This window comes from Flavobacterium sp. GSB-24, assembly GCF_027924665.1.
Classification (GTDB): domain Bacteria; phylum Bacteroidota; class Bacteroidia; order Flavobacteriales; family Flavobacteriaceae; genus Flavobacterium.
The window spans coordinates 4,901,452-4,959,122 of record NZ_AP027043.1 but is presented as its reverse complement, the minus strand read 5'-3'; the positions used below and the strand labels follow the sequence as shown (position 1 = coordinate 4,959,122).

General features: G+C 33.9%; 42 protein-coding genes and 2 tRNA genes (1 of these 44 running past the window's edge). 20 read left to right on the top strand and 24 right to left on the bottom strand.

Annotation, left to right across the window (positions count from 1 at the left end):
- Together QMG60_RS20900 and QMG60_RS20895 are read left to right on the top strand one after the other, a co-directional pair.
- Positions 1-402, top strand: the 3' portion of a protein-coding gene (locus tag QMG60_RS20900) for a DUF4251 domain-containing protein (protein WP_134139935.1). 117 nt of this gene lie to the left of the window's left edge; 402 of the gene's 519 nt are visible here — the last part of the coding sequence; its start codon lies beyond the left edge, outside the window; the stop codon is at positions 400-402.
- A 110-nt stretch (positions 403-512) separates the two neighbouring features.
- Positions 513-998, top strand: a complete 486-nt coding sequence (locus QMG60_RS20895; protein ID WP_057117011.1) for a hypothetical protein — start codon at positions 513-515, stop codon at positions 996-998.
- Between the two features lie 70 nt (positions 999-1,068).
- Here QMG60_RS20895 and QMG60_RS20890 read toward each other — a convergent pair whose 3' ends face one another.
- The 7 genes from QMG60_RS20890 to QMG60_RS20860 all read right to left on the bottom strand — a co-directional run bounded on the left by QMG60_RS20890 (position 1,069) and on the right by QMG60_RS20860 (position 10,744).
- A complete protein-coding gene (locus QMG60_RS20890; protein ID WP_281866295.1) occupies positions 1,069-2,085 on the bottom strand; it encodes a glycoside hydrolase family 18 protein in 1,017 nt (338 codons plus the stop codon).
- A gap of 293 nt (positions 2,086-2,378) precedes the next feature.
- Entirely contained in the window at positions 2,379-4,169 is a 1,791-nt protein-coding gene (locus tag QMG60_RS20885; protein WP_281866294.1) for an acyl-CoA dehydrogenase family protein, read from the bottom strand.
- Between the two features lie 229 nt (positions 4,170-4,398).
- Positions 4,399-5,580: an acetyl-CoA C-acyltransferase gene (locus QMG60_RS20880; protein WP_281866293.1), complete on the bottom strand. Its 1,182-nt coding sequence runs from the start codon at positions 5,578-5,580 to the stop codon at positions 4,399-4,401.
- 97 nt (positions 5,581-5,677) lie between these two features.
- Positions 5,678-8,068: a 3-hydroxyacyl-CoA dehydrogenase/enoyl-CoA hydratase family protein gene (locus QMG60_RS20875; protein WP_281866292.1), complete on the bottom strand. Its 2,391-nt coding sequence runs from the start codon at positions 8,066-8,068 to the stop codon at positions 5,678-5,680.
- A gap of 53 nt (positions 8,069-8,121) precedes the next feature.
- Positions 8,122-8,580 (bottom strand): MarR family transcriptional regulator, encoded by a 459-nt coding sequence (locus QMG60_RS20870; RefSeq protein WP_057116687.1) that lies wholly within the window; start codon positions 8,578-8,580, stop codon positions 8,122-8,124.
- 221 nt (positions 8,581-8,801) lie between these two features.
- The gene (locus tag QMG60_RS20865) at positions 8,802-9,839 is read right to left on the bottom strand and encodes a WYL domain-containing protein (protein ID WP_281866291.1); all 1,038 of its coding nucleotides are present in this window, start codon (positions 9,837-9,839) and stop codon (positions 8,802-8,804) included.
- Positions 9,840-10,120: 281 nt separating this feature from the next.
- Positions 10,121-10,744 carry a hypothetical protein gene (locus tag QMG60_RS20860; RefSeq protein WP_281866290.1) on the bottom strand — a complete coding sequence of 208 codons (624 nt, stop codon included), beginning with the start codon at positions 10,742-10,744 and terminating at the stop codon, positions 10,121-10,123.
- Between the two features lie 691 nt (positions 10,745-11,435).
- Between QMG60_RS20860 and QMG60_RS20855 the strand changes: the two genes are divergently transcribed.
- The 9 genes from QMG60_RS20855 (at position 11,436) to QMG60_RS20815 (ending at position 23,749) form a co-directional block, all read left to right on the top strand.
- Positions 11,436-11,553 (top strand) — tRNA-OTHER (locus tag QMG60_RS20855).
- A 243-nt stretch (positions 11,554-11,796) separates the two neighbouring features.
- Positions 11,797-14,037 (top strand): hypothetical protein, encoded by a 2,241-nt coding sequence (locus QMG60_RS20850; RefSeq protein WP_281866289.1) that lies wholly within the window; start codon positions 11,797-11,799, stop codon positions 14,035-14,037.
- Positions 14,038-14,466: 429 nt separating this feature from the next.
- Positions 14,467-15,888 (top strand): RtcB family protein, encoded by a 1,422-nt coding sequence (locus QMG60_RS20845; RefSeq protein WP_281866288.1) that lies wholly within the window; start codon positions 14,467-14,469, stop codon positions 15,886-15,888.
- Between the two features lie 372 nt (positions 15,889-16,260).
- Positions 16,261-17,061, top strand: a complete 801-nt coding sequence (locus tag QMG60_RS20840; protein ID WP_281866287.1) for a TatD family hydrolase — start codon at positions 16,261-16,263, stop codon at positions 17,059-17,061.
- 213 nt (positions 17,062-17,274) lie between these two features.
- Positions 17,275-20,058, top strand: coding sequence for a TrlF family AAA-like ATPase (locus QMG60_RS20835; protein ID WP_348773909.1), 2,784 nt, complete (start codon positions 17,275-17,277; stop codon positions 20,056-20,058).
- A 293-nt stretch (positions 20,059-20,351) separates the two neighbouring features.
- On the top strand, positions 20,352-20,621 hold the full coding sequence (locus tag QMG60_RS20830) for a hypothetical protein (protein WP_281866285.1): 270 nt from the start codon (positions 20,352-20,354) through the stop codon (positions 20,619-20,621).
- Positions 20,622-20,709: 88 nt separating this feature from the next.
- The gene (locus QMG60_RS20825; protein WP_281866284.1) at positions 20,710-21,336 is read left to right on the top strand and encodes a hypothetical protein; all 627 of its coding nucleotides are present in this window, start codon (positions 20,710-20,712) and stop codon (positions 21,334-21,336) included.
- 1,233 nt (positions 21,337-22,569) lie between these two features.
- Entirely contained in the window at positions 22,570-23,073 is a 504-nt protein-coding gene (locus tag QMG60_RS20820) for a hypothetical protein (RefSeq protein WP_281866283.1), read from the top strand.
- A gap of 130 nt (positions 23,074-23,203) precedes the next feature.
- Positions 23,204-23,749: a 3'-5' exonuclease gene (locus QMG60_RS20815; protein ID WP_281866282.1), complete on the top strand. Its 546-nt coding sequence runs from the start codon at positions 23,204-23,206 to the stop codon at positions 23,747-23,749.
- Between the two features lie 55 nt (positions 23,750-23,804).
- Here QMG60_RS20815 and QMG60_RS20810 read toward each other — a convergent pair whose 3' ends face one another.
- The 3 genes from QMG60_RS20810 to QMG60_RS20800 all read right to left on the bottom strand — a co-directional run bounded on the left by QMG60_RS20810 (position 23,805) and on the right by QMG60_RS20800 (position 28,741).
- The gene (locus QMG60_RS20810) at positions 23,805-25,583 is read right to left on the bottom strand and encodes an AMP-dependent synthetase/ligase (protein WP_057116673.1); all 1,779 of its coding nucleotides are present in this window, start codon (positions 25,581-25,583) and stop codon (positions 23,805-23,807) included.
- A 178-nt stretch (positions 25,584-25,761) separates the two neighbouring features.
- The gene (locus QMG60_RS20805) at positions 25,762-26,196 is read right to left on the bottom strand and encodes a hypothetical protein (RefSeq protein WP_057116672.1); all 435 of its coding nucleotides are present in this window, start codon (positions 26,194-26,196) and stop codon (positions 25,762-25,764) included.
- Positions 26,197-26,329: 133 nt separating this feature from the next.
- Positions 26,330-28,741, bottom strand: a complete 2,412-nt coding sequence (locus QMG60_RS20800) for a TonB-dependent receptor (RefSeq protein WP_281866281.1) — start codon at positions 28,739-28,741, stop codon at positions 26,330-26,332.
- Between the two features lie 243 nt (positions 28,742-28,984).
- Between QMG60_RS20800 and QMG60_RS20795 the strand changes: the two genes are divergently transcribed.
- Positions 28,985-29,266 carry a hypothetical protein gene (locus QMG60_RS20795; protein ID WP_281866280.1) on the top strand — a complete coding sequence of 94 codons (282 nt, stop codon included), beginning with the start codon at positions 28,985-28,987 and terminating at the stop codon, positions 29,264-29,266.
- Positions 29,267-29,496: 230 nt separating this feature from the next.
- Here QMG60_RS20795 and purL read toward each other — a convergent pair whose 3' ends face one another.
- The 3 genes from purL to QMG60_RS20780 form a co-directional block, all read right to left on the bottom strand.
- Positions 29,497-33,150, bottom strand: coding sequence for a phosphoribosylformylglycinamidine synthase (gene purL / locus QMG60_RS20790; protein ID WP_281866279.1), 3,654 nt, complete (start codon positions 33,148-33,150; stop codon positions 29,497-29,499).
- A gap of 394 nt (positions 33,151-33,544) precedes the next feature.
- Positions 33,545-35,389 (bottom strand): endonuclease, encoded by a 1,845-nt coding sequence (locus QMG60_RS20785; protein ID WP_281866278.1) that lies wholly within the window; start codon positions 35,387-35,389, stop codon positions 33,545-33,547.
- Between the two features lie 252 nt (positions 35,390-35,641).
- A complete protein-coding gene (locus tag QMG60_RS20780) occupies positions 35,642-37,150 on the bottom strand; it encodes a hypothetical protein (RefSeq protein WP_281866277.1) in 1,509 nt (502 codons plus the stop codon).
- A gap of 291 nt (positions 37,151-37,441) precedes the next feature.
- Here QMG60_RS20780 and QMG60_RS20775 point away from each other — a divergent pair, with 291 nt between their 5' ends.
- The 4 genes from QMG60_RS20775 (at position 37,442) to QMG60_RS20760 (ending at position 39,879) form a co-directional block, all read left to right on the top strand.
- A complete protein-coding gene (locus QMG60_RS20775) occupies positions 37,442-37,873 on the top strand; it encodes a PaaI family thioesterase (RefSeq protein WP_057117009.1) in 432 nt (143 codons plus the stop codon).
- 3 nt (positions 37,874-37,876) lie between these two features.
- Complete coding sequence (locus QMG60_RS20770) at positions 37,877-38,941, top strand: chorismate-binding protein (RefSeq protein ID WP_281866276.1); 1,065 nt, start codon at positions 37,877-37,879, stop codon at positions 38,939-38,941.
- An 81-nt stretch (positions 38,942-39,022) separates the two neighbouring features.
- Positions 39,023-39,739 (top strand): bacillithiol biosynthesis deacetylase BshB1, encoded by a 717-nt coding sequence (bshB1, locus tag QMG60_RS20765; protein WP_057116665.1) that lies wholly within the window; start codon positions 39,023-39,025, stop codon positions 39,737-39,739.
- Positions 39,740-39,805: 66 nt separating this feature from the next.
- A tRNA-His gene (locus QMG60_RS20760) sits at positions 39,806-39,879 on the top strand.
- A gap of 580 nt (positions 39,880-40,459) precedes the next feature.
- Here the strand turns inward: QMG60_RS20760 and QMG60_RS20755 are convergent.
- The 9 genes from QMG60_RS20755 to QMG60_RS20715 form a co-directional block, all read right to left on the bottom strand.
- Positions 40,460-41,308 carry a neutral zinc metallopeptidase gene (locus QMG60_RS20755; protein ID WP_134139956.1) on the bottom strand — a complete coding sequence of 283 codons (849 nt, stop codon included), beginning with the start codon at positions 41,306-41,308 and terminating at the stop codon, positions 40,460-40,462.
- Between the two features lie 135 nt (positions 41,309-41,443).
- On the bottom strand, positions 41,444-45,496 hold the full coding sequence (locus QMG60_RS20750) for a PAS domain S-box protein (RefSeq protein WP_281866275.1): 4,053 nt from the start codon (positions 45,494-45,496) through the stop codon (positions 41,444-41,446).
- An 87-nt stretch (positions 45,497-45,583) separates the two neighbouring features.
- A complete protein-coding gene (locus tag QMG60_RS20745; RefSeq protein ID WP_057116662.1) occupies positions 45,584-46,378 on the bottom strand; it encodes a hypothetical protein in 795 nt (264 codons plus the stop codon).
- 118 nt (positions 46,379-46,496) lie between these two features.
- Entirely contained in the window at positions 46,497-47,825 is a 1,329-nt protein-coding gene (locus QMG60_RS20740; protein ID WP_057116661.1) for an aldehyde dehydrogenase, read from the bottom strand.
- Positions 47,826-47,901: 76 nt separating this feature from the next.
- Positions 47,902-48,591, bottom strand: coding sequence for an RNA pseudouridine synthase (locus tag QMG60_RS20735; protein ID WP_057116660.1), 690 nt, complete (start codon positions 48,589-48,591; stop codon positions 47,902-47,904).
- 62 nt (positions 48,592-48,653) lie between these two features.
- A complete protein-coding gene (locus QMG60_RS20730; RefSeq protein ID WP_057116659.1) occupies positions 48,654-49,004 on the bottom strand; it encodes a four helix bundle protein in 351 nt (116 codons plus the stop codon).
- A 136-nt stretch (positions 49,005-49,140) separates the two neighbouring features.
- Positions 49,141-49,959, bottom strand: coding sequence for a 3-methyl-2-oxobutanoate hydroxymethyltransferase (gene panB, locus QMG60_RS20725; RefSeq protein WP_057116658.1), 819 nt, complete (start codon positions 49,957-49,959; stop codon positions 49,141-49,143).
- A gap of 50 nt (positions 49,960-50,009) precedes the next feature.
- A complete protein-coding gene (locus QMG60_RS20720; protein WP_281866274.1) occupies positions 50,010-51,203 on the bottom strand; it encodes an SH3 domain-containing protein in 1,194 nt (397 codons plus the stop codon).
- A 121-nt stretch (positions 51,204-51,324) separates the two neighbouring features.
- Positions 51,325-52,752 carry an L-serine ammonia-lyase gene (locus tag QMG60_RS20715; protein WP_281866273.1) on the bottom strand — a complete coding sequence of 476 codons (1,428 nt, stop codon included), beginning with the start codon at positions 52,750-52,752 and terminating at the stop codon, positions 51,325-51,327.
- A 301-nt stretch (positions 52,753-53,053) separates the two neighbouring features.
- Between QMG60_RS20715 and QMG60_RS20710 the strand changes: the two genes are divergently transcribed.
- From QMG60_RS20710 to QMG60_RS20695, 4 genes are all read left to right on the top strand, one after another.
- On the top strand, positions 53,054-55,201 hold the full coding sequence (locus QMG60_RS20710; RefSeq protein WP_057116655.1) for a cation:proton antiporter: 2,148 nt from the start codon (positions 53,054-53,056) through the stop codon (positions 55,199-55,201).
- A gap of 116 nt (positions 55,202-55,317) precedes the next feature.
- Positions 55,318-55,653: a hypothetical protein gene (locus tag QMG60_RS20705; protein WP_281866272.1), complete on the top strand. Its 336-nt coding sequence runs from the start codon at positions 55,318-55,320 to the stop codon at positions 55,651-55,653.
- A 2-nt stretch (positions 55,654-55,655) separates the two neighbouring features.
- Entirely contained in the window at positions 55,656-56,078 is a 423-nt protein-coding gene (locus QMG60_RS20700; RefSeq protein ID WP_281866271.1) for an SMI1/KNR4 family protein, read from the top strand.
- A 22-nt stretch (positions 56,079-56,100) separates the two neighbouring features.
- Positions 56,101-56,463, top strand: coding sequence for a glyoxalase (locus QMG60_RS20695; RefSeq protein ID WP_281866270.1), 363 nt, complete (start codon positions 56,101-56,103; stop codon positions 56,461-56,463).
- Positions 56,464-56,532: 69 nt separating this feature from the next.
- Here QMG60_RS20695 and QMG60_RS20690 read toward each other — a convergent pair whose 3' ends face one another.
- On the bottom strand, positions 56,533-57,216 hold the full coding sequence (locus QMG60_RS20690; protein WP_281866269.1) for a 2'-5' RNA ligase family protein: 684 nt from the start codon (positions 57,214-57,216) through the stop codon (positions 56,533-56,535).
- Positions 57,217-57,222: 6 nt separating this feature from the next.
- A complete protein-coding gene (locus QMG60_RS20685) occupies positions 57,223-57,591 on the bottom strand; it encodes a DUF1801 domain-containing protein (protein ID WP_281866268.1) in 369 nt (122 codons plus the stop codon).
- Positions 57,592-57,671 lie beyond the last annotated feature (80 nt).

Sequence of the window (57,671 nt, the reverse complement as noted above, 5' to 3'; positions counted from 1 at the left end):
GAAATTCAAGCTCTTTTAGATGCCAAGAATTTTGTTTTTGAAGCACAAAAGGTTACACCGCAAGGTGGAAGATTAATTCAGCTGGATTACAATACTTATTTCTTGAACTTTAATACAGAAAACACAACTTGCGATCTTCCTTTTTTTGGACGCGGATTTAATGTTGCGTATAATGGTGACGGCGGAATTAAATTTGAAGGAAAACCTGAGAATATCAAAATTGAAAAGAAAAAGAAAAATACCATTTTAAAAGCAACAGTTCGAGGAAAAAACGATGTTTATGATCTAATGTTTAGTATTTTTTCTAATGGAACAGCTACGCTTAATGTAAATAGTAACAATAGAGCGCCAATTAGTTATGATGGAATAATTAGTGCTCCAAAGACATCGGTGAATAAATAATAGTTTTACCTATTTAAGATATAGATATACTGTTTTGGGTTTTAAAGTTTTAATAATCAGTATATTTTACTATGCATATTATTTTTAAAAACAAATTTAAAATTGAAACTATGAAAAAATTAAGTCTTATTCTTATTCTGGCTGTTGCCTCATTTTCATCTTATGCACAATCTTCTTTTAAAGAAGATGTAGATGTTTTGCAAAGTGTTTACGGGAAATCTAAAAGTGATTTAGTAAAACAATACATGAACTTGTCAGATGCTCAAGCAGCAGCTTTTACAAAAGTGTATGATGAGTACGAAACCAAACGTAAAGCGCTCGGACAAACCAAATTTCAATTAATAAATGATTATGCAGCTAATTATGAAACTTTGACAGATGCCAAAGCCGATGAATTAGCAAAAGGTACTTTAAAAAATCATATTGATTATGAAAAACTTTACTCTAAAACCTATAGTCAAGCCAAAAAAGCGATTGGAGCTATAAATGCGGCTAAATTTATTCAGTTGGAAGTGTATCTGCAAACGATTATTCGCAGTGAAATTTTAGAATCTATTCCTTTTATCGGAGAATTGGATAAATCAAAAGTTCAATAAGGTTTTTGTAACTATAAAACAAAAAGGCAGTTATTTAGATAACTGCCTTTTTTTATTCTTTTAAACAAAATTATTTTGCTGTTTTTACTTTGTAAATTTCATTTACCATTCCGTCACGGAAACTATCTAAAGTAAGTTCCCAAAACATAATTCCTCCTAATTTTTTAGCTTTTACGTATTCTGCTTTTGCTTTTATAGATTTAAGATCATCTGATGTAGCAAAAGTTTTAGTTGAAGCATTGTACCAATAAGGTGCTTTTGCTTTGTCATCCCAAAAATATTTCCATCCATTTGCTTCAGTATAAGTTGTAGCAAAGTTTTTAAAATCGATACCTTGAATATGTTCTCCAGCTTGATAAAGACCATTATTTACGTTTTCTACATTTTTCCAAGTTCTTGAGTAAAAAGCACCGCCAATAACTAGTTTCTCTGCAGGAACGCCTTGTTTCAATAAAAATTCAACAGCTCTATTCGTAGATTCTTCATTAGCATTTGTACTGTACAATGGAGAATGGTGACCCGTAACTTTAGAATATCCGTTTACTAAATCATAACTCATAATATTGATGCGGTTTACCAAAGGAGTTGCAGCTTTCCAGTCAATAGATTCGTCTAAATATTTTTGGAAACCTCCTGCAGCGAAACTCAATTCGTATTTTTTACCTAATGTAGAACGTAATATTTTTACCAGTTCAGTAAAGTTAGGCTTGTCAACAGCCTGATACAAATGACCTGGAAGTCCTTCGATTGCTGGATATTCCCAATCTAAATCTAAACCGTCAACTTTATAAGAATCGCTTATTTCTTTTACAGATTTAGCAAACTTTAAACGACCTTCTGCAGTAGAGAAAGCAGCAGAACAAGGTTCGCAGCCACCCCAGCCGCCAAGTGATAAAATAATTTTTAGCTGCGGATTTTTTGCTTTTAGAGAAACTAAGTGTTTGATTGTAGTTGAATCTTTAGGAGAATCAACACTTAATTTTCCATCTTTTAAATGGCAGAAACTGAAAATAATTTGATTTAATTTGCCAACTTCGTATTCATCAATAAGTTTTGAATCGCCAGTGTAATAAGCGATTATGTCCATTTTTTTGTTCTTTTGAGCAAAGGTCGTCGTGATACCAAAGCACAACAAAAAAGATGCGATTAGAGTAATTTGTTTCATTATTTTGTTTTTAGCGTTTTTAGAATGTTAAATATAAAGTAATACATTGGATATTTAACTATTGTAATTCACTTTGAAAGTTAATTTTAACGAAAATTTTGCAAATCGTTGCAAAAATATTGCGAAGAAAGATCTGGAAAATAACAAAAATAAACCCGCGCAGTTTCGGACTTGCGCGGGTTTAAACAAATTAAAAGCTAAAAACTATTGTAATATTAGAAGCAGTATGAATTTTCTGCAACTAATTTTTCTGCAATTTTTTCTCTCAACGCCACAACATTTGGCAGGTTAGTGTATTTTGTAAAACGTTTCAATCCCATTAACATCATACGTTGTTCGTCTCCTTCAGAGAAAGACGCAATTCCTTCTTTTCCTCTTAAGTTTACAATATCTACAGCTTTGTACAAGTATAATTTTGCCATAGCAATTTGCTCTTGAACTTTATCTTCACCTTCTTTTTTAGCTAATTTCTCAGTTCTAAGAATTGTACTTTCAGCCATATAAATTTCGATTAAGATATCTGCAGCAGCCATTAATAATTGTTGGTGAGAATCTAATTCTGGACCATATTTTTGAACAGCGCTTCCAGCAACCATCAAGAAAACTTTTTTCAAGTTAGCTACGATTGTTTTTTCTTCTGCAAATAATTCAGAGAAATCTGGAGTATCAAAAGAGGGAATTCCCATTAATTCTTCTTGAACTTTCATTGCTGGTCCAAGTAAATCAACGTGTCCTTTCATTGCTTTTTTGATTAGCATACCTACAGAAAGCATTCTGTTGATTTCGTTTGTTCCTTCGTAGATACGTGCGATACGAGCATCTCTCCAAGCACTTTCCATCGGAGTATCTTCAGAGAATCCCATTCCGCCAAAAACCTGAATACCTTCGTCAGAACAGTTTTGAACGTCTTCAGAAACCGCTACTTTCAAGATCGAACACTCGATAGCATATTCTTCAACACCTTTCAATTCAGCTTCCTGATGAGAAGTTCCTTCCGCTTCACGAGCAGCAATTCTGTCTTCGATGTCTTTTGCAGCACGGTAAGAAGCACTTTCTCCCGCGTAAGCGCTAGTTGCCATTTCAGCTAATTTAGAACGGATAGCTCCAAAAGATGAAATAGGAGTATTGAACTGAATTCTTTCGTTAGCATATTTTACAGCTCCAGTTGTTACTCTTCTTTGAGCATCCAAACATGCGGCAGCCAATTTAATACGACCAACGTTCAAAGCATTCATTGCAATTTTGAAACCGTTTCCTCTTTCAGACAACATGTTTTCAACCGGAACTTTTGTTTCGTTGAAGAAAACCTGACGAGTAGAAGAAGCACGAATTCCTAATTTATGTTCTTCTTCATTCATAGAAATTCCGTTTGACGGATCATTTTCTACGATGAAACCTGTAATATTTTTATCATCTCCAATACGAGCAAAAACGATGAAAACGCTGCAGAAACCTGCATTCGAAATCCACATTTTTTGTCCTGTAATTAAATAATGAGTTCCGTCTTCAGATAAAACAGCTTTTGTTTTTCCTGAGTTAGCATCAGATCCAGCGCCTGGCTCAGTTAAGCAGTAAGCTCCAAACCATTCTCCAGAAGCCAATTTAGGAACGTATTTTTTCTTTTGCTCTTCTGATCCATAAAGTGTAATTGGCATTGTTCCAATTCCGGTATGCGCACCAAAAGCAGTCGAGAACGAACCAGTTGCTCCAGAAATGTAATCGCAAACTAACATCGTAGATACAAATCCCATTCCTAATCCGCCGTACTCTTCAGGAACTGCAACTCCAAGAAGTCCCAATTCACCCGCTTTACGCATAGATGATTCAGTATAAGCGTAATCTTTTTTCTCAAAACGATCTTTATGCGCCCATAATTCTTTGTCAACGAACTCCTTAACAGAGTCACGCATCATTAACTGCTCTTCCGAGAAATCTTCTGGAGTAAAGATGTCCTCGCATTTTGTTTCTTTAACTAGGAATTGACCTCCTCTTGTTTTGTCGCTCATGACTTTTATTTTTTTTGTTTTAGTATCTTTTTATTTATGCTTTTTCCTCAATCTTGTCATTTCGACGAAGGAGAAATCTCCGCAAGTAAACTCTACAAAGATTATCAGCTGTGTGGACAATCGTCGCGGAGATTTCTCCTTCGTCGAAATGACAAATTTGATGGTTTTTTTGTCGAAATACTAGTGCGATTTCTCGTTCCTCGAAATGACAAACTATACGAATACTTTCTTATAACACCTCGTAAATTCCAGCGCTTCCCTGTCCAGTACCCACACACATTGAAACAATTCCATATTTGTTGCCTCTGCGTTTCATTTCATCAAATAATTGGACAGATAGTTTAGCTCCTGTGCATCCCAGCGGGTGTCCTAAAGCGATTGCTCCTCCGTTTACGTTTACGATATCTGGATTTAAACCTAATTCGCGAATTACAGCCAAAGACTGAGAAGCAAAAGCCTCGTTTAATTCCACTAAGTCAATATCTTTTAATTCTAAACCAGCTTGTTTTAAGGCTTTTGGAATTGCTTTTACTGGACCAATACCCATTATTCTTGGTTCAACACCAGAAGAAGCAAAATTTACCAAACGTGCAATTGGCTCAAGATTTAATTCTTTTACCATCTCTTCGCTCATGATTAAAACGAATGCAGCACCGTCGCTCATTTGAGAAGAGTTACCTGCAGTTACACTTCCGTCAGCAGCGAAAACCGGTTTTAAACCTGCTAAAGCTTCTTTAGAAGTTCCAGCTCTCGGTCCTTCGTCTTGTTTTACAACGTATGATTTAGTTTCTTTTTTACCGTTTTCATTGATGAAAGTCTGCTCAACAGTAATTGGAACGATTTGTTTGTCGAATTTTCCTTCTGCCTGCGCTTTCAAAGCTTTCATGTGTGAGTTATAAGCAAACTCATCCTGATCTTCTCTTGAAATTTTATATTGATTGGCAACCGCTTCAGCAGTTAAACCCATTCCCCAATAGTAATCTTCGTGACCTGCAGCAGCAACTTTATAATCCGGAGTTGGTTTGTAACCTCCCATCGGAATAAAACTCATACTTTCTGCACCACCTGCAATGATACAATCTGCCATTCCCGATTGGATTTTAGCAGTCGCCATTCCGATAGTTTCTAGTCCAGATGCGCAATAACGGTTTACCGTAACTCCAGGAACATCTTCTACTTTTAATCCCATAAGAGAAATCAAACGACCAACGTTTAGTCCTTGTTCTGCTTCCGGCATGGCATTTCCTACCATAACGTCGTCGATACGTTTTTTATCAAAATTAGGCAGTTCGTCCATCATAAACTGAATGGTTTCTGCAGCTAATTCATCAGGTCTTTTAAATCTAAAAACACCTTTTGGAGCTTTTCCAACTGCTGTTCTATATGCTTTTACTATATATGCTGTTTTCATTTGTTTTGTTTTTTTTAAGATTTATAGAAGCAAGAGCCAAGAGAAAAGACAAAACTTTGTTTTGAAATCTTGCTTCTTGCATCTTTCTTCTACTTTTCTAATTACGAAGCGGTTTTCCTTTAGTTAACATATATTGGATTCGTTCAAGAGTTTTTCTCTCTGTACATAAACTCAAGAAAGCTTCACGTTCGATATCTAATAAATATTGTTCAGAAACTAAAGTTGCTTCAGATAAATCACCTCCGGCCATAACATAAGCCAGTTTGTTAGCGATTTTCTTGTCGTGTTCAGAAATGTATTTTCCAGCTTCCATTTGATCCGTTCCTACTAAGAACATTCCAAGTGCTTGTTTTCCTAAAACTTTAATATCATTTCTTCTAATTGGCTGTGTATAACCAGCTTCTGCTAATAATAAAGCATGTTTTTTAGCTTCAGCAATCTGACGATCTTTGTTTACTACAATAACATCTTTTCCATGTTGAAGAAGTCCAGTGTCAAAAGCTTCATAACCAGAAGTTGAAACTTTTGCCATTGCGATTGTTAAGAAATATTCTTGAAGAACGTTCAACTCCACATCGTTTTTGCGGAATAAATCAGACGCTCTTAAAGTCATTTCTTTAGAACCACCACCACCAGGAATTACACCAACACCAAATTCAACCAATCCCATATAAGTTTCTGCAGCAGCAACCACTTTATCAGCATGTAAGCTCATTTCGCATCCACCGCCAAAAGTCATTCCGTGAGGCGCTACAACAACTGGAATAGAAGAATAACGAACGCGCATCATTGTATCTTGGAACAATTTGATCGCCATGTTTAATTCGTCGTATTCCTGCTCAACTGCCATCATGAAAATCATTCCGATATTAGCTCCAACAGAGAAATTCGCTGCTTGGTTTCCAATAACTAAACCTTGATATTCTTTTTCAGATAAGTCGATTGCTTTATTGATGGCTTGAAGTACATCGCCACCAATTGTATTCATTTTAGATTGGAATTCTAAGTTCAAAATTCCGTCTCCCAAATCCTGAATGATTGCACCGCTGTTACTCCAAACTTTTTTGCTTTCGCGAATGTTGTTCAGAATAATGAATGAATCTTGTCCAGGAACTTTTACTTGTGATTTTGTTGGAATGTTGTAGAAATAAGTTGCTCCTTCTTTTACAGTATAGAAACTTTCGCTTCCAGAAGCCAGCATTTCTGTAACCCATGCAGCAGGCTCTAAGCCTTCTGCTTTCATGATTTCAATTCCTTTGGCAACACCAATTGCATCCCAGATTTCAAATGGACCATTTTCCCATCCAAAACCAGCTTTCATAGCATCGTCAATTTTGTATAATTCGTCTGAGATTTCAGGAATTCTGTTTGACACATAAGCAAACATTCCAGCGAAACTTTTTCTGTAGAATTCTCCCGCTTTGTCTGTTCCTTTTACTAAAACTTTAAAACGATTGATTGGTTTATCGATAGTTTTTGTCAGTTCAAGCGTAGCAAAATTTGCTTTTTTCGCAGCGCGGTATTCTAATGTATCTAAGTCTAAAGAAAGAATATCTTTATCTACTTTTTTGTAGAAACCTTGTCCCGTTTTGCTTCCCAGCCAATTGTTTTCCATCATTTTGGTAACAAATTCTGGAAGTTTAAACAATTCGTGTTGTTCATCAGTTGGGCAGTTTTCATAAATACCATTAGCAACATGTACCAAAGTATCTAAACCAACAACGTCAACCGTACGAAAAGTAGCCGATTTTGGACGACCAATTACAGGCCCCGTCAATTTATCAACTTCTTCAATCGTTAATCCCATTTCTTTTACTAAATGGAATAAACTCTGGATTCCGTAAATACCAATTCTGTTTCCAATAAATGCCGGAGTATCTTTAGCAACAACCGAAGTTTTTCCTAAAAATTTAGATCCATATTCGTTTAAGAAATCCAACACTTCAGTTGAAGTTTTTGGACCAGGAATAATTTCAAATAATTTTAAGTAACGCGCAGGGTTAAAAAAGTGAGTTCCGCAGAAGTGTTGTTGAAAATCTTCGCTTCTTCCTTCACTCATAAAGTGAATTGGAATACCAGAAGTATTAGAAGTAACCAAAGTTCCCGGCTTGCGGAATTTCTCAATTTGTTCAAAAACTAATTTTTTGATATCTAAACGTTCCACTACAACTTCGATAATCCAGTCAACATTGGCAATTTTTGCCATATCATCAGTTGTATTTCCAGTTGTAATTCGGCTAGCGAATTTTTGGCTGTAAATAGGAGAGGGTTTCGATTTTAATGAATTCGCCAAATGTTCGTTTACCACACGGTTGCGAACGGCTTTACTTTCAAGTGTTAATCCTTTTTTAGCTTCAGCTTCTGTCAGTTCGCGAGGTATAATGTCCAGAAGTAAAACTTCGACACCAATGTTAGCAAAATGACTGGCTATACCTGAACCCATAATTCCGGATCCAATTACAGCAACTTTTTTAATTGTGCGTTTCATATTTGTAAAATTTGTTTTTTTGGGTAGAATTTGAATTTTCTCTTTAAAGGAGATTATTCATTTTCTGAGTTTTCTGTATGATTGAAAATATTTTTGTCCTGAATTAATTCGTTGATAATTTCAGAAACTTCTATAAAATGCTGCAGCTTTTCGTCTGAGACATGTTTTCTAACCGTTTCATTAAATTTCAGAACTGTATTTTTAGATAAATCTCTTTTTTCTTTTCCAAATTCGGTTAGGTATATTAAAACACCTCTGCCGTCGCTTGGATTTTTTTTGCGAACAATTAAACCTTTCTCTTCCATAGATTTAAGTGTTCTTGTTAAGCTGGTTGCTTCCATGCCCATTCTCGGGCCTAAAGCGGTTGATGGAGTTCCTTCTTCCTTGTCCATACTTAAAAGAGCAAATCCTGTTGCCATTGTAGCATCATATTTGGCAGCCTCTTCGTTATACATTCTTGAAACAGCCTGCCACGTCGCTCTCAAAATATAATCTATCGTTTTGTCTTTCATAGGTAACTATATCGATTTCAAATATAATTAAAAAATACTATGCATGCATATAATTTTTTAATAAATTTTTGGTTAGTTAAAAAATATCACTGATTTAGAGTGATTTGGTGGTTTATTTATAGGGAAATATACTATTCTTTTTTTAGATTTTAACATTTTCCATGCTGTAAAAATGTCTTTTTGGTTTTTAAATCGGATTTAATTCGATATTCTTTAAAAAATTATGCATTTATTTCAGTTGAATTTTCAGAATCGTAGCGAGAAATGGCATCTTGAAGTATCTTTTTCATACGATTTCTCAGACTTTCTGGTCTTAAAATCTCCATACAACTTCCAAAACCTAGAAGAAGTCTTTCCATTTCATAATTTGGTATTACATATAAATGGACAATAATGCTTCCGTCTTCATTTTCCTTAATTAACCGCTGAGAAGTGTGCAAAGGTTTTGTCAATACATAAGGTGCATTCGACGCATCTACCCATAATTCAATTCGCCTGGCTTTTAATCCCAAATTTACCGTAACACCAATTACATCTTTATAATACATGTCGGCATCAAAATCTTCTTCTAAATAAGGATGATTAAAATCGTAGTCAATTGCAATGATTCTGTCCAAAGCCAAATTGGTAATCGGCTGTGAGACTTTTTTCTTTCCAATCAAAAACCAACGATTATTGAATTCTTTTAATATAAAAGGATGAAAATGAAATTTGGTTTCTTCCACAGATTTAAAAGATTTGTACGTAACTATCAGAACCATTTTTTTGATAATCGCCTGATAGACTTCGTCCAGATAATGAAGCCCTTTTAGATTCTCGTTTTTATCCAGATAAATTACGGGTTTGGTATGTGATTTTTCAGAATAGATTTTATCCTCTAAACGCTGTAAAATATCCGATACATCATTAAAAAGGGAGAAATCTTTAAACTGTTTCAACATCGAAACGGTTTCAGTCAAAACATTCATATCGGTTTCCGTCAGCGGAATATCGGTTATCGAAAAATCTTCGTCTTCATATCTATAATACTTTTTATCGTAAACGACAATTGGCGCATTGTAACCCAGTTTTTCACTTCGCATCAGCTGAATATCCATTTGAATAGTTCGCTTACTAATTGGATTTTGACGTCCTTCGTATTCAAATAGTGCTTCAGAACATTCTTCGATTAAATCCTCCAAAGTCCATTGTCTGTATCTGTTTTGCAGACATTTATCGATCGTTTTATAGCGGATTAAGGCGTTCTTATTTTGTGACATTGTTGTGTTTTTTTTGCCACAAAGTCGCGAAGGCGCAAAGTTTTTTGTTTTTTTAAGGCACTCCCGATAGCTATCAGGATAAAGGATTAAAATGATTTTCCTCCTTTTTTTTCATTTCGATCCCGAGGCTTCGGGAGAGAAATCACACTAGAAACTCCGCACAGAACGTCTCCAATCTTTGTCGAATCCCGCGTGTGATTTCTCCCTTCGGTCGAAATGACAAACTGTGCTTTTAATTAATGCTTCAAATAAAAACTTTGCGCCTTCGCGTCTTTGCGAGATTATTTTTTACTTTCTAAAATGCTTATCTCTTTTTCAATATTAATCCTCGCTTTCTCTTCGTACAAACTCCTGAATTCCTCAGTTTGAAAAATAAATTCATTTTCCAGAAAATGTTTCAACGCTTTGGCGCGCCCGGGTTTGTAGAGAAAATCAGGATAAATGCGATATTCTTTTCTAATCTGTTCAAAATAGATTTTATAATCGTCCCAATCTTTAGCGAGGATTTTCAAATCAAAATCGATTAACCAATTGATATCTTCAATTTCATTTTGCTGATGTTGTTGTGTAGCGCAGATGACATCAAAAACCAATTGTTTATTTAGATTGACATTTTCAGGTAAAATCGCCAAAGCATATTCAGCACTTTTGAGTTCGTTGTCTTTTTTTGAAGCTGAATAAACAAAATCATGATAAAAAATTGAAAATAATATTTCATTCGGATTTTGTAGAAGATTAGAATAGGTTTCAAAACTTTCTATCATTTCTTTTAAATGTGTAAGATTATGATAATGTCTTGATTTCTTGGAATATGCCTTTTCTAAATCCGTCCAGTTCTGCTGAATTTCATTTGCTGAAAAGCCAATATTTGAGAGTAATTCAGAATAGATTTGGGTTAAATTCATAGTTTTTTTATTTAAATCAGATCAGAGCTCCAGAGGAGCGTAATATCTATAGAAATTTTGTTTAGCATCATTATAGCTCCAGCGGAGCGGAATGTTTATAGCAATTTACATCGTTGAGTATTTAGCTCCAGCGGAGCGAAATATTTATAGCAATTTATATCATAGGATCAAAAGCTCCATCGGAGCGACACATCGACTTTCATATTCATAATAGTAGGTACCACCCCGCTGGGGTTCTTGAAATGCATCTCGAAAATAGTTATATATGCCGTCGCTATGGGACTTCTATGGTTTTATTTAAATCTTAATAGCTATAAATATGCCGTCCCTCTGGGACTCCTGTGTTTTATTTAAATCTTAATAGCTATAAATATACCGTCCCTCTGGGACTTATGCGCTTTTTTAAATTAATATATACCCAAATTTAAAATTCTTTTTTTACTGCGCAAAATAATTGCGCAGTAGTTTTGAAATCTTTGCTCAAGAAATAAAACAAATAGTATTTCTTAAAATGAAAAACAAAATTTTCACTACGCAAAATAACTGCGCACTAGTTTTGAAATCTTTGTTCAGAAATAAAAACAAACGTTCATAGAAATAAAAAAAGAATAAAACAGGTCAAGTTGAAGTTACTTCGAAACACTTTCCACGTACACACTTAAACCATTACCTTTTTATTCTACTATTATATGGGACAGTAGCTCAGCGGTTAGAGCAGGTAGTTTTGAAATTATCCTTCAAAGGTCAATCAAAACTTACTTCGTACACTTTTAATGTCCGGGTCGTGGGTTCGAATCCCACCTGTTCCACTATTAATGGTCAATTAAAACTTACTTCAGAAAATTGGTACTCCGGTTCGAGTCCGGCAAGTTTTAAAATCATCATTAATAAAAATAGAGGGTCAAGATTAGCTTACTTCTTCGCGGTAGCCCGCTCCATTTTAGTTCAGCTAATCCATTACACTCCAATTTCAGGTCAAGTGTTTCTTACTTCAAAATCTTTTAGGTAGAACTCAGAAACGCAATTATCTAAATTTTAAAAATTAAAAAAAAATGAAAACAAGAGAATTATTAAAAATCAGTTTACGTCAAAATGCGATTTTCATTCCATCAGAAATGATTACGAATGACGTTAAAAATTTATCAGGAACAACATCGGTTTTATTAGCCAATGTTTCAAAACTCGGATTTACATTTTCTGAATCCTTATTGCACGCTTTAAACAACGTAAGCCCAAATTATAAAGTAGAAGTTTTAGAAGTTTTGAGAGAAGTTTTAGGAACAGATAAAAACTGGACGCCTTTAGTTAAAGAATGGAATATCGCAACAGGAGAATCTGTTGTAGATCATATTATAACTTATTTCGGAAACGTTTTTAAAACCAAAAACGGAACAACTTTACAATGCGGTCATATCATCCCGGATAATACTTTTCCATTAGAAAGATACAACGGTTGTCCGTTCTGCGGAACTCCGTTTGAATTTGGTAAAATCGAAAAATTTGGTCAGGGAAGCAAATTGAAAGTGCTTGAATTGTGGACAGAAAAAGATTTAAACGATTTCTATATCTCATTATTGCAATCAAAAACGGCTTTGGACGCTACTCAGGTAGATAGTTTAAAAATGGCGATGCAAAATTTGCCTTTGCCAAAAGTTGATGTTGCAATGAAGGAAACTTTAATGCTAGTGATGGATCTTTTGATTGAAAACGGTAAAGAAGCCGAAGCATCTCAATTTTTAAAAACTCCAACTGATATCTTAAGATATTTATGGTATAAAAATACTGGAATGCTGCAGATTATCGAACCAAAAACGATTGTTAAAAGAGCGACTAAAAATGGCCAGCATTTTTATAATTCTTTGGATACAAGTGCGCAGGCTAGAATTGCATCTGCAAAAGATTTGAAACTTAAATATTCAAGAAAAGAATGTTTGATGGTGGCAAACTGGTTAAACAATATGGATATGGATGTTGAGACCATGTGCGAAATTATGCATCCAAAAAGAGGAATGTGGGTTCGTTTTATACGAGCGCTTCGTTTGGCCGAATACAGCAAAAGAAAAGGATTTGAGAAATTAATTGCTTTAATGGATGTATTTTACAATAAGGTTTATGATGTTTGGCAAAGTGAAGTGAATGCTTCAAGATTGAAATTTGATGCCGATAAAACATTTGCGTTATTAAAACAGCGTCCAGGATTGTTTGCACGTTCGTTATTTTCGAATATGTTATGGTTTGGTGCAGAAGAAACGATTGCCCATTTTGAAGAAATCATCGATAAAGTTCCGGCTCGATTGGTGTTTACTTTAAATATGTATGCTCAAAATTACTTTGATAAAAACATACAAAGAAGTGTGAAACCTTTGGGTGGCACAAACAAAAGAATCGAACCAAACGGTTTATTGAAATTGTATGATGATGTTCAGTTGGAAGCAATGAAAAACCAGATCGAAGAATTGTGTCTTTTGGCCATGAAAAAACGATTTGCAAAAATTGAGAACACCAACAAAACAATGTATATCGATCCGCAGTTGTTTAATATTCCGGTTTCTATAGGAGATCGAAGCGAAACCGTTCAGGATTTGCCGGTTGCTTTAATGGGAACACGTTTCCCAGTTGAAGGAAACGCAGTGCGATTGTTTATGCAATGGGGTAAAGATTTGCCAGCACAACATTTAGATATGGATTTGAGCTGTCATATCGCTTACGAAGATCGTTCGGATATTTGTTCTTTCAGCAGATTGACTACAACTGGTTGTCAGCATAGCGGTGATATCAGAAGTATTCCGAATAAAATTGGAACGGCCGAATACATCAACATCAACATCGACGAATTGGCGAAAGCCAATGCAAAATTTGTAACTTTTACCTGCAATGCGTACAGCAACGGAAGTATTACGCCAAATTTAATTGTTGGTTGGATGAACAGCAAACACCCGATGAAAATTTCGGAAAAAACTGGAGTTGCCTACGATCCGTCGTGTGTAGATCATCAGGTTCGTGTGACGCAGAATGTTGCCAAAGGTTTGGTTTTTGGAGTGTTGGATGTAGCCAAAAGAGAAATCGTTTGGTTAGAGATGACTTTCGGAGGTCAGGTTGTAGGCGGTTTGGATTTCAAAGGAGTTCAAGCGTTGTTGTCAAAATTAAACAGCAAATTGAATATTGGTAGTTTGTTACAGCTTAAAGCGGAAGCTCAAGGCTTAACAATCACCGAAGATCAAAATGCAGATGAAATTTATACAGCGCAATGGGCGATGAATCCAGCGGTTGTGACGCAATTATTAGTGGATTAGGTTTAATTAGGTGCAAAGAGGCAGAGATTCAAAGGTACAAAGGTTTTTGTAGAGGCGCACTGCTGTGCGTCTCCGCAAAGATTGGTAAATTTAATCTCGTAAAGTCAAAGAGTCGCAAAGATTTTTCTGCGTAATATTTGTCATTTCGATCCCGAGGCTTCGGGAGAGAAATCACACGCGGGATTCGACAAAGATTGGCGACGCTCTGTGCGGAGTTTCTAGTGTGATTTCTCCCTTCGGTCGAAATGACATAAAATGAGAAAAAAAATCATTTTAATCCTTTAATCTGTGGCTAACAAAACCTTTGTTCCTTTGAACCTTTGCAACTTTGTCCCTTTAAAAAAAACCTACGCAAAATAACTGCGCACTTATATAAAACCTTTGCACCTATGAACCTCTGGACCTTTGTCCCTTAAAAAATAAAAAATAATGAAAACACAAATAAACGGTACAGATATATTAGAATTAGGATTCCCAGAAGGAAAAATAATTGGGATTGCTTTAAAAATAAACAGCAAAAGAAACGGATTTACAAGAGACGAAATGATTGCCAATTTCAAAAACGTTTTAGAAACTCCGGAGAATTATATAGACGATAAAATCTTCAGCAAACTGGCTGTCGCTTTAATCGAAAAATCCAATGAAAAACCAGAAGATTTTATTGCTTTAAATCAGAATCCGAATGCGTATTCGGCTTACGGATTAGATCATATCGAAGACGGAGCCAGAAAACAAATGGAAGTGGCCATGAAACTGCCAGTGACAGTTGCAGGAGCTTTAATGCCAGACGCACACCAAGGTTACGGACTGCCGATTGGCGGAGTTTTAGCCACAAAAAATGCCATTATTCCGTATGGTGTTGGGGTTGATATTGGGTGTAGAATGGCGTTGTCGGTTTATGATATTCCGGAAGCTTTTTACTTTGAAAACGAAGCTAAATTCAAAAAAGAATTAATAGCCAATTCGATTTTTGGAGCGGGTCACGGATTTCACGGTCAGTACAAATCAGATCATGCGGTTTTGGAGAATGATACCTTTGATATGAATCCGTTTGTGAAGAATTTGAAGGATAAAGCCTGGTCTCAATTAGGATCTTCTGGTGGTGGAAATCACTTTGTGGAATTCGGAATCATGGAATTTGCAAAAGACGATGCGGTTTTGAATATCCCAAAAGGGAAATATGTCGCTTTGTTAACGCATTCTGGTTCGCGCGGAATGGGTGCCACAATTGCGGGACATTATACTAAAATTGCCAAAGACGAATGTAAACTTCCCGAAGTGGCCAAAAACTTAGCGTATCTGGATATGAACTCACAATTGGGTCAGGAATACTGGATGGCGATGAATTTGGCGGGCGATTATGCTTCGGCTTGTCACGAGATTATTCATAACAAAATGGAACGCGCTTTGGGTGCGACGATTTTAGCCAAAGTCGAAAACCACCATAATTTTGCTTGGAAAGAAATCTGGAACGGCGAAGAAGTTATCGTGCATAGAAAAGGAGCAACCCCAGCCGGAAAAGGCGTTATGGGAATCATTCCCGGAAGTATGACTGCGCCAGGATTTTTGGTGAGAGGAAAAGGCGAGGAGAACGCCATTAATTCGGCTTCACACGGAGCAGGACGACAAATGAGCAGAACCCAAGCGATCAAAAACATTACCAAAACCGAGATGAAATCCATCCTGCAAGATCATGGCGTTACGCTTATCGGTGCAGGTCTGGACGAAGCGCCAATGGCGTATAAAGATATCAATCAAGTGATGGAAGCACAACAGGATTTGGTTGATGTTGTGGCGAAGTTTACGCCGAAATTGGTTCGAATGGCAGATGATGGAAGCCGTGAGGATTGATTTTAGTTTTCAGTCGCGGTCTCAGTTTTCAGTGTTGCGACTCATTTTTAGTGGCCAGTCGCGGTCGCAGTTTTCCGTGTAGAGGCGCACTGTAGTGCGTCTACGCAAAGTGAATAAAATAATAGAATCTCGCAAAGTCGCTAAGACGCAAAGTTTTTGTTTCACGCAGATTTTTCAGATCAAAGCAGATTTAATTGATTTTTAATAATTAATCTGTAATATCTGCTTAAATCTTTTCAAATCTGTGTGAAACAATTTTATAGGCATTGTATAAAAAACTTTGCGCCTCTGCGACTTTGCGAGATTAATTCAGCATAAAGAATGAAAAAAAACTTTGTGCCTTAGCGCCTTCGTGGCAAAAACAAAAAAGAAATGAAAACATACATAGATATCGGAATTAATTTGACCAACAAACAATTCCAAAACGACATAGACGATGTCGTACAAGACGCGCTCGACGCCGACGTATCGCAGATGATACTCACGGGCACAAGCGTGCGAAACAGCGAAGCTTCATTAGAAATCGCAAAACAATATCCGGGAATATTATATTCTACGGCTGGAATTCATCCGCATGATGCGAAGAGTTTTGATGAAAAAAGCATTTCACGACTGCGGAATTTATTAAAACAGAAACAAGTCGTTTCGGTTGGGGAATGCGGACTCGATTTTGATCGTGACTTTTCGCCCAGAAAGAAACAGGAAGAATGTTATAAAGCCCAATTAGAATTGGCGATCGAAGTTCAGAAACCTTTGTTTTTGCACGAAAGAGCCGCTTTTGAAAGCTTTATGAATATCACCAAAGACTATTTACCGCAATTGCCAAAAGCCGTTGTGCATTGTTTTACTGGAACGTTGCAAGAAGCAAAAACCTATCTCGATAACGGATTTTATCTGGGTTTTACCGGAGCGATTTCAGATGCCAAACGTTTCAGCCATTTAAAAGAAGTCATTCAGTACGTACCCCTCGACCGAATAATGATTGAAACCGATGCGCCGTTTATGCTTCCTAAAAATGTCCCGAACAGCCTCTTAAAGAAGTACCACGAACGCCGTTGCGAACCTGCTTTTCTGCCGTATGTTGCCGCAACAATAGCACAGTTCAAAGGAATTGTTTTGGATAAAGTTGCGGAGGAAACGACGAGGAATTCTAAAAGGTTTTTTGGGATTTAGATTTTAATTTAAAGATTATTTGTTGGCTTTTAAATCAGGTGTTTGTACTTGGTTTGGAGGCTTTTTGTTTATATATATTTGAATACAGAGGTAATCTTTTTAGGCTTACGGAAATCCGTAAAGTTATTATTGAAATTTAATACATCTTTGGCAGAGTTGTTTTTTACAAATAAAAGTTAGATTGTTTTTTTAAGAAATTTAAATATTATGGCTATTATTAATAGAGGTTCAGAATGGAGAAAATGGGATTTACATTTTCACACACCATCTTCTTATGATTATCAGGATAAATCAATAACTAATGAAAAAATTATTGAAATATTAGAAAAGAATAATATTTCTGTAATAGCGATTACTGATCATCATTTAATTGATGTTGAAAAAATTATTGATCTTCAGAATATTGGAAAGAATAAAAATATTACTGTTTTACCCGGAATAGAGTTTAGAGCAGAGTTAGGAGGTAGTGAATCAATTCATTATATAGGTATTTTTTCAGAGAAATTGAATAAACAGGAATTAAGCGATATTTGGATAAAATTACAATCTACATGTAAAATAACCCAAACAGACATACAAGCTATTGGAGGCGATGCCAATATTCAATGTGACTTTAAGGAAACTTCTAAACTTATTCATGAATTAGGGGGATTGGTTACTGTCCATGCTGGAAGTAAAGCTAACACTTTTGAAAATATAACTAATTCATTACCAGATAAAATAGCTCAAAAAATTAGTTTGGTAAAGGGATTTATAGATATATTCGAATTAGGAAAAGAAATCGATCAAACAAGTTATAACAATATAGTATTTCCTAATTTAGGATTTAAGTTGCCAATGATAATTTGTTCAGATAACCATAAGATTACGGATTATGTTGTAAAACAAAATCTTTGGATAAAAGCTAACCCGACTTTTGAAGGTTTAAAACAAATAACTTATGAACCAGAAGAAAGAGTTAGAATTCAAAAAGAACAACCCGAATCTGAAAAATTAGATAATTTGATGATTGAAAAGATAACTTTTAAATCTTCAAATAAAAGATTTACTGAAGAACCAATTTATTTTAACAAAAATCTTAATGTCATAATTGGGGGTAAATCTTCTGGTAAATCTATTTTATTGTATGAAATTGCAAGAACTCTATATTCTAACGTTTCGGATAAAGTTTTAAAATATACAGACATAGAGGATTATAAGGAAAAAGATTTGTATGATTTAAGTTTTGTTTCAAAGGATTATATTGATACTGATTATAATTTTAATATAGATTTATTTTCAACAAGTAGTCAATCATTAAAAGATCGCACTGTAAATTCTAGTATTTTACCAAGTATAAAATATATTCCTCAAAATCATCTTGCAAACCTTGTAGACAAGAGTAGAAAAAATGGCGCTACTTTAAAAAAATTAATCCGAGATTTAATATTAGAAGATCCTGATTATAAAACTAAATATGATGATTTTGTAGCCCATGCTCAGAGAAATGATGAAAAAAGAAGTCAGGATATAGATTATTATTTCAATTTAAAAAATGATTTAAAGAAAAAAGAAGATGATTTACAAACTAAAGGAGATACAAAAGCATTAAAAGAAGGAATAGAATTTAATAAGCAAAAGATCACACAACTTAATAAAGATTTTACACCTGAAGAGCAAATTCAATATAAAGATCTTAATGAAAAGTTGAGTTTATTAAATATAAAAGAGAATGAAGTTAATACAGATTTTGAAAAATTAGATATTTTTCGATCTGATATAGCACGTTTCTTCAATGAATTTGTAAGTAAAAAGAAATTACTTTTAGATTCTTTGCAAAATGAAACTATTAAGAATGAATATTCCAGTAAATTACAATTTATCGATGAGGCATTGATAAATATAAATGAAATTTCTAAGGAATTTATTAAGGATGAGGACAATAAGTTTATTTTTGGCTCAACGTTTGCTGAAGAAACAATATTAGTTAATGTAGCAAAAGAGAGTGTTGGTATTAGTTTGCAAGCTTTTAATAATAAATTAGAAGATCAGAAGCAAGTAGCAGCACTTCAAAGAAGTATTGCAGAGGATGAATCTAAACTTGCGGCTATTGAGCAATTTTTAAAAGAAATAGAAACTACGAAAATTGCTATTGTTTCTCAAAGAGAAAAAATATTTATTGATTTTGCTGCTAATTTGAAACTATATGAAGCTATAATTGAAGATCTAAAACCTCGTATTTCAAATATTCAGAATAAAACTGATAAAATTGAAATCTTGCCAGTTATAAAGTATAATTTTCCTAAGTTTAGAGATTTAGCAGATGAAATTTTTAATGGTAGGAGTTTTAATAATCAAGGTTTTAGTTATTTATATCAGTATGCGAATGACAACCCAAAATCTGCACTTGCTGAAGTAGATTTTGCAGAAATTGAAAAAGCGCTGAGGGTGATGTTCGAAAAAATTGAAAATAACCAATTAGTAACAAAAGGGGGAAATTCACAAAAAGATGCTTGCGAAAAAATATTTACAGACTTCTTTTTTGATCATTGGGATGTTAAATCCCAAGGAGATGATATTCATAAAATGTCCACTGGAAAAGCAAGCTTTGTCTTGCTTAAATTGATTATAAAACTAAGTAAAGATGATGGTCCGATTTTAATTGATCAACCTGAAGATAATCTTGATAATCGTTCAGTTTCTCATGAATTGGTTGAATTTTTAAAAGAGAAAAAGCGAGAAAGACAAATTATTTTAGTTACTCATAATCCTAATATTGTTGTTAATGCAGATGCTGAAAATATAATTGTTGCAAATCAAAAAGGACAAAATGATACAGGAAAAGAAAGTACAAGTGATTATCATTTTGATTATATAAATGGAGCGTTAGAGGACTCATTTCCTAAAAATGGCAAAACCGACTTATTAAAATCAATGGGGATACGAGAACATATTGCAGAAATTGTTGAAGGTGGAAAAGAGGCATTCAAAAAGAGGGAAAAGAAATATGGTTTTTAATATTTAAATCCATTAAAAGTCAACAATTATCGCCACATACCTATCTTTGTTTTGCCAACATAGGTTTAATATTATAATTTGAAATATTTTATCGTAAGTTTTTTCTTTCTTTTAAAAATAAAGCTATATCTTTGCGATGCAAAACAATCAAAGGAGAAATCCTTAAAATTTTTTTTAAGTTAACATAAACGAATACCTCGTCATGGTGAAGGAACAGGAAACTGTCCTAAATCATTCCTTTGAATGTTTTGCACACCTAAAGCGGGGTATTCGCGCATCTAAAATTTTCTATTATGCAAAAAGAAAATCAAAAACCAACACATCGTGATGTAGTGCCATCCGTAATTAATTTCCTTTCAGACGAATTGTTTGAGGGAGATTACAAAGAACAGCCCATGTATTTGCAGGAAATCTTCGAGCTTTTAATGCATACAGAGTTTGGCGACGATATCAATTTAAGGCAAAAAATACTAAGCTGTTTAAGAACCAGCCGTAATCTGGCAGAAACTTTATCGCCATTTTCAGAGAAACAGATTTATAAGGCTTGTGCCAGTAATAGATAATAACATAAAAATCAAAACTCTGCAAGCTTGATATTGCAGAGTTTGAAAGATGTATTGATAAAAACTTTATCTTTGAACTTTAAACTTCATGAAAAATGAATTACAAAATATCATTTCAGGAAAGAGCCAAGTTAGGCATGGAAATTCTATCCAAACAATCTCCCGTTACCTTAGAGAAAGCGAGAGCGCAAGCAGAGCGCTTAAGTCAAGCAAGCAAATCAAAAGTGAAGAAACAGCGTTAATAAAAAAATTCTGTGATCGAAATAGTTTTTGGATTACATACATAAACATTCATGCTTTTATATCTTCAGGTGCAGAGCAAAAAGTTTATCTTCAGAACAAGCATAAAGTAATCAAGCTTAATGATAGTATATATTATGAATCTTGGAAAGATTATTTCAATAATTTGTTGCTGAACAATTATTTCTTTCCAGATACTGCATATCAATTAATTGGATTTTATGAACAAGCAGAAGTACTTTATGCTGTAGTGGAACAAAAATTTGTTCAATCTGATAGTGCAACAGAATTAGAGAATGTGAAACATTTTTTAAACTCAAACGGTTTTGTTAATACTAGAAATAATGACTATTTTAATGATGAATTAGGTATTATTCTTGAAGATTTACATGATGAAAATGTTCTGACTTTTGATAATAATTTATTTTTCATTGATACAGTTTTCTATCTTACGGAACAATTTTACAAACTTTGATTTGTTATAAAAAATATATTTTTGGTATATTTTGTTAAATTATGATAAAATATACTACATTTGTATCTGTAATTAATAAACAGAAAAATACATATGATACTTTCAATTAAATCAAGTTTTGAACTTTTAGCAGGAGATTTTCCCGCTGAGATGGCAGGACGCTATATGTATTTTTATGAAAGTGAAATGTAATTTTAGAGTGTAACTCATCATAAAATATAAAAAGCGTCCTAATTCGGGACGCTTTTTTTGTTTAAAAGCATTTCTCCCGAAGTCTCGGGACGCTCAGTGTGACAAAAGAGAACAACAAAATGATAAAGAAAACAAACCAGAACTAAAAAAAACTAAAAAAATAATTAACCAATATGTTTAATGATTAATCAAAATAGAGAGATATAGTCTTGGAAAGTAATCTGATGAGTAACAGTCATTTGATGTAAAATAGAGATCTGCACCAGTTTGCGGACAGGAATTTCTTTGTCTTAATTTTTGATGTAACTAATTGATAGTCAGAAAAATAATCTTAAAAAATATTTGGAAATATGATTTTTTCCATCATATCTTTGCCAGACAAAATCGAAACAATGAGTTTCAGAAAAACAACAACAACAACAATTAAAAAATAAATAAAATGAGTTTTAATTTATACATACAAAACCCAGGATTAGTAGCCGCGCCTTCGGAGCGTGAATACTTTTACATGTCGGTGCATCAATATAGGCAATAAGATAGTTATATCGTATTTGTTATGAAGCACCTTTAATTGGGTGCTTTTTTTTGTTGAGGTGCAAAGGTTCAAAGGTACAGAGGTACAAAGGTTTGAAAACTTAGCAACTCAGTCCCGAAACTTCGGGATAGAAACTTAGAGAAGTACGCAAAATAAATGCGCAGGGCGATTGTAATATTTGTTCGTAAAGAAATCGTCGCGACGTAAAAAATTTAGTTTAATAATAAAAATTTAAGGATGAATCAAAAAAGTGGACTTAGGTCGGATCATAGTGATCAAACAGAAACAGTGGAGTTTAGCGAGTCGTCATATGCCTCAAGTAAAAAAATGGATTTGAAACTGATTAACCTATGGAATGAAAGGGTGAATTTTAGGGAGATTATATATATCATTTAGAGATATTTCTCTGGTAGAGCAAGGGTGCTTTTAACTTTTGTGATATTGGATTTCCCAGAAAAACCTTCGATTTCCTGAGATTCCCAAGAATTGCAAAAAAAAAAAATACCATGCAAAACAATAAATTAGAAAAATACAAAAAAGCAATTAGAAAAAAATACGAGACCGAAAAAGAAGGTAAATACTTTGATTATTTGTACAAACCTTCTCGTGGACAACTTCGTGATTTGTGCTGGCTGATTTTCGAAAATAACCCAACAAAAGATGACTTGAATGTTTTCAGTAATCTATTGGGCTTAGATTTCGATCATAGTAAAAAGAATAAGTTTAAGGAGAAAAAAGATAAGTTTAGACCTATCGAGACTTTCTTTAAAGGTGAAACAGATCCGTCAAACATTGATGCTATAAATATGGCGGCAATTTTGGTTGATTTCGAGCCGCGTCCTTTCAAAAAGTTTTACGAAAATTCTAAAACTGAGGAAATAAAACCAGTTAAACGAATGGAGAAAGCTAAAGAAGTTTTGAAAAAGAAAAGTGCTGCGAAAAAAGAGAAGCATGAAAAAAAGTCTAAGAAAAGAAGTTTCTTTTTAGATTTTAAAAGCATGTTCTTCTAAGTTTCTAGCCACTCCCGATAGCTATCGGGATAAAGGATTAAAAACATTATACAAAATCTGCTAAATCTGCGTGAAATTAATCTTAGCGTTCTTAGCGGTTAAAAAAAACAATTATTAAAAAATTAAAAAAATGAAAACAACAGATAAAATTATTATTATCGATTTAGAAGCCACATGCTGGCAGAGTGCAGTCCCACAAGGACAGGAAAATGAAATTATCGAAATCGGGTTAGCGGTTTTAGATACGCAAACGGGAGAAATTACGAAGAACCAAGGGATTTTGATTAGGCCCCAGCGTTCTAGTGTAAGTCTGTTTTGTACAGAGTTAACTACTATAACTCAAGATTTGCTGGATAAAAATGGAGTTCTTTTTGAGGAAGCCGTGAATCAGTTAATCGACCAATACAGCCCCGATTTATATACTTGGGCAAGTTACGGTCAGTACGACTTAAATATGTTTAAAAAGCAGTGTAAATTGTTTGGAGTGCCGTATCCGATGGCTGATGAACATATTAATGTGAAAACCCATTTTGCCGAAAAGTTTGGATTAGTAAAACCAACCGGAATGAATGGTGCACTTGAATTACTGAATATTCCGCTGGAAGGAACCCACCACCGCGGTATTGATGATGCCAAAAACATCGCGAAGATTTTGCGTTGGTGTCTTCAAAATTAAAAACGGCTGTCAAAATTATCGACAGCCGTTTTCTTTTTGGTTATATTATTCTGATTTAATTCTGACCATAAATTTTAGCATACAGATCTTTATAAATCTCTTTAATGATTTTACGTTTTAATTTCAGCGTAGGAGTCAATTGTCCTCCGTCGATAGACCAAACATCTGGCGTAAGTTCAAAACGTTTGATTTGTTCCCAGTGTCCGAATTTTTTATTGATTTCTTCCACTTCACTATCAATACGTTTAATTACTTCTGGATTTTCGCTGATTTCTTTATCTGTGCTTCCTAAAGTAATTTTATGAATTTTAGCCCATTCTTTTACAAATTCAAAGTTTGGCTGAATAAAAGCAGCAGGCATTTTTTCGCCTTCACCAACAACCATAATCTGCTCAATAAAACGAGATTGTTTCATGGCATTTTCGATCATTTGCGGTGCAATATATTTACCTCCAGAAGTTTTGAACATTTCTTTCTTACGATCGGTAATTTTTAAGAAACCTTCGCTGTCAATTTCGCCGATATCTCCTGTGTGGAAATAACCGTCTTGTAAAGCTTCAGCTGTTTTTTCGGGATCTTTGAAATAGCCTAACATTACGTTTGGTCCTTTGCAAAGAATTTCTCCGTCTTCGGCAATTTTAACTTCTATATTGCGGATTGGTTTTCCAACCGTGCCAATTTTAAAACCTTTGTTTCTTTGATCGTTTACAGCGATTACCGGAGATGTTTCAGATAAACCGTAACCTTCCATAACCGGAATTTCTGCTGCAGCAAAAACTCTTGTTAAACGAGGCTGCAAAGCCGCACTTCCAGAAACCATTAAATCCAGGTTTCCGCCCAAACCTTCTTTCCATTTACTGAAAATAAGTTTGCGGGCAATTTTTAATTGGAATTCATACCAAAATCCGTTTGCTCCGTATGGCTCATATTTTAAACCTAAATCAATAGCCCAGAAAAATAGTTTTTTCTTAATGCCAGTTAATTCAGCACCTTTAGCATAAATTTTATCGTAAACTTTCTCCAAAAGTCTTGGAACAGCTGTAATAACTGTTGGACGAACTTCTTTTAAGTTATCACTAATTTTATCAATAGATTCGCCAAAATATACCGAAACACCATAATATTGATAGATGTACAAAATCATTCTTTCAAAAATATGACAGATTGGTAAGAAGCTTAAAGCAGTACTTTTTCCGGCATCAAAAGGAATTCTTGGCGCACTGTCTAAAACATTTGAAACAATATTTTTGTGCGAAAGCATAACACCTTTTGGTTTTCCTGTCGTTCCAGAAGTATAAATAATAGTCGCTAAATCATCTGTTTTTATACTGTCTTTTATAGCTTCAACTTCATTTTGGTTGCTTTCGTCTTCTCCTGCTAATAATAAATCAGACCAATGTTTGCAGCCTGGAATTTCATTAAAAGAATAAACCTCTTTTAAAGTTGGTACATTCGCTCTAATAGCCTGTACTTTTTGATATACTTCATCATCAGAAACAAAGCAGTAAATACTGCCGCTGTGGTTTAAAATATATTCGTAATCTTCCTCAGCAATAGTTGGATAAATAGGAACATTCTGAGCACCAGTCTGCAAAATACCAATATCCATGATATTCCACTCGGTTCTGTTATTTGAAGTAATTAAGGCAATTTTATCATCTTTCTTAACGCCCATGCGCAATAATGCTCTTGAAACAGCATTTGCTTTTGCAATATATTCCTGGCTAGATGTTTTTTCCCAGACTCCATTTTTTTTGGTTGCAAGAGCAACTGGGAGGTTGTAAGTTTCTTGTTGATAATAGGGAAAATCAAAAAGGCGTGTGATTGAAACCATGTTTAATATATTGAATTTTACTGCAAATTAAATAAAATTTAGGTATAATTTTTTATTTTATGAAATTTTATGGGAAAATTTATAGAGACTATCAAAATTCAACGAAAACGTTTTCTTTTTTATAGTAAACTTTAATAAAAACCAAGAAAAATTTAATAGCAGGACTATTTTTTACAGGCTATTGAACATTGTAATCTTCATATTCTTTAACTCGCTCTCCCATTAAGAACATTTTTTTCTTGGCAAAATGAATCGAGAATTGCGAGTAATACCATTCTTCACTATCATTTGGTCTGTACCAAAAGGTGTAAGAGGCGCTATTGAAGCCTTCTTTAAAAACAGGAACTCCTTCTTCAGTACACTCAATTCCCCAATTGATCTTTTGTTTGCTCAAATCATCAGCCTGAATAAAACCAGTTCCGTCTGGATTTAAAACCGTAATAGGCTGCTTTTGTCCAATTGGCGCATAAGTTCCAGAAACAGGATAATTGATTGTAGTAGTAATAAAACGATCTTTAGAATTGTGCGTAATTTGATCTACGTGAACTTGTGAATGTGATGTTGTGGCAGCAAAAAATAAGCTGAAAATAAAAAGTAATTTTAAAAATTTCATTCTATGTAGGTTTAATGTTTTTGGGCTTAAAAAATCTAGCGGCTGATTTTTTCTGAGCGAATATAATCCATTTTTTTAATAGAATGGAAGCTTAAAAATACAAGAATGAAATTATTTATTTTTGGTCAGTTTTTTACTCTGTAGAAAACTGATTTTCGAGTAATTTTTCTTTAAAATCAGATTTAAAAGTATAAGCAAAAGTTAGCATCAAAGCTCGAGTATCAGATTTAGAAGTTCTATTGTTTCTAAACAATAAAGTGCTGTTTTTATAACCGCTTTCTAAAGTGTTAAACATATCGGTAACAACCAAACCCAATCGGGCATTTGCTTTTCCTAATTTCTGCTGAAAACCCATATCTACATTGTAAATCGGAATTCGTTTTCCCTGCGGAGTTGCAACGGCAGAATTATAGTTGCCAATAACCTGAAGTTTTCCGCCTTTCCAAGGCGTAAAATTATTAATCATTTTTCCGTACCAGCTAAAAGCGCTGCTGACAATATCTTGAACTTGTGCTAAATTATCGGCATTAATGTTTTGTTCAAAAGCAGTTACACTAATATTGGCATCGTAAAAAGAAATCGGTTTAAAACTGAAAATCGTTTCGAGTCCGTAAGTAACGGTGTTTCCAATGTTTTGAGGCTGTAATAAAACCACTCCGTTGTCTTGTAAAATGGCATATTGTCTAATCGTATTATTGGCATTTCTATAAAAAGCATTTCCAGAAAGAGAAGAATTATTCCACTCTTTGTTGTAATTCAATTCGACAATATGAATAATTTCTGGTTTCAAATACGGATTCCCTCCATGCGGATTCAATGCATCTGTAATATCTATAAACGGATTCAAATCATCTAAATCTGGACGATTAATACGTTTGCTGTAACCGAATTTTAAAGACTCATCCGATTTTAAATTTAATTGAATTGATCCCGAAGGAAAAAGTTTTAAATAATCATTATTAAAGCGGTCACTATTGTTTTGGGTTGCTCCATTGTTTGAAACATTTTCTGCGCGTAAACCTAAATTGTATTTCCATTTCGGATTCTCTTTAGCACCTGAATAAGAATTTAAAAGTCCGTACACAGCATTTATTTGCTCATTAAAATCAAAAATATTGCTGGCTCGCGGATTAATCACATATTCATTATTGATTTCATCTGCACTTTGAAAATCAGAATTAAAGAATCTAAAAGTTCCTTTATATCCAGTTTCAATAATAGTTTTTTCTGAAATAGGGAATGCGTAATTTAAAATGGCATTTGAGATATTTTCTTTTTCGTAATTGTGAGTTCTCTGCCAAAAAGTGTTGCCAATTTGTATCTGATTTTCATCATAATTATCAGTATCAATATCGGTGTTTTCTCTATCAAAATTAAACGAAGTCGTAATGCTGGCGTTTAAATTTTTTCTATCATCAGAAAATTTTCGATCATAATTAAAAGCAAATTCTGCGACTTTTGAACGCTCTAATTCTAGCGAATGACGTTTGTTACTAGAGTAAAATTCATTTGAACTCTTAAAAATAGCTGTTCTTAATGTTTCATCATTATCTTGATTTTCAATGTTTCCGAGTGCTTCAAACGAAAAAGTATTTCTTTCATTTGGAGAAAAATCTACATTAAACTTTAAATTTTGCAAACCTTCAGTTCGCTGGTCGCTTCTATTTTGATTGATAAAATGTTCATCATCAATAAAATAATTCGTTCTTTCACCTTTTATTCTTTTAGTTCTTCCAGCAAAACGATTGTCATAGGCAAGACCCACATTCCATTTATCCGTTTTATGATTTAAAAGAACTGAACTATTAATTCTGCCTTTTGCACCAAAACCGCTTCCTAGAACCGCTGCGCCGTTTATTCCGTTTGAATTATTTTTCTTGAGTTTTATGTTAATAATGCCGCTCTCTGCACTGGCATCGTATTTTGCAGTTGGACTTGTAATAATTTCAATACTTTCGATACTGCTTGCCGGAATCTGATTCATATTGGTAATAGCAGAATTTTTTCCGTTAATTAAAATCAAAGGTGTTTTTCCTCTTAACGAAATAGCATCATCTGCATCAACAGCCACAGTCGGAATGTTTTTTAGCATATCAATTGCAGTTCCACCAGACTGGGAAATATTAGAAACGGCATTAAATACAAAACCTTCAGCCGTTTTCTCAATTTGCTTTTTTTCTGATTTTACAACAACTGTGTTCAATAAATTGGCATCTTCCTGTAAAACGATATTTCCGAGAGCAATAGAAGAACCTGAATATTTTATTTTCTGACTAGCTGTTTTAAAACCAATTAATCGAAATTTTAAAACATAATCGGCAGGATTTATATTTTCAATAATGAATTTTCCAGAAGCATCAGTAACGGCATAAGCTGCAGTTTTGGTTGTATCAGTAACTGGTTTTAAAACTACGTCGACAAATTCGATTGGAGCTTTTCCATCCGAAATGGTTCCATTTATAGCATTTGTTTTTTGGCTAAAAGAATATTGGCTTAAGGCAAATAGAATAATTGCGGCTGCTAAATTTTGTTTCCATTTTTTCATACCGCAAAGTTATTTATCAACTGAAATACCGAAGAAGAAAGCATCTTAAGATATTATTAAGTTAGTCTTAGTATAGACTAATGGTTCCTTAATGAAACTCCAAATTTTAAAAAAAAGGTGTTTTTCCCCTTTTAAAAACAGGAAATTTCATTGACTTTTTAAAAATTTCTAATCCTACTTTTATCCCGTCAAAATGCGGAAGCCGAAAAGCAAACGAGTAGGCAACACATAAAAACTAATATTATGGAAACTGCTTTTTTCTTAGCGATGGGCTGGTGCGGAACTAAATATCCGGGCTGGTGGAGAAGATTTTTGAAAAAACCGCCAATTCCTGAACCAGAACCTTGGTGGATTATTTCGACAATTGGTTTAGGTTTAATTGCCGGACTGGCTGGCGGAACAATTTTTAGTGCTGTAATTCGCGATAGTCAATTTTTCTCTGGACAAGCTGCAATTGCTTCTGGATTATTTGCCTTCGGAACAGCGAATATTGTTACTGGAATTGCATCAGCTTTTAAGGAATGAAATATGAAATGCTTCGGCTTATTTGGGGATAGTGCCGAGGTTTTTTTGCCGCGAATTGCACGAATTTCCACGAATTAATTACCATTTATTAGTAGGAGCGATGAATAAAAATCCTTCTATCCTTAATCTGTTGCTATTTTTTAGACTAATAATTAATTAGTGGAAATTCGTGTAATTCGTGGCTATAAAAAAAACGCCCGATAAATTCGGGCGCTTTTAAAATATATTTTTTAGTTTTTCTCAATCCATTTTCTGGCATTAACAAAAGCTTCATGCCAAGGCGAAACCTCGTCGTTTCTGTCTTTTGGATAATGCGCCCAGTTCCATTGGAAAGTTGAACGCTCAATATGAGGCATCATAACCAAATGTCTTCCAGTTTTGTCACACATCATTGCGGTGTTGTAATCAGAACCGTTAGGGTTTGCAGGATAACCTTCGTAAGCGTATTTAGAAACAATGTTGTATTGATCCTCTGCATAAGGCAATTTGAATTTACCTTCTCCGTGAGAAACCCAAACTCCTAAAGTACTTCCAGCCAATGTCGATAACATAACCGAATTGTTTTCCTGAACTTTTACAGAAGTAAAGATACTTTCGTGTTTCTGGCTTTCGTTATGAAGCATTTTTCCGTGAACTTCATGCTCTGGATTAATCACTTCCAATTCCATAAACAACTGGCATCCGTTACAAATTCCGACAGATAAGGTATCTTCTCTTTTGAAGAAATTATCCAAAGCTGTTTTTGCTTTTTCGTTGTATAAGAAAGCTCCAGCCCAGCCTTTAGCAGAACCTAAAACATCTGAGTTAGAGAATCCTCCAACTGCACCAATAAACTGAATGTCTTCTAAAGTTTCACGGCCAGAAATTAAATCGGTCATGTGAACGTCTTTTACATCAAAACCTGCTAAGTACATAGCATTTGCCATTTCACGCTCAGAATTACTTCCTTTCTCGCGGATAATTGCTGCTTTTGGTCTTGGTTTAGAATTGTCGATTTCTGGTTTTTTTCCTGTAAAGTGAGCAGGGAAAGTATAATTTAAAACCTGATTTTTATAGTTTTCAAAACGTGCCTGAGCTCTTCCGTTTTTAGATTGTTTTTGATCTAATAAATAAGAAGTCTCGAACCAAACATCTCTGTAAGTTGGAATATCCAATTTGTAATCTGCAAATTCTAAAGTGGCAGTTTCTTGAACTGAACCAATTTTGAAGAATTCGATATTATTCGCGTTTAATTTAGCTTCAACAGCTGCATCTGATTTTGCTTGGAAAACGATTCCGATGTTTTCTGCGAAAAGGATTTTCAATAAGTCTTTTTCCGCGAATGCGCTAAAATCAATTTTAGCTCCCAGATTTACATCAGCAAAACATAATTCTAATAAAGTAGTAATTAAACCACCGCTTCCGATATCATGACCCGCTAAGATTTGGCTTTCGCCGATTAATTCCTGGATTGTGTTAAAAGCATTTTTGAAGAAAGAAGCGTCTTTAATAGTAGAAGTTTCGTTTCCGATTGTGTTTCTAATTTGTGCAAAAGAAGAACCTCCTAATTTGAAATCATCTTGAGACAAATTGATATAATAAATAGAATCTCCGTTTTTCTGTAAAACTGGCTCCACTACTTTTCTAATGTCTGTACAGTTTCCTCCAGCAGAAATAATAACCGTTCCCGGCGCGATTACTTCGTCGTTTGGATATTTTTGTTTCATCGAAAGTGAATCTTTTCCTGTCGGAATGTTGATTCCCAATTCGATTGCAAAATCTGAACAACCTTCAACAGCAGCGTATAAACGAGCGTCTTCACCTTCGTTTTTACAAGCCCACATCCAGTTTGCAGAAAGTGAAATTCCTTTTAAACCATCTTTAATTGGTGCCCAGATAATGTTTGATAACGATTCTGCAATAGCATTTCTAGAACCCGCAATCGGATCAATCAAAGCTGCAATAGGAGCATGCCCAATAGAAGTGGCAATTCCTTCTTTACCTAAATAATCCAAAGCCATAACTCCGACATTATTTAAAGGCAATTGTAACGGACCTGCATTTTGTTGTTTAGCCACTTTTCCGCCCACACAACGGTCCACTTTGTTTGTTAACCAGTCTTTTGAGGCAACAGCTTCTAAACGTAAAACGTCTTTTAAATAACTTTCGAAATCCCCTACATTGTAAGCAACATCAGCATATTTTCTATCAACAGTTTTATCTGTCATAACCGTTTTTGGAGAACTTCCGAAGAAATCTTCTAAAGCATAATCCATCGGTTTTGAACCATTTGATTGTGATTGGAAAGTAAAACGGTGATCTCCCGTTACATCTCCAACCTGATACATTGGCGAACGCTCTCTGTCGGCGATTCTTTGCAACGTATCAATATCTTTTTGACCAATAACCAATCCCATTCTTTCCTGAGATTCGTTACCAATAATTTCTTTTGCAGAAAGTGTTGGATCTCCAACTGGTAATTTGTCTAAATCGATCAAACCTCCAGTTTCTTCCACTAATTCAGAAAGGCAGTTTAAGTGCCCTCCAGCTCCGTGATCGTGAATCGAAACAATTGGGTTATTGTCGCTTTCTACTAAACCACGAATGGCGTTAGCAGCACGTTTTTGCATTTCAGGATTTGAACGCTGAATGGCATTCAACTCGATTCCTGAACCGAAAGCACCAGTATCTGCAGATGAAACCGCAGCACCACCCATTCCGATTCTATAATTTTCTCCACCAAGAATTACGATTTTATCACCTTCTTGTGGTTTTTGTTTAATTGACTGATTTAGTTTTCCATAACCAATTCCTCCCGCCTGCATGATTACTTTATCGTAACCAATTTTACGGTCGTTTTCTGAATGTTCGAAAGTTAAAACAGAACCCGTAATAAGTGGCTGTCCAAATTTATTTCCGAAATCAGAAGCTCCGTTTGAAGCTTTGATTAAAATATCCATTGGCGTTTGATACAACCATTTTCTTTCTTCAAGAGCATTTTCCCATTTTCTGTCATTGTTCAAACGAGAATATGAAGTCATATAAACAGCAGTTCCTGCTAAAGGCAACGAACCTTGTCCACCCGCTAAACGGTCACGAATTTCTCCTCCAGAACCTGTTGCAGCTCCGTTGAAAGGCTCAACTGTTGTTGGGAAATTGTGTGTTTCTGCTTTTAATGAGATAACAGAATCAAATTCTTTTATTTCGTAAAAATCAGGTTTGTCAGCAGATTTTGGTGCAAACTGCTGCACTTTTGGTCCTTTTACAAAAGCAACGTTGTCTTTGTAAGCAGACACGATATCGTTAGGATTTTCCTGAGATGTTTTTTTGATTAATTTGAAAAGAGAAGTTTCTTTTTCCTCACCATCAATCACAAATGTTCCGTTGAAAATTTTGTGTCGGCAGTGTTCTGAATTGGCTTGAGAGAAAGCAAAAATCTCAGAATCAGTTAATTTTCTTCCAAGTTTTGCAGCAAGATTATTTAAGTAATCTACTTCTTCTTCGCTTAAAGCTAAACCTTCAACTCTGTTGTAAGCTGCAATATCATCAATTTCCAGAATTGGTTCCGGCTTAATGTTGATAGTAAAAATTTCTTGATCTAATTCATTGAATTTTTGAAAAAGCATCGGATCAAAATCAGTAAAATCTTCCGTTGCAGGATGAAATTCTTCAATTCTGATAATGCCCGGAACACCCATATTTTGAGTGATTTCTACAGCATTTGTGCTCCAAGGTGTGATCATAGTGGCGCGTGGACCAACAAAAAAACCCGTCAATGCGGATTTTTCGATCTTATTCGAGTCGGCAAATAGCCAGTTTAATTTTGAAATGTCTTGAGCTGAAATTTCGTTTTGCGTTTGTACGGCAAAAACAGTTTTGCTTTGGTTTTCAAAGAAATGGATCATTGTGATGTGTAGTTTGTTGTATTGAGCTGCAAATTTAGTTTAAATAAATAGTAAGCGCAAATTTGATAACAAAGTCTTTAGAAAAAATATAAAACTGCTTTTTTCTGGCAGATTTCGTTTAACCACAATGGATGCAAAGTCATAAACTTTTTTTGAATCAAAGTCTTTTGCAAAGGTTTTTATTTCAAGAAGATTATGAAAATGACGGCAATTTTTGAGCTGCGAAAAATCCAAAATTATTAAACCTTTTGTTTTTCGTAGATTTTGCAAATTTTGCGGATTTTTTTCAGTTTATAAAGTGAAAAAGTTCTGCGAAGTATATTATTTCACGCAGATTTTAGTGATTAAACAGGTTTAATTTTGTAAAATCTGCGTGAAAATATAGTTTTCTGACTTAGTTAATAATTATCTTTTCAATAATAGTTTTAGAGTCTTTGACAATTTTAACTAGATAAATTCCTTTTGGAAGATTCCCTGCGGTAATTACAGCATCTGTACTATTTTGTTTTTCAAACACTTTTTGTCCAGTAAAAGAAATAATCTCTATCGAATAAGGAGATTCAAAATTGTTTAAACCAACATTGAAATTTCCATCTGAAGGATTTGGAAAAATAACAATATCCTCTGATGTTTCAGCAATTTCCTCTTCAATTGGCAGCGCTTGTTTGCTTGTTAAGTTGCCGCACGTGTCGGTTGTATAAGAATCCCATTGTGAGCTTAAATTGAAAGTTGTACTTGGAGAAGTCACAGTAGATTTTCTTCTTAAAGTAACATCAATAGCAAAATTAGCTGTTCCGCCATTAAAAGTTCCAATGATATCAATTAGTACTCCGTTTTTGAACAAACCTACAGCGTCATTTCCGTTAAAAGTCAATTCGGTTGCCGTTGTCGAAATATTGGCTGAACTTGTAGAAAAACAGCTTGAAGAAATAGAGCTGTTTACAATTACAAATTTACTTCCAGTTGTTAATGTTCCCGTTAAAGCCAAACCTGTGCTCCAAGAACCAGCACCATTAGTTTGTTTTTTGATTGTATAAGCAGCTAAACTAATCGAACTTCCTGTATTATTGGCAATTTCCAACGCTTTGTTGTTTCCAGAACCTTCAATGTATTCAGAGAAAAGTAAGTCGGTTGCTGTTCCAGTTCCGCTGCTGTTGGTTGTAACTGAAATTGTATTGCTTGAAGCAGAAGTGTTTCCAGCTGCATCTTTTGCTTTTACATAAATAGAATAAGTGGTAGAAGCTGTTAATCCAGTAATTGTTGCTGTTAACCCAGTAACAGTTGTTTTTAAAGCACTGTTGGCATAAACATCATAACCTGTAACTCCAACATTATCTGAAGAGGTATTCCAAGCAAGTGTAATTGAAGTTGCAGTTTTTGATGTTGAGGCCAAACTAGCAGGTGCAGTTGGCGCTTGAGTATCTGTAGAAGATGTTCCGCCCCAAATTTGATTTACATATTCTGGATGGTCTATGTATGGATTTCTATTGCCTTGACGTGCATAGATAGCATTATTTCTAGCAATTTCTCTTGCACTAACAGGATCTTGAGCATGCCAGGCTAATAAAGTATTTAGAAAAGCAGTTGTAAAAACTTTGTTGCTTGAACCATCAAACATAGCGTATGAATAACCTGCAACTGTATTTTCATAACGGGTTGCAAAATAAAAATACATTCTCGCAATATCACCTTTAAAAGCATTGATAGGTTCAAATACAGTCCCTGAATATCCAGATACTGAACTTGATCCTAATTTACTTCCGTTTTGAGAAGTGTAAGTCACAGAGCTTACCGTTCCGTGCGGGTAATTAGAACGTATTCCATTTACTTTTCCATCTGTAGGAGTAATAAAATGCGCATCGGCTACCATTGGAGACTGCTCATTAAAAACAGATTGCGGAATAATGTGTTCTCTGTTATAACAATCGCCTTCTACAGAATAGCTGCCGCATCTTTGCGTGCTTCCAGTACTGTAGTTGTAAGGATCTGTTCCTGATGGATTTTCAGAATACATGTCTAAAACTGTTCCGTCGTTTTCGTAAAAATTGTCAACGTCAGATGTTTGGTAGGTTGTGTATAAACCTGCATAACCATTATCAGTATGTCCTTTGATAATGTTGTACAATTGAGTTTTTAAGGTATAACCTGTGCCAGTTGCCGTGTTGTAGTAGCCGGATGGAATTTGAGCAAAACCAACAGCGGTAAACATCAATAAGAATAAAAAGTAGTTTTTTTTCATAAATTAATAGTTAAGATTTGGGTTAATAAATTCATTTTAAAAATCTGATTTTTAGAAGTTTAAAAATGTATTGTAACAAATCTACTACTTTTATGAATGCGATACGTTAAGCGATGTTTAATTTTAGATACATTTTCTTACGATTTGTTTTTTAATCATATAAGTTATGTAAGTTCATTTAAAAGTATTTAGTGATATACTTTAAATAGAAAAAACTTAAATTTCTTATATGACTTATATGGTTTAAAAAAGTTACTTCGGAAAATCTTGATTCTGATAAGCGCCTAAATCTGGTGGAGAAGTTCTCGTAATTCCTAAAATATCTAGCGGAATTATATATGCGGGATTTCCTTTCGCGAAAGCGGCAGAAGTTTTGTCAATATTGAATTTATTCTGAGCAGCATTATAAAACTTCGGATTTTCATTTAGAATAATGTTGTTGTAATGTTCTGTATCTGTTTTAAACTGATAATCAGGATTTGTGGTATTTCCGAATTTCAATAAACAATTATTGAGCTGATATACAAAAGCAGCGCTTGTATTTTTACTCAAATTCAATTCGTTAAAATTAGAACCGTAAATAATGCAGTTGTTGAAAGTTGCATTTGTCAACGCATTTGCTTCAGGAGTTTTGCCAGTTAAACTATTGCTTAAAGTAACTGCGAAATGCGAAGGGTTTGACCAATTGTTATTAAAAGTACAATGTGTGAAACTATAATTGCCGCCGTAAACGCAAGATAAACTTGCTATACCAGCATAATTGATTACGACGTTTTCGCCAATAATACGAGTGTTTTCAGCTAAAATTCCGTATTCAACACAATTGTAAATTTGGGTGTTTTTAATTTCAACCGTATTAGATGGATTTTTAAAGTCTAACCCAGTAATCGCATTTTTTAAAGTTAAATGATTGATAGAATGATTGGCACTTCCGTTAGAAAAAATAACCGATTTCCACTGTCCAGGAATATCAGAATATAGAGATTCTAAACGATCTCCTTCAAAGATAACTTCATTTTCTAATTGATCGGTTTTTGAGGCAGTTCCGTTAATCTGCAATGAAGCATTATTGCCAACATATAAGCCAGAATTAGCATGAAAATGGATTCTTACGCCAGCTTCAAAAGTTACGGTCTTGTTCTCTGGAACTCCTGCATATCCGTAAATTACGTAGGGTTTTTGTTTGGTAAAAATCAATTCGTTTCCGTTTACAGCATCATTTTCACTCAGATAAAACCCATCAACATCTTTGCCATCAATTTGTATTTTTTCTTTTGTTCCATCAGGATTTTGGTTTGGATATAAGAAAACAGCATCTTGGATCAAAGTAACTAAAGCTACTTCCTGAAGATTAGCCCCGCTGTCGAACTGAATTTCATCAGTATATAAAAAATCAGTAGGGTTGGCATCTGTAATATTGGCCGTTGTTTCTATAAAAATATACAAACTGTCTTTCGCTAAAAGCGTAACATCTTTAAAAATCTTGCCGTTAGTGCCGGTCATTCCGTCAACGGTCATGCGGTATTTAGAGCTTAAACCTTTTTTGAATTGAACAATTGGAATCGATATGTCGTTTTTACTTCGGTTGTAAACTTTCAGCTGGTAAGTACTCGAACCAATATTTTTAAAAACAGTATCTAAATAAACAGTGTCTTTTGAAAACTTTAAATCTCCAGTGCTGGCAACAGTATCAAAATCAGTTCGACAGGAACTAAAAGCTAGAATTAAACCCAGAATTAAGATTGTAAAATATTGACGCATTTATTTTTTTTAGCTATAGATTAAAAGAATTTTTTTTCTCCACGAATTTCTCGAATTTTCACAAATTTAATTCGCGGAAATTCGTGCAATTAGTGGCTATGTTTTTAAAATCCTTTAAATCTGTGAAATCTGTGGCAAAAAAACATTGCATTTCAGCCTCAGATGTATATTGATAGTTTTTGTAAAAATAGCAAAAAACTGACAAGTTCATAAATGATTTTCAATTTAGAATCCGATTTTTCGATTTGTGTCTTATCTTTCTTTAATTTTACGTTTTTAAAGTTTATTTTAATGAATCATACAAAAGAGCAGATTTTAGCGCGATGCAATGAGTTTTCTAAAAACACATTGATGGAAACGCTGAAAATAGAATATATCGACGCCGGAGAAGATTTTTTAACTGCAAAAATGCCTGTAAATCCAAGTGTTCACCAGCCAATGGGATTGCTGCACGGCGGAGCTTCTGTAGCTTTAGCAGAAAGTGTAGGAAGTGCAGCTTCTTTCTTTTTTATTAATCCGAAAGAGCAGGAGGTAAGAGGTATCGAAATTTCGGCAAATCACCTAAAAAGTATTCGTGAAGGTTATGTTTTTGGTACAGCCAGAATTATTCACAAAGGAAGAACGGTTCATTTGTGGGAAATTAAAATTACAGATGAAGCTGGAAATTTGATTTCGCTTTGCAAATTGACGAATATGGTTTTGGATAGAAAGAAAAGTGAATAAATTATGAATCCATTTTTCTTGAAAATTAAAAATCATAAAGAGCAAAATTTACCATTTGTACTTTATTCTAAACCCAATACTACTGATCTTATTGGGATTTTACAGCAAAATAATACTTTGCACACCGTTTCGGATTACAGCGAAAAAGGATTTGTTTTTGCTTCTTTTGATGAAAAGCAATTGATTTTAATTCCAGAAAACGAATCGGAAATTATTACTGCCGAAAAAGAAGTTACAGCATTTGAACCCATTAAAATTGACGATTTAAATTTTGATCCTGAAGCGAAGTTTCAATATGAATATTTGGTTGCCCAGGGAATCAATGCCATTAAAAACGGAGAATTTAAAAAAGTAGTTTTATCAAGAAGCGAAGAAGTTCCGTTAACGGAATTTGATTTTGTTGAAACCTTTCAGCATTTGGTTCAATTGTATCCAGCGACTTTTTGTTATTGCTTTTTTCATCCAAAAATTGGACTTTGGATGGGAGCAACACCTGAAAAGCTTTTAAAAGCAAATGGGAATGTTTTTGAAACCATGGCTCTGGCTGGAACGCAGAAAGATAATTTGGAAACTGAAATTGTCTGGCAGCAGAAAGAAAAAGACGAACAGCAGTATGTAACCGATTTTATTGTAAAAAGACTTCGCGAATTTGCGGCTTCGGTTGTAGTTTCTGAACCTTACAGTCTTAAAGCAGGATCGATCTGGCATATAAAAACCGATATTTCAGGAGTTTTAAATGATAACTCCACTTTAGAGGAGGTTATTGATACATTGCATCCAACGCCTGCCGTTTGTGGTCTGCCAAAGAAAAAAGCAAAAGCGTTTATTATTGAAAATGAAAACTATGATAGAACTTTCTACACAGGTTTTTTAGGAGAATTAAACAGCAGTTTTGCTGGAAATAATGCAAGTTCTGATTTATTTGTAAATTTACGAAGCATGCAGATTCAGGAAAACAAAGCCATTTTGTATATGGGATGCGGTATTACCAAAGAAAGTATTCCAGAAAAAGAATGGGAGGAAAGCGTCAACAAATCGATGACGATGAAGAGAGTATTGAAAAAATAGTTTCAGGTTTCAAGTTTCAAGTTTCACGTTCTGTACGTAACCTGAAACCTGAAACTTGAAACAAAACAAACAAAAAAACAAATGAAATTAGACATATTAGCCTTTGGTGCGCATCCAGATGATGTAGAATTGGGATGTGCGGGAACAATTTTAAAAGAAGTATCACTTGGAAAAAAAGTGGGTATTGTAGATTTAACACGCGGCGAATTAGGAACCCGTGGAACTGCAGAAATTAGAGATCAGGAAGCAAAAGATGCCGCAAAGATTTTAGGTGTCGCTGTGCGTGAAAATTTAGCAATGCGTGATGGTTTTTTTGTGAATGATGAAAAACACCAATTAGAAGTCATTAAAATGATTCGTAAGTATAAACCCGAAATTGTATTGTGTAATGCAATCGATGACCGCCATATTGATCACGGAAAAGGAAGTAAGTTGGTTTCTGATTCTTGCTTTTTATCAGGTTTGATGAAAATTGAAACGTCAATTGATGGCGAGAAACAAGAAGCTTGGAGACCTAAAGTGGTATATCACTACATTCAGTGGAAAAATATCACTCCTGACTTCGTAGTAGACATTACAGGTTTTGAGAATAAAAAAGTAGAAGCGATCTCGGCATATAAAACACAATTTTACGATCCGAATTCGAAAGAACCCGCTACGCCAATTACCAGTAAAAACTTCTTTGAAAGTTTAAATTACCGCGCGCAGGACTTAGGAAGATTAGTTGGAAAAGATTTTGCCGAAGGTTTTACTGTTGAAAGATGTTTGGCAGTCAATAGCTTAGAAAATTTGTTGTAAATTTTTCATTTTTTTCTTTGTAGAAGTAAACCTTTGTTATATATTTGCACTCGCTAAGCAAAAATGGTGGTTGTAGCTCAGCTGGTTAGAGTAGCGGTTTGTGGTGCCGCGGGTCGCCGGTTCGAACCCGGTCAGCCACCCAGATTCAAAGCCTTGAAGAAATTCAAGGCTTTTTTTGTTTTCTGCCTAAAACAAAAAAAGTAAAATTCCAATTTTTTGAAATTTCAGTTTTTTGAAATTCCAAAATTCAAAATTCAAAATTCAAATTCCAAAATTCAAAATTCCAAATTTCAAATTCCAAATTTCAAATTCCAAACGCCAAAATTCCGAAACCAATTTTATATTCCGTAGGAATATTTCATCGGTAGAAAAAAAATGGTGTTGTTTTTTCATTGTGTCCTGTAAGGACACTTGATTTATCGAAAAATAATACATCTTCTTCCCATCAAACGCTCCTATGGAGCGTATAACCGATTATCTAAATTTGATTCTACCAATGAGACATTCCTATGGAATGTATGTGATCGATTAAAACATACTATTGTTTTTCTACCGATGAAACATTCCTATGGAATGTATTTGTGAGCGATTAAAAAAATACCATTGTTCTTCTTGTTAATTCTAGCGACGAGACATTCCTATGGAATGTATTGTGTTCGATAAAAAAAAGCACAACTTTTAGGTTGTGCTTTCTGGTGGTTAATATATTTGGTTTATGTATTATCGAATTTCTTCAAATGTAGTTCCTTGTTTGATATCACCGGTTTTAAAACCTTTTTTAAACCAATACATCCTTTGTTCAGATGTTCCGTGTGTGAAAGAATCTGGAACAATTTGGCCCTGCATTTTACTTTGAATTGCATCGTCACCAACTGCATTTGCAGCACTTAATGCTTCGTCAATATCGCCCGTATCTAAATTTTCCTGATTATAATGTGCCCAAACCCCAGCGTAAAAATCTGCTTGCAATTCTAACGCAACAGATAATTTATTGGCTTGTGCTTCGCTTTTTCCTTCCTGTTCCTGACGCATTTTTGCAGATGTTCCTAATAAGGTTTGGATATGATGACCTATTTCGTGTGCAATTACATAAGCAATGGCGAAATCTCCGCCTTTAGCACCAAATTTGTTTTTTAATTCTTCAAAAAAAGCTAAATCCATATAGACTTTACGATCGCCAGGACAATAAAACGGACCAGAAGCAGATGATGCACCGCCGCATGCTGTTTGTACAGAGCCTCTAAAAAGTACTAATTTTGGTTTTTCATACGTCATTCCGTTTTCGGCAAAAATTTTGCTCCAGATGTCTTCGTTATCAGCTAAAACAACTTTTACAAAATTCCCCATTTCTTCATCTTCTTTGCTTAAGGGAACTGCAGTTTCAGTTTGTGATTGCCCGCCTTGCATTTGTTCTAGGATTGGTGCTATCTGCTGGCCGGTTTCTCCTCCAAATACATTAAGTAGTAAAACTATAATGCCAATAACACCACCTCCAGCGATTACTTTTCCGCCAGATAAACCTCTTCTGTCTTCTACATTATCACTTTGTCTTCTACCGAGCCATTTCATATTGAATTCTTTTTAAACTTATTATCAAATTGATTGTACGAATTTATATATTTTTTATGATAAATTTCACATTCGAAAGATTAATGTTTAAAAAATGTACAGAAATAATATGCTTATTTTTTGATACATTTAAAATTAGGTAAGCCATTTGATTAATGTCTCTTCGACACTTCCTTTCATGATTGGTTTTGAAATGTAGTCATCCATTCCAGCAGAAAGACATTTGTTTCTTTCGTCTTTTTCTGCACCAGCTGTAACCGCAATTATCGGAATATCACGGCCTTTTTTGGTGTTTCTAATGGCTCTTGCAGTTTCATAACCGTTCATAATTGGCATCTGAATATCCATAAAAACGATTGTTGGATTTATTTTTTCAAATTGCTGTATCGCTTCATATCCATTTTCGCATTCATGGATGTAAGCATTGTTGTAGAGATTTTTAATAATTGTTTTAAGTAAAAGCATGTTTACTTTGTTGTCTTCAACAATTAGAAATGTAATTTCATTATCGTTCCGTTCGATTTCTTCAGGATCCAATTCGATATTGAGACTTTTCAGTTCAGCATTGTATCGGTCACTAATACTTTGATTGCTTGTTTTTAGGTTTAAATCAAAGTAAAAATTGCTTCCTTCGTTAATTTTACTTTCAAGCTGTAGACGGCTTTCCATTAATGCAAGTAATTGGTTTGAAATGGTTAAACCTAATCCCGTTCCTCCAAATTTTCTCGTTGTAGAACTATCCTCCTGCGAAAAAGCTTTGAAAATTTTCTTCTGATTCTTTTCAAGAATACCAATTCCGGTATCGATTACCGAAAAGCGAATCACACAATTATTGTTTTTCTTTTTTTCTAAAACTGAGACATTTAATTTTATTGAACCTTCAGTCGTGAATTTTACTGCATTTGACAGAAGATTAATCAAAATCTGCTTTATTCTCACAATATCTGTCCAGATGTATTTGGGAACATCAGGATCGACGTTCAATTCGAGTTCCAAATTTTTCTGATTGGATTCGTAAACAATTAAATCGAAAACTTGGCCCAGAACTTTTTTGATATCATAAAGGTCAATAAAGAGTTCTAATTTTCCAGCTTCAATTTTAGAGAAATCCAAAATGTCATTTATAATTTCAAGCAGCGAATGCGCCGATTGATTGATAGTTGTCATGTATTTTTCCTGAATTTCTTCAAGGTCAGTTTTCATTAGTAAATGTGTAAAACCTATAATTCCGTTAAGAGGAGTTCTAATTTCGTGCGACATATTGGCCAGAAAATCCGACTTCGATTTATTGGCTGCTTCGGCTAATTGCTTGGCTTTTATAGCGTCTTCGATTTCTTTTTTATTGGTGATATCAAAATAAATACCGCCGACAAACTCAATTTCGTCATCTCTTTTAATTACGTCTCCAAATTCTTCAATCCAAATATATTCTCCAGTTTTACGTTTAATGCGATATACATTATGCAGAGGCATTCCCTTTTGCAGATTGTCGATTTGGCTGTTTATCACTTCTTCTTTATCATCATGATGAATTAAAGAAAGAAACGATAAATTGTTTTCTATAAATTCTGATTTAGAATATCCAGTTAAATTTAAAACTTCATCATTAAGAAATATTTTAGTTGAGAAAGCATCAAATTTGGATAGATAAACTGTGCCAGGAATATTGTTTGCTATTAATTTGAATTTTTCTTCGCTTTCAAGAATTTTAGTTTCATTTCGATTTCTCTCCAATGCAGAAGAAATGTTATTTGCTAAAACCTGAAAGATGTAAATTTCTTCATCAGACCATTTCTTTTCTTTCGTGCAATCATCAAAACCTATAAAACCAGTAAATATATCGTTAATATAAAGAGGCAATATTAAAATAGATTTGATTTCATTATTAATCAAAAGGGTTTTGAAAAATCCTTCGTCAAGTTTTCTGGTAAGTGTGTTTAGAATTTTTTTCTGTGCGGCTGCTTCGTAAATTTCCTTTAAATTTTCTTCAGTCATGTGACGCAAAGGCGTAATTTGATGCTCGATTCCTTCGCGGGACCATTTGTATTTTTGGCTGACGGTATTGTAAATTGGATCTTTTTCATAATAGTACATATGATCCACTTTGGCAGCTTTTCCAATAATATCGTACGTTTCTTGAAACATTTGCTGTGTGGTTTTACTCAGCAGAAATTTCTCGGTGCATAAGGAAAGGGCAGATAAAAGATGGCTTTTGAATTCTAATCTTCTTTCTGCTTCTAAGCGCATCTGAGACGAAATAGCCAGCGAAATGACATCAGATATTGTTCTCGCATAATTGATGTCTTCGTTGTCCCATTCGCGTTTTTTTTCGGTGCTTTCAAAACAAACCACACCTGCCAATTGTCCCGTTAAAAAAATAGGCACATCAAGCATTGATTTGATGTTATTCTTTGTAAAATATAATTTTTGAAATTCAGATGTTTCTAATTTATTAAATACATCAGGCGCATTTATAATCGCTTTATTATTTAAAGTTTCAAAATAAATTGGATACGATTCTTTATTTAAAATGTTTTTGTCAGTTAGATTTTGATTGTCAAGACTGAAAAGATTTTTACAAATAATTAAATCTTTATGATATTTCCAGAAGCTCACACGATTAGCATTGCTTATTGTTGCAGCCTCTTGTAGAATTAAATCAATTACAGTATTTAGTTTGTCGTATTTGCTGAAATCAGTCGTTGATAATTTTTTGGTCGAATTATTATAGGCTTCAATTTTTTTGAGACGTCTTTTTTTCTCGTTTTCTATATTCTTTTTTTCTGTAATGTCTCTTGCAATTCCTGAAAATCCTGTTGTTAATCCGAAGTCATTTCTGCGAACAATAATTTTTTGTGAAATCCATATTTCTTCTCCATTTTTCGTTAAAATCGGGATTTCAATTATCGGATAATTGTTTTCATTAAGCACTAAATTTTCGTAAAAGTCAACCGCACTTTTAATATAATTTTCGTGAATGAAATTAGAATAATGTTTCGAGATAATTTCATTTTCAGGATATCCCAGAATAGAGAAACCAAATTCATTTAAAAAAGTAAAATGTCCTTCGGCATCAATTTCAAAAATAATATCAGTTGCTGTCTGAATTAGGTTTTTATATTGATCTTGAACAATAATCTGCTCTGTAACATCCTGCCCAATACTGATAATTAAATCGTCAGAGAATTTTTTATCTTTCCATTGAATATATTTAAACTCGCCATTTTCACTTTTTAGTTTTCTAATGTAAAGTTTGTCTTCATGATTTTTAACGGGATTTGATTTTTCTATGAATTCTGAATCTTGTGTCAACTCCCAAAACTTTAATCCCATTACATCTTCGGGTTCATAACCTAAAATAGCAGTTACGGTTTCGCTGCAAAATAAGATTTCGCCTTTTTGGTTATAGGCAATTGTTAGAGAATTTCCTTTATGAACAATTTCGCTGGCAAATCTAAAATTGTCACGATTGTTTAATAAAACAGCATATTTTACTTGATTAATAATGAAAATTAGAATACAGAAATTAAGCAGTAAAATAGAAGATTTTATTGGAATTAATTGAAATATAATCGTCGTAATTAAAAAAGTAAAAGTTAAACCAACAAAGAGCCAATAAATTTTGATGGGTTTAAGGATACTGTACGAAAAGAAAAAAGAGATGAGGAAAACGATAATAGGAACAACATCATTATCAAGAGTTACGATGTTGAATCCTACGTATGCGATGTAAATGAAAAAAGAGAAAATAAAGATTTGCTGAATTTGATCTCTCAGCCATTTAATTTTGTCTGTAATTGCGTATATGATAAGTACACCAACACCAACTGAAACATTTACTATAAGTAGACTTTTGGGTCTAATTTTAAAAATTTCGTTGATGATTTCAATTACAATTACTGCAATACCAAAAAACAAAATATAAAGCTGATATTCTTTACTAATCGTATCTTGTTCTTTCTTTTTTTCGATGAAATATCCAATTTTAGCCTTAATCCTAAAAAACTGGTATACTAACAGCGAAAGAAATGCGAAGAGTGATAATCCTAATAAAATGAGTTTAGGATTATTGTAAAAAATAATATCATAGTTTACTACGTACCATCCTGTCATAATTGATTTTAAGGTATTACCAATGCTGGCAATTCCTGAAATAACCGAATTTAAAAAACTATAGTCAGCCGCCATAGAATTTGGATGTATTGGTTTAGTAAACAGCCTTTTGAGAATTCTTAAAAGAAGTGGTTAAGTTCTTTACAAATAAGAATTTCTATTTTAATCTAAATTAGATTTTCCAATTGAATCAATTGAATCCTCTTCTTCTTGTATTCCAAAAATGGCAAAATATGTAGCATAAATCATGGAGCTATTAAAAACGACCGTAAAGATAATTCCCACGCAGCACGCGAAAATACCAATCAGCGAACCAATAAAACCTATGATGAAAAATGCAAATATGTTAAGCGGATTTTTAGTAACAAGAGTAATGCTTGATTTTATGGCATCTAATGCACTCAAATTTCCGAAAACAATTAACGGAATTGATAAATACATAAAGAAAGAGACCATAAAAGAAATAACATTTCCAACATACAAAACGTCGAAGCTGTCAATAAAATTCGACAGAGCAGTTCCTACAAGAGCTGGAATAAACGCTGCTACAAAAATTTGTCCAAAATACGGACCTTTATAATAGCTGAAAATAGTAGAAACATTAAACTCGATATCTTTATCTGCACAATCTGCCATTTTTAGAAAACCTGCGCCAAAAGGTGCCGTAATTCCAGCTAATGCAGACACGGTAACAGTTTGAATTACAAGTTCTAATGCCGTAAGTTTTTGGTTTTCTAGATTTTCAAAAAAATCTTTCGTCATGCTTCCCACTCCAAAATAAGCAATTATTACTCCCATAAATACCATCGCAGCTATAATTGAAAAAACTAAGATAATAAGACCAGAATAAAGCGCAATTTTTTTATAGTTTTCGAAGGCGTGATTAAAAACTGTAGCAAAATCAAGGGAATAGCCATTTTTTTTAATGTCCTCAATTTGGGCAAGTGTAGATTTCATTTGGTGTAAAATTGTTTTATAGACTTGTAATATTTGATAAGTATCTTGACGTAAATATAATATTTTTAATCAATTCCGTATAAAAATCTATAAAACATTCCGAAAGGTTTTAACTAATTTAAAGCCAGTCTAAAATCCTTTTAATTGAAGCTAATTTTTCTTTGTAGGGTGCGTAGCGCATAGGTAAATCAAGCCAGTTTCCTTTTTTAACCATGGCTTTGTGATGCGAAAATGTGTCGAAGCTAAGCTGGCCGTGATATGCGCCGATTCCGCTGTGTCCAACACCACCAAAAGGAAGTCTTTTATTAGAAAAATGAACGACTGTATCATTAATGCATCCGCCTCCAAAAGAGTATTTTTTAATTAATTTTTTAGTAAATGAATTATTTTCACTAAAAATATAAAATGAAAGAGGTTTCTCATAACGGCTGACGACCTTTTCAATGTCATTTTCGTTTTCATATGTAAGAATTGGTAAAATAGGGCCAAAGATTTCTTCTTTCATAACGGGACTATCCAAATCTGGTTCTTCAAGTAAAGTTGGAGCGATATAAAGTTGATTTGCATCACTTTCACCTCCAAACAATACATTTTCGTTCTGGATCATATTGGTTAATCTGTACCAGTTTTTGATGTTGATAATGCGTGCAAAATCTGGCGATTTGTCAATTTTTTTTCCGTACGCTTTAATGATTTCTTCCATTAAGTAGGTAATAAAATTGACTTTCATGTTTTTCTGCACCATGATATAATCTGGAGCAATGCAGGTTTGTCCGGCGTTGATAAATTTTCCCCAGACAATTCGTTTAGCCGCTAGTTTTAGATCAGCAGTTTCGTCGACAATACATGGGTTTTTTCCGCCTAGTTCCAATGTTACTGGAGTTAAATTTTCGGCTGCAGCTTTTGCAACGATTTTTCCAACAGCAACACTTCCGGTAAAAAAAATGTAATCCCAGCGCTGCGCTAATAATTGATTAGAAACTTCAACACCGCCTTCGAAAACTTCGACGTGATTGATGTGAAATGTTTTCTCAATAATTCTCGCAATCACAGCAGAAGTATGCGGAGTAAGTTCTGATGGTTTTAAAGTAACTCTATTTCCGGCAGCTACAGCGGCAATTAGAGGGCATAAGGCTAATTGAAAAGGGTAATTCCAAGGAGCAATTATTAAAACGTTCCCATAAGGTTCTTTATAAATTTTATCAGTAGAAGGAAAGTTTAAAAGAGAAGGAAAAACGCGCTTAGGTTTAGCCCATTTATGAATGTTTTTAATAACATCTTTAAGTTCCGAAATAACATAACTTGTCTCTGTAACAACAGCCTCAAACTCTGGTTTTTTAAAGTCATCATACAAAGCTTTTATAATTAAATCTTCGCTTTTTTGAATGTTATACAATAACTTTTTCAGCGTTTCTTTTCTATACCCGATGTCACTTTTATAATCCATTTTACGATTAGCTTGTTTTTTACTCTATGCAAGTTAATCGATAAAAATTAAAAAAATAAGAATTAAATCATAAAAATCATACAGCATTCCAGATTGGATCCTCTGGAGTGGGAGCAACAATAGTGACATTTTCTTTAGAAACTGGATGCACAAAAGTGAGTTTTCTAGCATGAAGATGAATGCCGCCGTCAGGATTACTTCGATCTGCGCCGTATTTCAAATCGCCTTTAATTGGAGAACCAATCGCAGTTAATTGTGCGCGAATTTGATGATGACGCCCAGTGTGCAAATTGATTTCCAGTGCTGTATAATTTTGAAGTTCTTTGATTATGGTATAATCTAAACTAGCCAGTTTACTATCTGGAACTTCTTTTAAATGCGCTTTTGAAGTATTGTTTTTTTCGTTTCTTTTTAAGTAATGAACCAATTTGGCAGAGGCTTCTTTTGGTTTATTTTTCACAACCGCCCAATATGTTTTTTTCGTTTCACGATTACTGAACAATTCGTTCATGCGTGTCAATGCTTTACTCGTTCTTGCAAAAACAACAATTCCAGTTGTTGGACGATCCAAACGATGAATCACTCCTAAAAAAACATCTCCAGGTTTATTGTATTTTTCTTTAATGTATTCTTTTACAATATCAGACAATGGTTTGTCTCCTGTTTTATCTCCCTGTACAATATCGCCAACACGTTTGTTAACCACAATTATGTGATTGTCTTCGTGTAGAATTTGGAGATTGTTTTTGTTAGAAAGAATTTTCATTTTTAGACTAGCTTAGATTTTTAGATTTTAGACTTCTTAGACTGGATTTTTTTTGATAAGTTTTACAGCAAAGTTGCTCTAAATCTTGATGTCATTTTTGTTATTTCTTCAAGTAAATTTATTAATTCGGTTGTACTTTCTTCATTTATAAATCCTAAATCAGAAGAAATTAGAAGTTGTGTTTCTACTTCATAAGCAGAACCAATTGCGATTTCTAAAAACCTAGCAAAATCTTTGTTAGAATTTCTCGAAGAACCTTCTGCAATATTTGAAGGAATTGATACAGATGCTCTTCTCAATTGATTAATTATTCCAAACTTTTCTTCATTGGGAAATGTGGCTGTTATAGAATAAATCTTAGAACAAAATAACCTGCTTTTTTTCCAAATCAAAAGCTCTTTAAATTGATGCATTTTTAAATAGTTGATAGATTTTGGTAAAGACTTTAGATTGTTAGAATGAGACTTCTTAAGACTTGGTCAAATGAATAAAAGTAAGACAAAGTTCTAAGAAGTCTAAGTCAGTCTAAAAATCTAAGCTAGTCTAATTTTAGTACTGTTCACTAGCATTAGGAAAATCACTAGACTTCACATCAGCAGCATATTGACCAATTGCTTGTGTCATTTGTTCGTAAAGATTTAAGTAACGACGTAAGAAACGCGGACTAAATTCATTATTCATTCCTAACATATCGTGAATAACCAAAACCTGACCGTCAACACCGCCGCCGGCACCAATTCCGATAACAGGAATAGAAATGCTGTCTGCTACTTTTTTAGCAAGATCAGCAGGTATTTTTTCAAGTACAACTGCAAAACATCCCACTTTTTCAAGCATTTGAGCATCTTCAATCAGCTTTTCTGCCTCCTCTTCCTCTTTGGCGCGAACGCTGTAAGTTCCAAATTTGTAGATCGATTGAGGAGTTAAGCCTAAATGGCCCATAACTGGAATTCCAGCATGTAATATTTTTTTGATTGATTCTTTAATTTCTTTTCCGCCTTCTAGTTTAACTGCATGTCCGCCGCTTTCTTTCATGATTCTGATTGAAGAACGTAAAGCTTCTTTAGGATCGGATTGGTAACTTCCAAAAGGTAAATCGACTACCACTAAAGCTCTTTCGACAGCACGAACTACAGACGAAGCATGATAGATCATTTGATCTAGCGTAATTGGCAGTGTCGTTTCGTGACCAGCCATAACATTTGATGCCGAATCACCAACTAAAATTACATCAACACCTGCAGTGTCAACAATTTTCGCCATTGTATAATCATACGCAGTAAGCATAGAGATCTTTTCTCCGTTGCTTTTCATTTCAATTAATGACTTTGTTGTGATTCTTTTATAATCTTTTTTTGCTACTGACATTTTATTTTTTTTTGATATTGTAAAAGTATTGAATAATTGTAAACTGGGAATCAGCAATAATAGAATATTTCGACAGAAAATAGCTTTCCGTTTTTAAATTCTAATCTAAATTGACTGTCTTCCATTATGATAGAGTATATGTGCGGTGATTTTAACGAAGCTTCAATATAAGTTCCATATTTTTCAATGAAAGCTTTTTCAGACAGCGTATGATCTAAAACTGCATTTTGATTTAGTAAAAATTTGTTGTTTTCGTTGATGAAAACTTTAATGATTTCGGCTTTGTTTTGTTTCTCATCTACAGAAACTTCCAAATCTGGATAATAATAAACCAAGTCACTTAAGTAAAGACCGCACTCGTCTGAAATACGAGTTTTCTTGGGCGGATTTCCAAATGTTTTAACCAGATCAGCCTGCGATATATAAACAGATTTTGTTTTAAATCCTTTTAACGAATATTGAGATTTCTGGATAAAAGCAATAATTTCTTCTGGCTGTTTATGTTTGGATAAGGCTTTGGCTAAAGCCATATTCAATTCTGTTTCAGCTATTAATTTAGGATCATTTATCTGCTTAACCACTTCATAATATCTTTGATACGCTGGAACTAAGCTGGAATAATCGCTGTTCCAAGCCAATTCTACAATTCTTTCGCTCAATGTTTTACGCTCGGCAATCGCATTAATATCTAATTTATCAAAGTCTTTTATTAAAGCATTAAAATTAGGTCTTGAACCGAGAAATTTTCTCAGTGTAAATTTGGCATATTCTTCAGAAAAACTACCGTTAATATTTACCCATTCGTCTGGATTTACAGGAAGATAATTTACCGCAGCAGGATCGCCGGTAAAAAGAATTTCTCTAATTTTTGAATTTTTATCTGGTAATGCCCTTGCTTTGAGTCCAGCTGCTAAAACAAAAAGGTGATTGCTGCCGTAATAAGCATCGCCGCCTTCAAGAATTGGGTTTTGAGGATCTTTAGTTTTTACATCTTTAGCATTCAGTCTTGTTGCTAAAAATTTCTCTTCAATAAATCCTTCATTAAAATTATCGGCTTGTACTTTTTGCCAGCCATTTTGACTTTCACCCAACAAACGAACTTCTGCACCGTATTTAAAATAACCTAAAAAAACAGCAGAAGAATTTGGAGAAGTGTATAATCTTGTATCAGAATTTAGAAAATAACGTTCCTGGGAATGCAGTAAAAGCGAACAGAAAAAAAGTAAAAAGTAAAGTTTTTTCATGAAGTTGATTTTGGTTTTGCCACAAATTACACGAATTTACACGAATTTACACGAATTTTTCACGAAGTGAATAAAAAATGAATTCGTGTAAATTCGTGTAATTCGTGGCAAATAAATATTTTTAACAATCAGCCATATTAACAGCAATTGCAAGTCCGCCTTCTGAGGTTTCTTTGTATTTGGAATTCATGTCTTTTGCTGTTTCCCACATGGTATTAATTACTTTATCCAATGGTACTTTAGCATTTTTAGAATCAGTTTCTAAGGCTAATTCAGCCGCATTTATAGCCTTTATAGCACCCATTGTATTTCTTTCGATACAAGGAATCTGAACCAGACCGCCAATTGGATCGCAAGTCAAGCCAAGATGATGTTCCATCGCAATTTCTGCAGCCATTAAAACCTGAGCAGGAGTACCGCCCATTAGTTCGCAAAGCGCCGCTGCGGCCATTGAAGACGAAACGCCAATTTCTGCCTGACATCCGCCCATTGCAGCTGAAATTGTAGCACCTTTTTTGAAAATGCTTCCAATTTCGCCGGCCACTAATAAAAATTGTTTGATTTCTTTTTCGCCTGCATTGTGGTTTTCAATAACCATATAATACATTAGAACAGCAGGAATTACACCAGAACTTCCGTTGGTTGGAGCAGTAACCACACGGCCTAAAGACGCATTTACTTCGTTCACGGCAAGTGCAAAACAGCTAACCCATTTTAGGATCTGGCGAAATTTAACTTCCGTTTTTCTTATTTCTTCCAGCCAGCTTTGCGGATCATTATAATTGGATAAACCGATAAGATTTTGATGCATGTCAAAAGCTCTTCTGCGCACATGTAGTCCGCCTGGAAGAATTCCTTCAGAATGACAGCCAATGTACATACATTCTAACATCGTATTCCAAATACGCATTAATTCAGAATGCACTTCTGCTTCAGGACGCATTGAAATTTCATTTTCATACACAATTTCAGAAATCGATTTGTTTTCAGAAATTGTATAATTTAATAATTCCGCAGCTTTCTGAATTGGATATGGAAAAGCACATTTGATAACTTCTTTTCGTTTAGCATTTATGCGTTCTTCTTTTACCACAAAACCGCCCCCGATAGAATAAAAGGTTGATTCATATTCGGAATTATCAGCTTTGTAAGCCGTAAATTTCAATCCGTTAGCATGGAAAGGAAGGAATTCTTTGTTGAAAACAATATCTTGGAGAAAATAAAACGGAATCACTTTTTGGTTTCCCAAATTGATTTCATTTGTAGTTTCGATCTTTTTGATAATTTCAGCAATATCCTCAACTGGAATATATTCAGGATCCTGACCGCTCAATCCGAGCATAACGGCAAGATCTGTTGCGTGCCCTTTTCCAGTTAAAGAAAGAGAACCGTATAAATCAACTTTTACCCTTGTAATATCTTCTAAAATTGCTTCGTCTTTCAGTTCTTCCAGAAAGCGTTCCGCAGCGCGCCAAGGACCCAAAGTGTGTGAGCTTGAAGGGCCAACGCCAATTTTAAGCATATCAAAAACAGAGATACATTCTTCCATTGTTCAATTTTTGTTAAGACAAAGATAATTGAATAATGCAATGAAGATTTATTTTTGAATGTTAATCTTGCGTATTTGTTAAAATAAATATTAAATTTTAATAATTCAGCAACGAAATAAATTTAAATCCGTAATATGCAGTTTTCGTAGAAAGTTCGTGTTTTTTAGGTATTTTTGTAGTAAATCAAGCTGTGAAAATCAGCGCGATTCTTTCCAATTATTAATACTTCAGGGATTTTGTTCTAATTCTGAAAAATGTCTTTTTACAAATTATAATGCCACAAGAAGATAAAGTTACAATATGATAGAATTTTTCAAACATCTATTACAAGAATTCGAATTACCGCTCACCAACCCCGTGTTAATTTTTTCTTTAATACTTTTTATAATTCTGCTTTCGCCGATTTTACTAAAAAAAATTAATATCCCCGGAATCATCGGACTTATTATCTCGGGAGTAATCATCGGGCCGCACGGATTAAACATTCTGGCCAAAAATTCTGCTGTCGATTTATTTTCTACAATCGGACTTTTGTACATCATGTTTATTGCGGGTTTAGAATTGGATATGAATGAATTCAAAGCCAATCGAAATAAGAGTTTATTATTCGGTTTTTTTACTTTTATATTTCCGCTCTCTATAGGTTTTCCAGTTTGTTTTTATTTGTTGAAATATGATTTCAATGCCAGTTTTTTAACCGCCAGTATGTTCGCGACGCACACATTAGTGGCGTATCCAATTGTGAGTAAACTGGGAATTGCTAAAAATCAAGCCGTTGCTATTACAGTCGGCGGAACAATTTTGACTGATACTGCAGTTTTGATAATTCTTGCTGTAATTATGGGAAGCAGTCAAGGGAATCTAAATCAAGCTTTTTGGATCAAATTAGGGGTTTCATTGGCGATTTTTTCTGCCATAATGTTTTTGGTTATTCCAAGAATTGCCAAATGGTTTTTCAAAAAATTAGAAAGTGAAAAACACGCCCATTATATATTTGTACTTTCTGTTGTTTTCTTTGCAGCTTTCTTAGCCGAAGTAGCAGGAGTAGAGCCTATTATCGGAGCATTCGTCGCAGGTTTGGCGCTAAATCCGTTAATTCCGCATTCTTCTGCTTTGATGAATAGAATTGAGTTTATTGGGAACGCTTTGTTTATACCATTTTTCTTGATTTCTGTTGGAATGCTGGTTGATGTAAGCGTAATTCTTAGCGGCCCAACCGCTTTGATTGTTGCTGGAACTTTAAGTGTTGTTGCCATATTTGGAAAATGGATTGCAGCATTTTTTACACAGCTTGTATTTAAATATACTAAAACCGAAAGACAGCTTATTTTCGGATTGAGCAGTGCGCACGCAGCCGCAACTCTAGCCGTGATTTTAGTTGGATTTAAAGCCAAAATCTTAGACGAAAATATCCTTAACGGAACTATTATTTTAATTCTGATAACTTGTATCGTAGCTTCATTTGCAACTGAAAAAGCGGCCAAAAAAATTGCGATCTGTGAAGAAGAAATTTCACATGAAGATACTGGAAGAGATCAAATTTTAGACGAACATATTTTGATTCCGCTGGCGAAAACTTCTGCAGCAGCCAGTTTGCTTGATTTTGCTTTATTGATTAAAGATAAAAAATCATCTAATCCTGTTACACTGCTGACGATTGTTCCGAATAACGGTCAAGCCGAAAAGAATATTTTGAAGTACCGAAAAGCAGTTGATAAGTTTGTGGTTCAGGCTTCTGCCTCGGAAGTAAAAATTAATACAATTGCCAGAATCGATCACAATCCTGCAAGTGGAATTGCGAGAACTTCAAAAGAAATTATGTCGGATATTGTGATTGTAGGATGGCCGAGAAAAACAGGATTTATTGATAAAATCTTTGGAGAAAACGTTGATTCAATTATTAATAACGTTGACAAAAGTTTATTCATCTGCCGTTTTCAAAAGAATTTTATCGAAGAAAAAAGGTTAGTTTTTGTTTGTCCGCCATTTTCAGAAAGAGGAGTTGGTTTTCATTTACTGCTTCAGAAAATTTGTCGTTTATCACAGGAATTAAGTATTTCGATTGTGCTTTATGCCGAATATAAAACACATGAAACTATTCAGCAGATTGCTAATAATTTGAAGTTGAATGCTAAATTAGGGTTTAAAAATGTTTCGGATTGGGAAGATTTTGAATCTATTTCTGATGAAATGAAATCAACAGATTTAGTGGTTTTCAATCTATCTCGAAAAGGTTCTGTTTCTTATCAATCGATTTTTGATAAACTGCCTCAGAAGTTTGAAAAGTCTTTTGGAGAGAATAATGTAATTTTAGTTTATCCGCAAGACGACCGTAAAGAAAGCGCGATGGACGCTTACGAAGATTTTACAGCATCTCCATTGGCAAAAGGTATCGAGGCTATCGAACAAATTGGACGTGGTTTGGGAAGTATTTTGAAGAAGAGTTAAAACTTATTTCTTATGAAATACAGTACAGTTATTTTTTCGTTCTTTCGGTTATTTTTATAAGTTGTAAAGAGAATAAAATCCAGCAAAAATCAAAATCGGATTCTTCGGTTAAGAAATTGAAAAAAAGTGAACCAGCAGAAAATTTCGACGAATTCAATAAAAAGTTTCATTCAGATTCCGTGTTTCAGGTTTCAAGAGTTGATTTTCCTATTGAAGGGAAACATGTTTCTGGTTTTGAACAATACGACTGGAATAGAAAAAACTGGCAGTTTCAAGCTGTTCCTGTAGCTGAAAAAACTGAAATTGGAGAATATCAACATTCTTTAGTACAAACGGATACTTTAATTACAGAAAGATTTTGGATTCCAGACAGTGGTTTTGAAGTCGAAAGACAGTTTAAATTGATTGGAAATAAATGGTTTTTAATTTATTATAACGACATAAATTTATAGTAATGGAAGTGTTGAACGAGATTTTAAGAAAGTATGATTTTTCTAAAAGGGAGTCTAAATCTTCTATACAAATTGAGGATATTCAGGCGCATTTAAAATTCGATCTTCCAGAAGATTATGTTTTTTATATAGAGAATTATTTAGGAATAGATCAATTTATTGGAGTTGAGTTTATAAAACTTTGGAGTTTAGAAGAAATAATTGATGCAAATTTAGAGTATCATATATTTGAGCGATTACCGCAAACACTGGCTATCGGAACTAATGGAAGCGGTGAGTTTATTGGAATTGAATTTGAAGACAATAATTCTGTAAAAATTATTCTTTCTCCTTTTATTGATTTAAATAGCAAATATCATATCGAAATTGGAAATTCCTTTACTGATTTTTTTGATCGACTAGATAAAGGAATTGAATGGTTTTAATAAAGTATAAAATCTAAAAAAAATGAATCACAACGTAAAGTCAATTCGACCATTTATTGGTGCTAAAAATTTTGAAGTTTCAAGAAGTTTTTATCGTGATCTAGGATTTGAAGAAACAGTTTTAGACACAAAAATGTCTGTTTTTAAATCCAATGAAATTGCATTTTACCTGCAAGATGCTTACGTCAAAGATTGGATTGATAATACTATGATTTTTATTGAAGTTGATGATGTTGAGCGTTATTATAATGATCTTCAAGTTTTAAATCTTCCTGAAAGGTACGACGGGGTAAAATTAACTCCGATTCGTTATTTAGATTGGGGAAGCGAATGTTTTCTGCATGATCCGTCTGGAGTTTTATGGCATTTTGGAAAGTTCAAATAAACTTTGAAGAGTTGCTTGTTAGTTGAAATAAATAATTAGTGCAAATTAGTGGAATTCGCGGCGAAAAAATCACCTCAAACCAAAATCACCCAAAATACGCGTAGTACTTTTACGCTGATACCAATCATTATATACTAATTCTATATTTTTTACATCAAATTCTCCAAAATCGTAATCACGGAATTTTTCTGTTATTTCCATTAGTTTTTTGGGATCATGAAGTTTTTCCTGAAAACGCATTATCGTAGAATGCGCGGCGAAAATTTCATATCGACTGTCTATACTCTGTTGTAAACCAGAATTTTTAAAATTTTCGCGAAGTCTCTTTCTTAAATTATTCAAAGTATCATCAGATGGAAATCCTTGAATCATAATTGCCGAAGGTGAGGCAGTTACACCTTTGTAGTGAATTTTAATTTTATCTACATCAACCAAACTCCTGCATATAATTTCAATGTATTCGTTTGGCGAAATCTGACTTAAATGAAATGCTGTAGAACAAGAAATAATCGACATTACCGTAATATGAATATCAGAATCAGGATAGAAATATTGTTCTGGTTCGGCTTTTCTTAATTCGTTTATAAAAGTTTGAATGTTCTCTTTTATTTCTTCGTTTGGACGAATAAGCAATGTAATCCCGAAACGGGAATCAGATTCGTTTTTAAGTTCTGAATCAATACCATAGTTCCCTGCTGCAATAGTTTGAGAAGAGGTTTTATAAAGTTGATTATAATGTTCAATTAAATTCATAAAGGCTTATTTCTTTTTCGCTTTTTCGAGATTTTCTTTCACTCTGAATTTTACAATTTTGGTTATCAAATCATAAGGTATTTTTTCTTTCAATGGAAATTGAACAGAGCCTTTCCCGGATTTATATTTAGAAAGTTCTGCAGCAAAAGCTTCATGTCCGCTTGGCAATGCGTAAAGTCCGATATGATTTTTAAAAGCAGCAAAATAAACTACAATCCCGTTCTGTTCAAAAGCCGGCATCGAATAACTGATTTTTTCCTTGGCTTCTGGTGCAGCTTTTTGAATCGTCATTCGAACTTTCTCCAAAATTTCCTGAACTTCATTCGGAAATCCGCCAATGTATTCGTCTATGTTTTCAGGTTTTTTAACTTCCATTGTGTGTTGTTTTTTTAGTTTCAGGTTTCAAGTTTCTCAAGCAAGCTTGAAATTAAAATCAAAATATGCCTTTTATTTTT

What these genes read in the sequence shown, in the direction of transcription:
- QMG60_RS20895 (WP_057117011.1), top strand. Translation starts at nt 513, where the DNA reads ATGAAAAAATTAAGTCTTATTCTTATTCTGGCTGTTGCCTCATTTTCA.
- QMG60_RS20890 (WP_281866295.1), bottom strand. Translation starts at nt 2,085, where the DNA reads ATGGACATAATCGCTTATTACACTGGCGATTCAAAACTTATTGATGAA.
- QMG60_RS20885 (WP_281866294.1), bottom strand. Translation starts at nt 4,169, where the DNA reads ATGAGCGACAAAACAAGAGGAGGTCAATTCCTAGTTAAAGAAACAAAA.
- QMG60_RS20880 (WP_281866293.1), bottom strand. Translation starts at nt 5,580, where the DNA reads ATGAAAACAGCATATATAGTAAAAGCATATAGAACAGCAGTTGGAAAA.
- QMG60_RS20875 (WP_281866292.1), bottom strand. Translation starts at nt 8,068, where the DNA reads ATGAAACGCACAATTAAAAAAGTTGCTGTAATTGGATCCGGAATTATG.
- QMG60_RS20870 (WP_057116687.1), bottom strand. Translation starts at nt 8,580, where the DNA reads ATGAAAGACAAAACGATAGATTATATTTTGAGAGCGACGTGGCAGGCT.
- QMG60_RS20865 (WP_281866291.1), bottom strand. Translation starts at nt 9,839, where the DNA reads ATGTCACAAAATAAGAACGCCTTAATCCGCTATAAAACGATCGATAAA.
- QMG60_RS20860 (WP_281866290.1), bottom strand. Translation starts at nt 10,744, where the DNA reads ATGAATTTAACCCAAATCTATTCTGAATTACTCTCAAATATTGGCTTT.
- QMG60_RS20850 (WP_281866289.1), top strand. Translation starts at nt 11,797, where the DNA reads ATGAAAACAAGAGAATTATTAAAAATCAGTTTACGTCAAAATGCGATT.
- QMG60_RS20845 (WP_281866288.1), top strand. Translation starts at nt 14,467, where the DNA reads ATGAAAACACAAATAAACGGTACAGATATATTAGAATTAGGATTCCCA.
- QMG60_RS20840 (WP_281866287.1), top strand. Translation starts at nt 16,261, where the DNA reads ATGAAAACATACATAGATATCGGAATTAATTTGACCAACAAACAATTC.
- QMG60_RS20830 (WP_281866285.1), top strand. Translation starts at nt 20,352, where the DNA reads ATGCAAAAAGAAAATCAAAAACCAACACATCGTGATGTAGTGCCATCC.
- QMG60_RS20825 (WP_281866284.1), top strand. Translation starts at nt 20,710, where the DNA reads ATGAAAAATGAATTACAAAATATCATTTCAGGAAAGAGCCAAGTTAGG.
- QMG60_RS20820 (WP_281866283.1), top strand. Translation starts at nt 22,570, where the DNA reads ATGCAAAACAATAAATTAGAAAAATACAAAAAAGCAATTAGAAAAAAA.
- QMG60_RS20815 (WP_281866282.1), top strand. Translation starts at nt 23,204, where the DNA reads ATGAAAACAACAGATAAAATTATTATTATCGATTTAGAAGCCACATGC.
- QMG60_RS20810 (WP_057116673.1), bottom strand. Translation starts at nt 25,583, where the DNA reads ATGGTTTCAATCACACGCCTTTTTGATTTTCCCTATTATCAACAAGAA.
- QMG60_RS20805 (WP_057116672.1), bottom strand. Translation starts at nt 26,196, where the DNA reads ATGAAATTTTTAAAATTACTTTTTATTTTCAGCTTATTTTTTGCTGCC.
- QMG60_RS20800 (WP_281866281.1), bottom strand. Translation starts at nt 28,741, where the DNA reads ATGAAAAAATGGAAACAAAATTTAGCAGCCGCAATTATTCTATTTGCC.
- QMG60_RS20795 (WP_281866280.1), top strand. Translation starts at nt 28,985, where the DNA reads ATGGAAACTGCTTTTTTCTTAGCGATGGGCTGGTGCGGAACTAAATAT.
- purL (WP_281866279.1), bottom strand. Translation starts at nt 33,150, where the DNA reads ATGATCCATTTCTTTGAAAACCAAAGCAAAACTGTTTTTGCCGTACAA.
- QMG60_RS20785 (WP_281866278.1), bottom strand. Translation starts at nt 35,389, where the DNA reads ATGAAAAAAAACTACTTTTTATTCTTATTGATGTTTACCGCTGTTGGT.
- QMG60_RS20780 (WP_281866277.1), bottom strand. Translation starts at nt 37,150, where the DNA reads ATGCGTCAATATTTTACAATCTTAATTCTGGGTTTAATTCTAGCTTTT.
- QMG60_RS20775 (WP_057117009.1), top strand. Translation starts at nt 37,442, where the DNA reads ATGAATCATACAAAAGAGCAGATTTTAGCGCGATGCAATGAGTTTTCT.
- QMG60_RS20770 (WP_281866276.1), top strand. Translation starts at nt 37,877, where the DNA reads ATGAATCCATTTTTCTTGAAAATTAAAAATCATAAAGAGCAAAATTTA.
- bshB1 (WP_057116665.1), top strand. Translation starts at nt 39,023, where the DNA reads ATGAAATTAGACATATTAGCCTTTGGTGCGCATCCAGATGATGTAGAA.
- QMG60_RS20755 (WP_134139956.1), bottom strand. Translation starts at nt 41,308, where the DNA reads ATGAAATGGCTCGGTAGAAGACAAAGTGATAATGTAGAAGACAGAAGA.
- QMG60_RS20750 (WP_281866275.1), bottom strand. Translation starts at nt 45,496, where the DNA reads ATGGCGGCTGACTATAGTTTTTTAAATTCGGTTATTTCAGGAATTGCC.
- QMG60_RS20745 (WP_057116662.1), bottom strand. Translation starts at nt 46,378, where the DNA reads ATGAAATCTACACTTGCCCAAATTGAGGACATTAAAAAAAATGGCTAT.
- QMG60_RS20740 (WP_057116661.1), bottom strand. Translation starts at nt 47,825, where the DNA reads ATGGATTATAAAAGTGACATCGGGTATAGAAAAGAAACGCTGAAAAAG.
- QMG60_RS20735 (WP_057116660.1), bottom strand. Translation starts at nt 48,591, where the DNA reads ATGAAAATTCTTTCTAACAAAAACAATCTCCAAATTCTACACGAAGAC.
- QMG60_RS20730 (WP_057116659.1), bottom strand. Translation starts at nt 49,004, where the DNA reads ATGCATCAATTTAAAGAGCTTTTGATTTGGAAAAAAAGCAGGTTATTT.
- panB (WP_057116658.1), bottom strand. Translation starts at nt 49,959, where the DNA reads ATGTCAGTAGCAAAAAAAGATTATAAAAGAATCACAACAAAGTCATTA.
- QMG60_RS20720 (WP_281866274.1), bottom strand. Translation starts at nt 51,203, where the DNA reads ATGAAAAAACTTTACTTTTTACTTTTTTTCTGTTCGCTTTTACTGCAT.
- QMG60_RS20715 (WP_281866273.1), bottom strand. Translation starts at nt 52,752, where the DNA reads ATGGAAGAATGTATCTCTGTTTTTGATATGCTTAAAATTGGCGTTGGC.
- QMG60_RS20710 (WP_057116655.1), top strand. Translation starts at nt 53,054, where the DNA reads ATGATAGAATTTTTCAAACATCTATTACAAGAATTCGAATTACCGCTC.
- QMG60_RS20700 (WP_281866271.1), top strand. Translation starts at nt 55,656, where the DNA reads ATGGAAGTGTTGAACGAGATTTTAAGAAAGTATGATTTTTCTAAAAGG.
- QMG60_RS20695 (WP_281866270.1), top strand. Translation starts at nt 56,101, where the DNA reads ATGAATCACAACGTAAAGTCAATTCGACCATTTATTGGTGCTAAAAAT.
- QMG60_RS20690 (WP_281866269.1), bottom strand. Translation starts at nt 57,216, where the DNA reads ATGAATTTAATTGAACATTATAATCAACTTTATAAAACCTCTTCTCAA.
- QMG60_RS20685 (WP_281866268.1), bottom strand. Translation starts at nt 57,591, where the DNA reads ATGGAAGTTAAAAAACCTGAAAACATAGACGAATACATTGGCGGATTT.